The organism is Rathayibacter sp. VKM Ac-2926, from assembly GCF_022815565.1.
In the GTDB taxonomy this organism is placed as follows: Bacteria; Actinomycetota; Actinomycetes; order Actinomycetales; family Microbacteriaceae; genus Rathayibacter; species Rathayibacter festucae.
In genome coordinates this window covers 1-57,671 of record NZ_JALGRS010000010.1, presented here as the reverse complement: position 1 = coordinate 57,671, position 57,671 = coordinate 1, and the positions used below count along the sequence as shown (strand labels likewise).

Here is a 57,671-nt window from a genome sequence, read left to right as displayed (position 1 = left end):
TCGAGCAGAGCGAGACCGTGCTGACCGGCACCCGTGCCGCCGCGGCGGGCGGCTTCACCGCGGTCTTCGCCATGGCCAATACCTCGCCGGTGCAGGACACCGCCGGCGTCGTCGAGCAGGTCCAGAGCTTGGGCGAGGACGCGGGCTACGCGACGGTCCGCCCGATCGGCGCCGTCACCGTCGGCCTCGCGGGGGAGTCGCTCGCCGAGCTCGGCGCGATGGCCCGCAGCCGCGCCGCCGTCCGCGTGTTCTCGGACGACGGCAAGTGCGTCTCGGACGCGCTGCTGATGCGCCGCGCGCTCGAGTACGTGAAGGCCTTCGACGGGGTCGTCGCCCAGCACGCGCAGGAGCCGCGGCTCACCGTCGGCGCGCAGATGAACGAGGGCGCCGTCTCCAGCGCCCTCGGACTGCAGGGCTGGCCGGCCGTGGCGGAGGAGGCGATCATCGCCCGCGACGTCCTGCTGGCCGAGCACGTCGGCTCTCGGCTGCACGTCTGCCACGTCTCGACCGCCGGCTCCGTCGACGTGATCCGCTGGGCCAAGGCCCGCGGCATCGACGTCACGGCCGAGGTCACCCCGCACCACCTGCTGCTCTCCGAGCAGCTGATCGCGGGGGTCGACGGCGCCCCGGGCTACGACGCCCGCTACAAGGTCAACCCGCCGCTGCGCCGCGACGAGGACGTGCTCGCCCTCCGCGAGGCCCTCGCCGACGGCACCATCGACATCGTCGCCACCGACCACGCCCCGCACCCGGTCGAGGCGAAGGACTGCGAGTGGGACGCCGCCGCCTTCGGCATGGTCGGCCTCGAGAGCGCCCTGAGCGTCGTGCACGCCGCGGTCGTCGAGGACGGCCGGCTGAGCTGGTCCGACGTCGCCCGCGTGCTCTCCTCCGCCCCCGCGCGGATCGGCCGGCTCGACGGCTACCAGCACGGCCTCGCCGTCGGCGCCTCGGCCAACGTCGTCCTCTACGATCCCGAGGTCCGCCGCCGCTTCTCCACCGGCGACCTGCGCGGGCGCAGCACCAACTCGCCCTATCTCGGCCGGGAGCTGCCGGGCCGCGTCGTCGCGACGCTGCACCGCGGCGTCCCGACCGTCCTCGACGGCGAGCTCGTCGACGCGGCGACCGTCGCCGCGGCAGCGAGGGGCGCCCGTGGATAGGACCGCCATCGCGATCGTCATCGCAGCGGCCGTCGCCCTCGTCTTCATCGGGATGGCGCTGTCCTGGCGCGCACGCCGGCGACGCTCGGCCGCGCTCGCCCCCGAGCCCGTGCCCGCCGCGTCGCTCGGCGCCGAGCGCGAGGCGGTCGAGCTGCCCTACGTCGCGACCACCCGCTTCGAGCAGCCGCTCGAGCGCGTGGTGCTGCCGGGCCTCGGCTTCCGCGGCAGGGCTACGCTCCGCCTGCACGAGCGCGGCGTGGTGATCGCCCCGGTCGGCGAGCGCGAGACCGTGATCCCCGCGGCGCTCCTCCGCGGCGCGGGCGAGGGCTCCTACGCCATCGACCGCGCCGTCGAGGAGGGCGGGCTGCTCGTGCTCTCCTGGTCGCCGCGCGGCGAGGAGATCGTGGACAGCTACCTCCGCGTCGCCGATCCCGCGCTCCGACGACGACTGGTCGACGAGCTCCAGCGGCTCGCCGGCCCCGATTCCTCCCCCTCCCACCCCGGGACCGCCGACGGCGGCTCCGACTCGATCCAGAAGGGCTCCTAGTCCGTGCCAACCACACGCCTCAGCACCGAACCCACCGCCGTCCTCGTCCTCGAGGACGGGCGACGATTCTCGGGTCAGGCCTACGGCGCACGCGGCCGAACGCTCGGTGAGATCGTCTTCGCGACCGGCATGACCGGCTACCAGGAGACGCTGACCGACCCGTCCTACGCCGGCCAGATCGTCGTGCAGACCGCCCCGCACATCGGCAACACCGGGATGAACGACGAGGACGAGGAGTCGCGCCGCATCTGGGTCGCCGGCTACGTCGTCCGCGACCCCTCCCGCGTGGTCTCGAACTTCCGCTCGCAGCGCTCGCTCGACGACGACCTGGAGAAGGACGGCATCGTCGGCATCTCCGGGGTCGACACCCGCGCGATCACCCGGCACATCCGCTCGCTCGGCTCGATGCGCTCCGGCGTCTTCTCCGGCGACGACCTCGCCCTCCCCGAGGAGGAGCAGCTCGCGCTGGTGCTCGGCGGCGCGCAGATGGCGGGCCTGAACCTGTCCTCCTCCGTCTCCACGGAGGAGCGCTACACCGTGCCCGCGCAGGGCGAGCGCGTCGGCTCGGTCGCCGTGATCGACCTGGGTGTGAAGACCTCGACGGTCAACTACCTCTCCGAGCGCGGCTTCGACGTGCACGTGCTGCCCGAGTCGACGACCGCCGAGCAGGTGCTCGCGCTCGACCCCTCCGCGCTGTTCTTCTCGAACGGGCCCGGCGACCCGGAGGCCTCCGACCGCCACGTCGACCTGCTGCGCACCACGCTCCGCGCCGACCTGCCGTTCTTCGGCATCTGCTTCGGCAACCAGCTGCTCGGCCGCGCGCTCGGCTTCGGCACCTACAAGCTGCCGTTCGGCCACCGCGGGATCAACCAGCCGGTCCTCGACAAGCTGACCGGCCGGGTGGAGATCACCTCGCAGAACCACGGCTTCGCGGTCGACGCGCCGATCGACGGCGAGCTCGACTCGCCCGAGGGCTTCGGCCGGGTCGAGGTCAGCCACTACAGCCTCAACGACTCGGTCGTCGAGGGGCTGCGCTGCCTCGACATCCCCGCGTTCTCGGTCCAGTACCACCCGGAGGCGGCGGCCGGCCCGCACGACTCGAACCACCTCTTCGACCGCTTCCGCGCCATGGTCGTGCAGCGCACGGCCGAGCAGGGCGGCGCCGAGCCCGCCACCGCAGACTCCACCACCTCGACCACCACCACCGCCTCGACCACCGGAGAGCAGAAGTAATGCCCCGCAGGGAAGACATCAGAAGCGTCCTCGTCATCGGCTCCGGCCCGATCGTCATCGGCCAGGCGGTCGAGTTCGACTACTCGGGCACCCAGGCCTGCCGCGTGCTGCGCGAGGAGGGCGTCCGCGTCATCCTCGTCAACTCCAACCCGGCGACGATCATGACCGACCCGGACTTCGCCGACGCGACCTACGTCGAGCCGATCACCCCGAAGGCGATCGAGGCGATCATCGCCAAGGAGCGCCCCGACGCGATCCTGCCGACCCTCGGCGGCCAGACCGCGCTGAACGCCGCGATCCAGCTGCACGACCTCGGGATCCTGGAGAAGTACGACGTCGAGCTGATCGGCGCGAGCTTCGAGGCGATCAACCGCGGCGAGGACCGCCAGATCTTCAAGCAGCTCGTGCTCGACGCGGGCGCCGACGTCGCGAAGTCGTACATCGCGCACACCGTCGAGGAGGCGATCGGCTTCGCCGAGGACCTCGGCTACCCGCTGGTCATCCGCCCCTCCTTCACCATGGGCGGTCTCGGCTCCGGCTTCGCGCACTCGGTCGACGAGCTCGTGCGGATGGTCGGCGACGGCCTGCACCAGAGCCCGACCACCGAGGTGCTCCTCGAGGAGTCGATCCTCGGCTGGAAGGAGTACGAGCTCGAGCTGATGCGCGACACGGCCGACAACACGGTCGTCGTCTGCTCGATCGAGAACGTCGATCCCGTCGGCGTGCACACCGGCGACTCGATCACGGTCGCCCCGGCGCTGACGCTGACCGACCGCGAGTACCAGAAGCTGCGCGACATCGGCATCCGGATCATCCGCGACGTGGGCGTGGACACCGGCGGCTGCAACATCCAGTTCGCGATCGACCCCGCCGACGGCCGGATCATCGTGATCGAGATGAACCCGCGCGTCTCGCGCTCCTCGGCGCTGGCCTCGAAGGCGACCGGCTTCCCGATCGCCAAGATCGCCGCGAAGCTCGCCATCGGCTACCGCCTCGACGAGATCCCGAACGACATCACCAAGGTGACCCCGGCGAGCTTCGAGCCGACCCTCGACTACGTCGTGGTCAAGGTGCCGCGCTTCGCCTTCGAGAAGTTCCCCGCCGCCGACAAGACGCTGACCACGACCATGAAGTCGGTCGGCGAGGCGATGGCGATCGGCCGCAACTACGCGCAGGCGCTGCAGAAGGCGCTCCGCTCGCTGGAGAAGCGCGGCTCCTCCTTCCACTGGGGCGACCAGTCGCGCTCGGTCGACGAGCTGCTCGAGATCGCGAAGACCCCGACCGACGGCCGCATCGTCACCGTGCAGCAGGCGCTGCGCCTCGGCGCGAGCGTCGAGCAGGCCTTCGAGGCGACCAAGATCGACCCGTGGTTCCTCGACCAGATCGTGCTGATCAACGAGATCGCCGAGCTGGTGCGCGAGCACGACGGCCTCGACGCCGGCGTCCTGCGCCTGGCGAAGGACCACGGCTTCTCCGACGTGCAGATCGCGCAGCTGCGCGGCCTCGACGAGGCCGAGGTGCGCCGCACCCGCTACGACCTCGACGTCCGCCCGGTCTACAAGACGGTCGACACCTGCGCCGGCGAGTTCCCGGCGCTGACGCCGTACCACTACTCCTCCTACGACGAGGAGACGGAGGTCGTCGCAGCCGACCGCCGCAAGGTCGTCATCCTCGGCTCCGGCCCGAACCGCATCGGCCAGGGCGTCGAGTTCGACTACTCCTGCGTGCACGCGTCGTTCGCGCTCTCGGCCGCCGGGTTCGAGACGATCATGATCAACTGCAACCCGGAGACGGTCTCGACCGACTACGACACCTCCGACCGCCTCTACTTCGAGCCGCTGACGCTCGAGGACGTGCTCGAGGTCATCCACGCGGAGTCGCAGTCGGGCGAGCTGGTCGGCGTCGTCGTGCAGCTGGGCGGCCAGACCGCCCTCGGTCTCGCCGCCGGCCTCGAGGCCGAGGGCGTGCCGATCCTCGGCACCACCCCCGCCAACATCGACCTCGCGGAGGAGCGCGGCGCGTTCTCCCGGATCCTCGACGAGGCCGGCCTGCTCGCCCCGCGCAACGGCACGGCGACCGACCTCGGGGGCGCCCTCGAGGTCGCGGTCGAGATCGGCTACCCCGTTCTCGTCCGCCCGTCGTTCGTCCTCGGCGGCCGAGGCATGGAGATCGTCTACGGCTCCCCGCAGCTCGAGGACTACTTCGACCGGATGGCCGACGAGGGGATCATCGACGCGACGCACCCGCTGCTGGTCGACCGCTTCCTCGACGACGCGATCGAGATCGACGTCGACGCACTCTACGACGGCGAGCAGCTCTACATCGGCGGCGTGATGGAGCACATCGAGGAGGCCGGCATCCACTCCGGCGACTCGGCCTGCACCCTCCCGCCGGTCACCCTCGGCCGCCAGCAGATCGACAAGGTCCGCGAGGCGACCCTGGCCATCGCCGAGGGCGTCGGCGTCCGCGGCCTGCTCAACGTGCAGTTCGCGATCGGCCAGGGCGTGCTCTACGTCCTCGAGGCGAACCCGCGCGCCTCGCGCACCGTGCCGTTCGTCTCGAAGGCGCTCGGCATCCCGCTCGCGAAGGCCGCCTCGCGGCTGATGGTCGGCGAGACGATCGCCGAGCTGAAGGCCGAGGGTCTGCTGCCCGAGCGCGACGGCTCCGACGTGCCGATGGACTCGCCGATCGCGGTGAAGGAGGCGGTGCTGCCGTTCAAGCGCTTCCGCACCAAGGACGGTCAGATCGTCGACTCGCTGCTCGGCCCCGAGATGCGCTCGACCGGCGAGGTGATGGGCATCGACCGCGACTTCCCCCGGGCGTTCGCGAAGAGCCAGGAGGCGGCCTACGGCGGCATGCCCGCGAGCGGCACCGTGTTCATCTCGGTCGCCGATCGCGACAAGCGCTCGATCGTGCTGCCTGCGCTGCGCCTGCGCCAGCTCGGCTTCGAGATCCTCGCCACCGAGGGCACCGCCGAGGTGCTGAACCGCAACGGCATCCAGGCCCGTGTGGTGCGCAAGTACAGCGAGGAGGCCGTCGACGACGCGCCCTCGATCGTGGAGCTGGTCAACCGCGACCAGGTCGACGTCGTGATCAACACGCCGAGCGGCGGGGCCTCCCGCGCCGACGGCTACGAGATCCGCGCCGCCGCGGTCGCCGCGGACAAGCCGCTGTTCACCACCATCGCCCAGCTCGCCGCGGCCGTCGCCTCGCTCGACGCCGCCGCCGAGCCGTTCGAGGTGACGAGCCTGCAGGACTACGCGATCCGCCGGGCGGAGCGCACCGCGTGACGGACGCCGTCGCGCAGCCGGGCGCCGAGTCCTTCGGCGCCCGGCTCGAGGCCGCGTTCGACGCGTTCGGGCAGCTCTGCGTCGGGATCGATCCGCACGCGTTCCTGCTCGACGCCTGGGGCCTGGACGACAGCGCGTCAGGCCTGGAGTCCTTCGGCCGGCGGGTCGTCGAGGCCTCGGCCGGCCGGGTCGGCCTGGTCAAGCCGCAGGTCGCGTTCTTCGAGCGGCACGGCTCCGCGGGCTACGCGGCGCTCGAGCGCGTCCTCGCCGACGCGCGCGCCGCGGGCCTGCTGGTCATCGCGGACGCGAAGCGCGGCGACATCGGCACGAGCGTCACGGCCTACGCCGAGGCCTGGCTCCGGCCGGGCTCGCCGCTCGAGGCCGACGCGATGACGGCCGCCGCCTACCAGGGCGTCGGCTCGCTCGAGGGCATGCTCGCGCTGGCCGAGGAGGCGGGCAAGGGCGTCTTCGTCCTCGCCGCGACCTCCAACGCCGAGGCGCGGCCGGTGCAGCGCGCGCTGCTGCAGGACGGGCCCGCTGCCGGCTCGACCGTGGCGCACGCGGTGCTGGCCGACGTGGCATCCTGGAACGCGGGACACGCGCGCTCGTCGATCGGCTCGGTCGGCGTCGTGCTCGGGGCCACGGTCGCGCTCGGCGACTACGGCATCGGCACGGGCACTCCGCTCCGCCCCGCACTGCCGGTGCTGGCGCCCGGCTTCGGCCACCAGGGCGCCGACACCGCGGACGCGTCGCGGCTGTTCGGAGCGCTGGCCGCCTCGACGATCGTGAGCGAATCGCGCAGTGTCCTCGGCGCCGGCCCGGACGGGATCGCCGCCGAGATCGACCGCCGAGCCGCACACCTCCAGGAGACCCTTGTCCGCTGAAGCCGTCAGCCCGATCGACCCCGCCGCCGAGGCGCCGTCCGGCGCGCGCCCTCCTGCACCGCCCGCGGTCGACCGCCGCGCCGCCTCGGAGGCCGCGATCGCCGCCCGCCGCGCCCGCGCCCAGGTGAAGAAGGGCGTCGCCGCGGGCGACCGGCCCGCCACCGCCGTGCTCGCCGCCGCGCAGGAGGACCCGACCGGCGTCGAGGGGCGGATGCGCGTCAGCGAGCTGCTGCGCGCCGTCCCCGCCCTCGGCGTGGTGAAGACGCCCCGGGTGATGGAGCAGCTCGGCATCGCGCCGTCCAAGCGCCTGGGCGGCCTCGGCCGCCGCCAGGTCGAGGGCCTCGGCGCGTTCCTGGAGGAGCGCGAGTCGCGTCAGCGCCGTGGTGAGCGCAACCGGCTCGTCGTGCTGGCCGGTCCGACCGCGGTCGGCAAGGGCACCGTCTCCGGCTACATCCGCGAGAACTACCCCGACGTCCTGCTGTCCGTCTCGGCGACCACCCGCGCACCGCGCCCCGGCGAGATCGAGGGCGTCAGCTACTACTTCGTCGACGACGCCGAGTTCGACCGCATGGTCGAGGCGGGGGAGTTCCTCGAGTACGCGACGGTGCACAACGCGTACCGCTACGGCACGCCCCGCGGCCCGATCGACGCGGCCCTCGCCGCCGGTCGCCAGGTCATGCTCGAGATCGACATCCAGGGCGCGCGGCAGGTCCGCGAGCGGATGGGCGACGCCCGGCTGGTCTTCCTGCTGCCTCCGAGCTGGGAGGAGCTGGTGCGCCGCCTGGTCGGCCGCGGCACCGAGAGCCCCGAGGAGCAGGAGCGCCGGCTCACCACCGCGAAGGTCGAGCTGGCCGCGCAGGACGAGTTCGATTTCTGCGTCGTGAACAGCACCGTGCCCGAAGCGGCCCGCGAGGTCGTAGAATTGATGTCGCCTCGTGCCGACAGCACGCCCGCCGATCCGGGCCGCTGAGACCGAGACCACCGACCACCTCCGGGCCTTGCCCCGATCGCCCTCCCCGGTGATCGCGCGCCGTGCCGCTCCGGAGCCGCAGATCGGCGCTTCGCGCCACGCTAGGAGACACCATGGCCAACAACCTCGGCATCATCGACCCGCCCATCGACGAGCTGCTCTCGAAGGTCGATTCGAAGTACGCGCTCGTCATCTTCGCCTCCAAGCGCGCGCGCCAGATCAACGACTACTACGCCGACCTGCACGAGGGCAGCCTGTTCGACAACGTCGGCCCGCTGGTCGACTCGACCATCGACGACAAGCCGCTCTCGGTCGCGCTGCACGAGATCAACGAGGACAAGCTCGTCGCCCGTCCGGTCGCCGAGCCCCTCGACGAGTAGTCCCGACCGGGGGCGCTCCGCGACATGCGGTCATCGAGACGGGCCGCACGGCTGAACGTCGTCGTCGGGATCACCGGCGGCATCGCCGCCTACAAGGCGGTCGGAGTCGTCCGCGCGCTGGTCCTCGAGGGTCACGACGTCCACGTCGTGGCCACCGAGGCGGCGCTGCGCTTCGTCGGCAAGCCGACGCTCGAGGCCATCTCGCGGAACGCGGTGCACACCGAGCTCTACGAGGGCGTCGCCGAGGTGCGGCACGTGGCGATCGGCCAGGCGGCCGACCTCATCGTGATCGCCCCGGCGACGGCGCACACCCTGGCCAAGCTGGCCACCGGCCTCGCCGACGACCTGCTCGGCAACACGGTGCTCGCCAGCACCGCTCCGGTCGTGGTCGCTCCGGCGATGCACACCGAGATGTGGGCGAACGCGGCCACGGTCGCGAACGTCGCGACGCTCCGCTCCCGCGGCGTCCACCTCGTCGGCCCGGCCGTCGGCCAGCTCACCGGCGCCGACTCGGGCCCGGGCCGGATGGAGGAGCCCGCGACGATCGTCGCCGAGGCCCTCGCCGTCCACGCCCGCGCCACCGCCGCCCGGCGCGACCTCGAGGGCCTGCGCGTCCTCGTCACCGCCGGCGGCACCCGCGAGCCGCTCGACCCGGTCCGCTTCGTCGGCAACCGCTCCAGCGGCCGGCAGGGCGTCGCGCTCGCGGTCGCCGCGGCCGCGCGCGGAGCGAGGGTCACCCTCCTCGCCGCGAACCTCGACATCGAGGCGCCGCAGGGCGTGGCGGTGGTCTCCGTCGGCACCGCCCTCGAGCTGCGCGAGGCCGCGTTCGCGGCCGCCCGCGACGCCGACATCGTGATCATGTCCGCGGCCGTCGCCGACTACCGGCCGGCCGACGTCTCCGAGGCCAAGATCAAGAAGGAGCAGCAGGGCGACCGCCTCGTCCTCGAGCTCGTGAAGAACCCGGACGTCCTCGCCGAGATCTCCGCCGCGAAGACCGACGGGCAGCTGATCGTCGGCTTCGCCGCCGAGACCGAGCCCGACCGGGACGCCATGCTCGCCCTCGGCCGCGCCAAGATCGCCCGCAAGGGCTGCGACCTGCTCGTCCTCAACAGGGTCGGCTGGGCCGAGGGCTTCCAGAGCGACAGCAACACCGTGGTGGTCCTCGATCCGGCCGGAGATATAGTGATCGAGGCTTCCGGCAGCAAGGCGTCGGTCGCCGATCGCGTCCTCGACGTGGTCGCGCGCTAGGGCGTCACCCTGGCCCGGTCCGCCCCCGGTGAGAGGGCGAGCCCGGTGCGGGACTGCACCGGATCGAGACAGCTCCGGCTGCCGCGCCCTACGGAATGAGACGCTCGACATGACCTCCGGCCCCCTCCGCCTGTTCACTTCCGAGTCCGTGACCGAGGGTCACCCGGACAAGATCTGCGATCAGATCTCGGACCGCATCCTCGATGCGCTCCTCCGCGAGGACCCGCGCAGCCGGGTCGCCGTCGAGACGCTCGTCACCACGGGGCTCGTGCACGTCGCCGGCGAGGTCTCGACCTCCGGCTACGTCGAGATCCCCGCGATCGTCCGCGACACCATCGTCGAGATCGGCTACGACTCCTCGCTCAAGGGCTTCGACGGCCGCTCGTGCGGCGTCTCCGTCTCGATCGGGCAGCAGTCGCCCGAGATCGCCGCGGGCGTCGACACCGCCCTCGAGGTGCGCGGCGACGCCGCCGACGACGACGCGTTCGACCGCCAGGGCGCGGGGGACCAGGGCCTGATGTTCGGCTTCGCCACCGACGAGACCCCCGAGTACATGCCGCTGCCGAGCTGGCTCTCGCACCGCCTGGCGGAGCGCCTCGCCGAAGTCCGCAAGACCGGCGAGCTGGACTACCTCCGGCCCGACGGCAAGACGCAGGTCACCATCGGCTACGACGGCACGACGCCGGCGACGATCGACACGGTCGTGCTCTCCACCCAGCACGCCGAGCACGTCAGCACCGCCACGATCCACGCGGACATCGAGGAGCACGTGATCCGCCCCGTGCTCGAGCGCGTCGACCTCGACTCCTCCGGCGTGCGCCTGCTGATCAACCCCTCCGGCCGCTTCGAGATCGGCGGCCCGCAGGGCGACGCCGGGCTCACCGGCCGCAAGATCATCGTCGACACCTACGGCGGAGCCGCGCGCCACGGCGGCGGCGCCTTCTCGGGAAAGGACCCGTCGAAGGTCGACCGCTCGGCCGCCTACGCCATGCGCTGGGTCGCGAAGAACGCGGTCGCCGCAGGGCTCGCCCGCCGGATGGAGGTGCAGGTCGCCTACGCGATCGGCAAGGCCGCCCCGGTCGGCCTCTACGTCGAGACCTTCGGCACGGGCACGCTGCCCGACGAGCAGATCACCGAGGCGATCCGCTCGGTCTTCGACCTGCGTCCCGCCGCGATCATCCACGCGCTCGACCTGCTCCGCCCGATCTACTCGCAGACCTCGGTCTACGGGCACTTCGGCCGCGAGCTGCCCGACTTCACCTGGGAGCGCCTCGACCGCGTCGACGACCTCCGCTCCGCCGCGGGTCTCTCGTAGGCGCCGACGCGGCGGGGGAGGCGGTGACCGGTCCCGAGGTGCGCGTCGCGCGCGTGCTCCTCGACTCGCCGCTCCCGCAGCTCGACCGGCTGCTCGACTACGCCGTCCCCGAGGCGCTCCGCGACGGCGTGCGGCCGGGTGTCCGGGTCCGCGTCCCGCTGCGCACCGGCGGGCGGATCGCCGACGCGTTCGTCGTCGAGGTCGGCGAGGGCTCCGAGCACGCGGGCGCACTGAGCGAGCTCGAGGAGCTCGTCTCCCCGCTCGTCGTGCTGACCCCGGAGGTCTGGGCGCTCGCCCGGCGCGTCGCCGACCGTGCCGCCGGGGGAGCGAGCGACGTCCTGCGCCTCGCGGTGCCGCGGCGCCACGTGCGTGTCGAGCGGTCGCACCTCGCGGCCCTCGCCGAGGTGGACGCGGCCGCCGACCCGTCCGAGCCGCACGCGGACTCCGTCCCGGCCGAGCCGGTCGCGGACGGCACCGTGCCCGGCGCGGTGACCGGCTACCCCGCGGAGACGTTCGACGGCCTCCGCGACGGCGGTCGCCTCGCGGTGAACGCGGTGCCCGCGCCGGTGCAGCTCGCCTCCGGAGCGTGGGTGGGCGGCTGGGCGGTGACGCTCGCCGAGCTCGCCCGCGCCGCGCTGGCGGCCGGGCGCGACGCGATCCTCGCGGTGCCGGACTACCGCGACCAGGAGCAGCTCGAGCAGGCCCTCGCCGAGCACGTGCCCGAGGACGCGGTCGTCCGCCTCGACGCCCGGCAGAAGGGCGCCGGCCGCTACGCCGCGTTCCTGCGCTGCCTCACCCCGGGTCCGCGGGTCATCGTCGGCAACCGCTCGGTGCTCTACGCGCCCTCGTCGGCGCTCGGCCTGATCGCGCTCTGGGACGACGGCGATCCGCTCTTCGCCGAGCCGCTCGCGCCGTACGCGCACGCCCGCGACGTCGCGCTGGTGCGGCAGGAGCAGAGCGGCGCCGGGCTGGTCCTGCTCGGCAACACCCGCACGGTCGAGGTGGAGCGGCTGGTCGGCCTCGGCTTCGCCGCCTCGGTGCAGCCGCGGCCCTCGCGGCGCCCACACGTCGTGCCGACCGCGCAGCAGACGGCCGCCGACGAGCACGACCAGGCCGCGCGCATCCCGTCGACCGCCTGGCGGCAGGCGCGGATCGCCCTCGACTCGGGTCCCGTGCTCGTCCAGGTGGCCCGCCCCGGCTACGCGCCGGTGGTCGCCTGCGCGCGCTGCCGCACCGTGGCGCGCTGCAACCGCTGCCAGGGTCCGCTCGCCGTGCACGCGGCGGGGGCCCGGCCGAGCTGCGGCTGGTGCGGGCTGATCGCCGCCGACTGGCACTGCTCGGTCTGCGAGGCGACGGCGCTGCGCCTGGTGAGCCTCGGCGCCGGCCGCACCGCGGAGGAGCTCGGCCGGGCCTTCCCCGGCGTCAAGGTCGTCGTCGCCGACGGCGCCCACCCGATCCTCAGGGTGCCCGGGACGCCCGCGCTCGTCGTCGCCACCCGCGGCGGTGAGCCCCGGGCCGACGGCGGCTACCACGCCGTCCTGCTGCTCGACGGCGAGCGGATGCTCGCGCGGGAGAGCCTGCGCGTCGCCGACGACGCCCTGCGCACCTGGTCGAACGCGGCCGCTCTGGCCCGCCCCGGCGCGCCGGTGCTGCTGGTCGGCGTCGCCGGGCGGCTCGCGACGGCCCTCGCGACCTGGCGCCAGGACGAGTACCTCCGCGCCGAGCTGATCGAGCGGCGCGAGCTGCGCTTCCCGCCGGCCGTCCGCCTCGCGACCGTCAGCGGCGACGCGCACGCGGTGACGGAGGCGCTCGACGCGCTCGACGAGGCGGACCGGCACGAGGTGCTCGGCCCGGTCGGGCTCGAGGACGGCTCTGTCCGGGCGATCGTGCGCTTCGACTACGCTCGCGGGGCGGAGGTCGCCGCCCGCCTCCGGTCCGCCGTGATCCGCAACGCGACCCGCCGCCGCCGGCCGCCCACCACGCCGGGCCGCTTCCGGCCGGCGCCGAAGCTGCGCGTCCGGCTGGACGACCCCGACATCCTCTAGACCCGTCCCCCGGACCCGTTCTCCGCTCGACCCCCACGCTCAGGAGCTCCTCGTGCGCCTCGTCTTCGCCGGCACGCCGGCCGCCGCCGTCCCCACCCTGCGCGCCCTGGCCGCCTCCGAGCACGACATCGTCGCGGTGGTCACCCGGGCCGACGCGCCCGTCGGCCGGAAGCGCGTGCTCACGCCCTCGCCGGTCGCCGCGGTCGCCGAGGAGCTCGGCCTGCCGGTGCTCAAGGCGAACCGCCTCGACGAGGAGGTGACCGACCGGATCGCGGCCCTCGAGCCGGACCTCGGCGTGATCGTGGCCTACGGCGGCCTGGTCCGCGCGCGGCTGCTGGCGGTGCCGCGCCTCGGCTGGATCAACCTGCACTTCTCGCTGCTGCCGCGCTGGCGCGGGGCGGCGCCCGTCCAGCGCGCGCTGATGGCGGGGGAGGAGCGGATCGGCGCGGCCGTCTTCCAGCTGGTGGCCGAGCTCGACGCGGGCGACGTCTTCGCCGAGATCGAGGAGGAGGTCGCCGGGCGCTCGGCCGGCGAGCTGCTCGAGGTGCTCGCCGAGCGCGGGGCCGCCCTGACCGGCGAGGTCGTCGACGGGCTCGCCGCAGGCACCGCGGTCGCCGTGCCGCAGTCCGGCGAGGTCACGCTCGCCCCCAAGCTCGACGTGACCGACGGCCGGATCGACTGGTCTCTGCCGACCGCGCGGATCCTCGCACTCGTCCGCGGGGTCACTCCCGAGCCCGGCGCGTCGACGGCGGTCGGCGACGCGCGGCTGAAGGTGCTCGCCGTCGACGAGGCGCTCACGGACGCTCCCCTCGCGCCCGGCGCCGTGCTCCTCGATGCCGGGCGCGCCCTGGTCGGCACGGGCGACGGCGCGGTCGAGCTCGTCTCGGTGCAGCCCGCCGGCAAGACCGCGATGCCCGGCGCCGCCTGGGCCCGGGGCCTGCGCGAGAGCACGGTGCTCGCGTGAGCGGCCGCACCCGCGTCGCGCCGGCCCGGCAGGTCGCCTACGACGTCCTGCTCGCGGTCAGCGGCGGCGACGCCTACGCCAACCTCGTGCTGCCCGCCCGGATCCGCGCCGCCGAGCTGTCGCCGGCCGACGCGGGCCTGGCGACCGAGCTCTGCTACGGCACGCTCCGCCTCTCCGGCTACTACGACCGGGTGATCGCCCTCGCCGCCGGCCGCGCCGTCGAGACCCTCGACGCCCCCGTCCTCGACGCGCTCCGGCTCGGCGTGCACCAGCTGCTCGGCACCCGCGTCGCGGCGCACGCGGCGGTCAACGAGAGCGTCGCGCTGGTCGCGGGCGGCTCCTCCCGCGGCGCCGTCGCTTTCGCGAACGCGGTGCTGCGCTCGGTGACCCGCTCGAGCGCCGAGGAGTGGCAGCAGCGCGTCGCGGACGCGGCGACCTCGGGTGACGACCGGATCGCCGCGGCGACCTCGCACCCGGTCTGGATCGTCAAGGCCCTGCGCCGCGCCCTCGCCGCGGAGGGCGCCGCCGACGAGCTCGAGGCCCTGCTCGCCGCCGACAACGCCGCGCCGCGGGTGAACCTCGTCGCCCTGCCCGGTCTCGCGGAGGCCGCCGAGCTGCCCGACGCGGAGCCCGACCGCTACTCGCCGGTCGGCCTCGTCAGCACCGGAGGCGACCCCGAGGCGATCGCGCCCGTGCACGAGGGCCGGGTGCGCGTCCAGGACGAGGGCTCCCAGCTGGCCGCGCTCGCGCTGTCCCGCGCCGAGCCCGTCCGCGCGGGCGAGCGCTGGCTCGACCTCTGCGCCGGCCCCGGCGGGAAGGCGGCGCTGCTGGCCGCCGAGGCGCGCGCGGGCGGCGCGACGCTACTGGCCAACGAGGTCGTCCCCGCGCGGGCCGGGCTGGTCCGCCAGGCCCTCGCCGCGGTCGACCCGACCGTCGAGGTCCGCACCGGGGACGGCCGGGCGATCGGCGAGGAGCGGCCGGGCGCCTTCGACCGCGTCCTCCTCGACGCCCCGTGCACCGGACTCGGCGCCCTCCGCCGCCGTCCGGAGGCGCGCTGGCGGAAGACCGCAGCCGAAGTCGCCCCGCTCGCCGCCCTGCAGGGCGAGCTGCTCGACTCCGCCCTCGCCGCGCTCGCGCCCGGCGGACTGCTCGCCTACGTCACCTGCTCGCCGCACCTCGGCGAGACGAAGCGCGTGCTCGCCCTCGCCGCGGAGCGCCACCCCGGCGGCTTCGAGCTCGTCGACACCCCGGCGGTCCTCCGCGGCATCACCCGCGAGCCGCTGCCGCTGGCCGAGGGCGCGCTGCACGCGCAGCTCTGGCCGCACCGGCACGGGACGGACGCGATGTTCATCCAGCTCCTGCGCCGCAGCCCGGCCTGACGGCCCGGCCGCCGCGCCTAGGCTGGGGAGCATGCCCGCACGGATCAACCCCAGCATCCTGTCCGCCGACTTCGTCAACTTCGAGGCCGAGCTGCAGCGGATCGCCGGGGCCGATCTCGTGCACGTCGACGTGATGGACAACCACTTCGTGCCGAACCTCACCTTCGGCCTGCCGATGGTGCAGCGCCTGCAGGAGGTCTCGCCGCGCCCGCTCGACGTGCACCTGATGATCGACGACCCCGACCGCTGGGCGCCGGGCTACGCCGAGACGGGCGCCTACTCCGTCACCTTCCACGCCGAGGCCGCGCGCGACGCCGTCGCGCTGGCCCGCCGCCTCCGTGAGATCGGCGCGCGCGCCGGCATCGCGCTCAAGCCCGGCACCCCGGTCGACGACTACCTCGACCTGCTGCCCGAGTTCGACCAGGTGCTGGTGATGACGGTCGAGCCCGGCTTCGGCGGCCAGTCGTTCATGGCGGAGACGATGCCGAAGCTGCACGCGCTGCGCGAGGTCGTCGACCGCACCGGCCTCGACGTCTGGCTCCAGGTCGACGGCGGCATCGCCCCCGGCACGATCGAGATCGCCGCCGAGGCGGGCGCCGACACCTTCGTCGCCGGCTCCGCCGTCTTCGGCGCCGACGACCCCGAGGCCGCCATCGCCGCGCTCCGCGACACCGCGTCGTCCTTCCTGCACCGGCACTGACCCGTCGGCCCGTTCTGCAGGTGCCAGTCCCTTCTGCAGGTTCCGATCCGTTCTGCAGGTGATTCGAGCGCGGATCCCGGTCCGGCGTGCTCCAGAGCGCTGATCCGGGCAGATCACCTGCAGAACCCACCTGCACCTGCAGACGGCACCGCGTCCCGCGCGCTGCGCGCCGCTGGTCCGATCGGTAGGTGATTCGCCTGGAAGCACGCATCCTTGCGCGAGCTGCCGCCGGACGCAGGTCGGATCGCCTGCAGATCGGACCGTCGCCTGCAGATCGCACAGTCATACGCCGCCCTCGCCGTCCCGCCGCCGCGTATAGACTTCCCCAGTGAAAACTTTCGACGACCTCTTCGCTGAGCTGGGCGAGAAGGCCGCCGCGCGTCCCGAGGGTTCGGGCACGGTCCGCGAGCTCGACGCCGGTGTGCACTTCATCGGCAAGAAGATCGTCGAGGAGGCCGCCGAGGTGTGGATGGCCGCCGAGTACGAGGGCGACGAGCGCACGGCCGAGGAGATCTCGCAGCTGCTCTACCACCTGCAGGTGCTGATGCTCGCGAAGGGCCTGACGACGGCCGACGTCTACCGACATCTGTGAGCGTCCCCCCGAACGCCGGAGTGCGCCGCCGCCACGTCGCCGCGCGCCCCCACGCTCTCCGAGGCGCCGTCGCGCCTCCGCTCACCGAATCACCCTCGACCTCCAGAGGACGTCCCGTCGTGACCACGACCACCCCCACCACTCCTGACACCACCGGCACGACCGCCCCGCCCGCGCTCCTGCGCGTCGCCGTCCCGAACAAGGGCTCGCTCTCCGAGACCGCCGGCCAGATGCTGGCCGAGGCCGGCTACACCGGCCGCCGCGACCCCAAGGAGCTGCACGTCGTCGACGAGCGCAACGGCGTCGAGTTCTTCTACCTCCGCCCGCGCGACATCGCCACCTACGTCGGCTCCGGCGCGCTCGACGTCGGCGTCACCGGCCGCGACCTGCTGATCGACTCCGGCTCCGAGGCGCGCGAGATCGCCAGCCTCGGCTTCGCCGACTCGACCTTCCGCTTCGCCGGTCCGGCCGGCCGCTACACCGAGCTGCAGCAGATCGACGGCCTCCGCGTCGCGACCAGCTACCCCGGTCTCGTCGGCCGCTTCCTGCGCGAGCACGGCGTCGAGGTCACCCTCATCCGGCTGGACGGCGCGGTCGAGTCGGCCATCCAGCTCGGCGTCGCGGACGTGATCGCCGATGTCGTCGAGACCGGCACCACGCTGCGGAAGGCGGGCCTGGAGATCTTCGGCCCCGTCATCCTGAAGTCCACGGCCGTCCTCGTCTCCGGCGCGGGCGAGCCCGAGGGCATCCCGGTCCTGCTGCGCCGCCTGCAGGGCGTCCTCGTGGCTCGCGAGTACGTGCTGCTCGACTACGACTGCCCCGTCGCGCTGCTCGAGACCGCCACCGCGCTCGCGCCCGGCTTCGAGTCGCCGACCGTCTCGCCGCTGCACGACCCCGAGTGGGTCGCCGTGCGGGTCATGGTGCCGCGCGCCGACATGAACCAGGTGATGGACCGCCTCTACGACCTCGGCGCCCGCGCGATCCTGGTCACCTCGATCCACGCCGCACGCCTCTAGGAGGGGGAGCGATGAGTCTCGCCGTCCGCGTCATCCCGTGCCTCGACGTGGCCGCCGGCCGCGTCGTCAAGGGCGTCAACTTCCAGAACCTGCGCGACGCCGGCGACCCGGTCGAGCTCGCCCGGCTGTACTTCGAGCAGGGCGCCGACGAGCTGACCTTCCTCGACGTCACGGCCACCGTCGACGACCGCTCCACCACCTACGAGGTCGTCCGCGCGACCGCCGAGCAGGTCTTCATCCCGCTCACCGTCGGCGGGGGAGTGCGCTCCGTCGAGGACGTCTCGCGCCTGCTCGCGCACGGCGCCGACAAGGTGGGGGTCAACTCCGCTGCGATCGCCCGCCCCGAGCTGATCGGCGAGATCGCCGACGTCTTCGGCGCGCAGGTGCTGGTGCTCTCGCTCGATGTGAAGCGGAGCGACGCCACGCCCTCCGGCTTCGTCGTCACCACCCACGGCGGTCGCCGCGAGACGACGCTCGACGCCCTCGCCTGGGCGGCGGAGGCCGTCGAGCGCGGTGCCGGCGAGCTGCTGGTCAACTCCATCGACGCCGACGGCACCAAGCAGGGCTTCGACCTGCCGCTGATCACGGCGATGCGCGAGCTGAGCACCGTGCCGGTGATCGCCTCGGGCGGCGCCGGCGCCGTCGAGCACTTCGCCCCCGCCATCGAGGCGGGCGCCGACGCGGTGCTCGCCGCCTCCGTCTTCCACAATCGCGAGCTGACGATCGGCGACGTGAAGCGCGCCCTCGACGACTCCGGGATCGAGATCCGCCGATGAGCACCGAGTCGACGACCGACGGCACGACGACCCCCGACGACCTCACCGCGGTCCTCGACCGCGCCACCTTCGACGCGAGCGGCCTCCTGCCCGCCGTCATTCAGCAGCACGACACCGGCGAGGTGCTGATGCTCGGGTGGATGGACCGCGAGGCGCTGCGCCGCACGCTGACCGAGGGCCGGGTGACCTTCTGGTCGCGCTCCCGCCGGGAGTACTGGCGGAAGGGCGACACCTCCGGGCACGCCCAGTACGTCCGCGGGGCCGCGCTGGACTGCGACGCCGACACGCTTCTCGTGCAGGTCGAGCAGATCGGTGCCGCCTGCCACACCGGCGAGCACTCCTGCTTCGACGTCGATCCGCTCGCCCCGGTGACGGACCTCGGGCCGCAGGCGTGAGCGGCCGGCGCCTCAAGTACTCCGCGATCCTCGGGATCGTGCTGCTCGCCGCGCTCGAGCTCACCGCCTCCACCCAGCCCTGGGCAACGCTCGTGCTCACCCCGGGCGTCGGCGACGGCCGGGCGCTCTCCGTCGTCGGCACCGTCGCCGCGCCGGCCCTGTCGGCCCTGGCCCTCGCCGGGCTCGCTCTCGCGGCCGCGCTCGCCATCGCCGGGCCGGCCTTCCGGATCGTCCTCGGGCTGCTGCAGATCGTCCTCGGCGGCTCGGTCGTCCTGGCCGCCTCGACCGCGCTCGCCGATCCCGTGCGCGCCGGCTCGTCGCTGGTCACCGATGCGACCGCGATCGCGGGCCGGGAGTCGGTCGCCGCGCTCGTCGCCTCGTCCTCCGTCACCGCCTGGCCGGTCGTCGCGCTGGTGGCCGGCGTGCTGACCGCGGTCATCGGCGTGCTCGTGCTCGTCACGGTCCGGCGCTGGCCCGGCGCGAAGAAGAAGCGCGCCTCCCGGTTCGAGCCCGCCGACGGCTACGGCCACGGTGCGACGACCGTGCAGACCGACGACGGCGACATCGATCCCGTCGTCTCCTGGGACGAGCTGTCCCGCGGCGACGACCCGACGTCCGCCCGCTGAGCGGGCTTCAGCGGTGCCCGCCGGTCGGCGGGCCCTTCGGGCGCGAGCCGCTAGACTGCTCTGGTTCCCACGCACGTCCAGGAGGAGAGCCATGAGCACCGAGCACGACGACGACAACCACGGCCACTCGCCCGCAGCGTGGACGGCCGTCGTCATCATGCTGGTCGGCTTCACGGTCGGCACGATCGCCTTCTGGTTCGACCTGCCCCTCGTCGTCTGGCTGTCCGCCGGACTCGTCGTGGTCGGCCTCCTCGTCGGCGTGATCCTGGCCCGCCTGGGCTACGGCGTCGACGGCGCGAAGGCCAACCCGAAGGCGCGCGCGTAGAGTGCTCGGCGATCTGACCGCCGGCGCCCTGGCCGACGCGGCCCGGCGTCGCGAGACCGTCCCGCTCGCCGCCCTCGAGCGGCGTGCCGCCGAGCGCCCGCCCGCCCTCGACGCCCTCGCCGCGCTGGCTCCGGCCGAGCGCGTCAGGATCATCGCCGAGGTCAAGCGGTCCAGCCCGTCCCGCGGCGCCCTCGCCGAGATCCCCGACCCCGCGCTGCTCGCCGGGCAGTACGAGCTCGGGGGAGCGAGCGCGATCAGCGTCCTCACCGAGGAGCGCCGCTTCAAGGGCTCCCTCGCCGACCTCGAGGCCGTCCGCGCGAAGGTGTCGATCCCGGTCCTGCGCAAGGACTTCATCGCCGAGCCCTACCAGGTGCTCGAGGCGCGCGCCTCCGGAGCGGACCTCGTCCTGCTCATCGTCGCCGCGCTCGAGCAGCCCGTGCTGGCCGAGCTGCACGCCCTCGTCCTCGAGCTCGGGATGACCCCGCTGGTCGAGACCCACTCGGGCGACGAGCTCGAGCGGGCCGCCGACCTCGGCGCGCGCCTGATCGGGGTCAACGCCCGCGACCTCTCCACCTTCGAGCTCGACCGCGACCTCTTCGGCCGGCTCTCCGAGCGCTTCCCGGCCGACGCCGTCAAGGTCGCGGAGTCGGCGGTCCTCTCGGCCGACGACGTCGCGCACTACCGCCGCTCCGGCGCGGACGTCGTCCTCGTCGGCGAGGCCCTCGTCACCGGCGGCGACCCCGTCTCCACCCTCGCCGGCTTCCTGGCGCACTGACCACGATCCACCGATAGGCGGCACTGCCATGGCACTCCGAGACGAACTCGGTCCCTACTTCGGCGACTTCGGCGGACGCTACGTCCCCGAGTCGCTCGTGAAGGCGCTCGACGAGCTGAGCGCCGAGTACGAGCGCACCAAGGTCGACCCGGCGTTCCGCGCCGAGCTGACCGAGCTGCACCGCAGCTACACCGGCCGGCCCTCGATCATCACCGAGGTGCCGCGCTTCGCCGAGCACGCGGGCGGTGCGCGGATCATCCTCAAGCGCGAAGACCTCAACCACACCGGCTCGCACAAGATCAACAACGTGCTCGGCCAGGCGCTGCTGACCAAGCGCATCGGCAAGACCCGCGTGATCGCCGAGACCGGCGCCGGCCAGCACGGCGTGGCCACCGCCACCGCCGCCGCGCTCTTCGGCCTCGACTGCGTCGTCTACATGGGCGAGGTCGACACCGAGCGCCAGGCGCTCAACGTCGCCCGGATGCGCCTGCTCGGCGCCGAGGTCGTCTCGGTGACCACGGGCTCGCGCACCCTCAAGGACGCGATCAACGACGCGATGCGCGACTGGGTGACCAACGTCGAGACGACGAACTACGTCTTCGGCACCGTGGCCGGCCCGCACCCCTTCCCGGCGATGGTGCGCGACTTCCAGAAGATCATCGGCGAGGAGGCGCGCGAGCAGGTCCTCGCGCTCACCGGCGCCCTGCCCACCGCCGTCACCGCCTGCGTCGGCGGCGGCTCCAACGCGATGGGCATCTTCCACGCGTTCCTCGACGACCCCGAGGTCAGACTGGTCGGCTTCGAGGCCGGCGGCGACGGCATCGAGACCCCGCGCCACGCGGCGACCATCAGCAAGGGCCGCCCCGGCGTCCTGCACGGCGCCCGCAGCTTCCTGCTCCAGGACGAGGACGGCCAGACCATCGAGTCGCACTCGATCTCGGCCGGTCTCGACTACCCGGGCGTCGGCCCCGAGCACGCCTGGCTCTCGAGCATCGGCCGCGCCGACTACCGCGCGGTCACCGACTCCGCCGCGATGGACGCCCTGATGCTGCTCAGCCGCACCGAGGGCATCATCCCCGCGATCGAGTCGGCGCACGCCCTCGCCGGAACGCTCGAGCTCGGCCGCGAGCTCGGCCCCGACGCGACCATCCTGGTCAACCTCTCCGGCCGCGGCGACAAGGACATGACGACCGCCGCGCGCTACTTCGGACTCGTCGACCAGGGCGCGGTGCAGTCGTGAGCGGCGTCGGCCCGAGCGTCGCCGAGACCGTCCGCCGCCGCAACCAGGAGGCCGCGGGCGCCCTGATCGGCTACCTGCCCGCCGGCTTCCCGGACCTCGCGACGAGCATCGACGCCGCAGTGGCCCTCGCCGAGAACGGCGTGGACGCGATCGAGCTCGGCCTGCCCTACTCCGACCCGGTCATGGACGGCCCCGTCATCCAGGAGGCGACCCAGGCCGCCCTCGCCGGCGGCTTCCGCCTGCGCCACGGCTTCGACGCGGTCCGCGAGATCCGCGCCCGCGTGGACGTGCCGGTGCTGGTGATGACGTACTACAACCCCGTGCTGCAGTACGGCGTCGAGCGCTTCGCCACCGACCTCGCCGAGGCCGGCGGCTCCGGCCTGATCACGCCCGACCTCATCCCCGACGAGGGCGCGGAGTGGATGGCCGTCTCCGAGCGCCTCGGCCTCGACCGGGTCTTCCTCGCCGCCCCCTCCTCGAGCGACGAGCGCCTGCGAGCGACCGTCGAGGCGAGCCGCGGCTTCGTCTACGCGGTCTCGACGATGGGCATCACCGGAGCGCGCGCGGACGTCGACCGTGCCGCCCGCACGCTCGTCGAGCGCCTGCGCACCGCCGGCTCGGACAGCGCCTGCGTCGGCGTGGGCGTCTCGACCGGCGACCAGGTCGCCGAGATCCTCGCCTACGCCGACGGCGCGATCGTCGGCTCGGCCCTCGTGCGCGCGCTCGCCTCCGGGGGAGTCGCCGCGGTGGCGGAGACGGCTCGCGGTCTGGCAGAGGGCACGCGTCCGCGCGCCTGACGCCTCCCAGTACACTCGGGATGCCCGTCGGGGCGCGGCGCCGCCGCGACCGCGGGATCCCTCCTTCGAAAGGTCGACGTACCGGTGTCCGTACCGCTGAGCATCCCGAGTCCGCCCGAGGCGTGGAGTCAGTACGACTTCACGCTCTTCGATCGCGCGTTCTCGATCCACACCTATGCCGTCTGCATCCTGGTCGGCATCGTGGTCGCCACGATCATGACGAACGCCCGCCTCAAGCGCCGCGGCGCCGAGCCGTGGGTCGTCCTCGACATCATCATCTGGGCCGTGCCGCTCGGCATCATCGGCGCGCGGCTCTACCACGTGCTCACGCACCCCGGCGACTACTTCTACGCCGGCGCGGACCCGTGGGAGATCATCCGGATCTGGAACGGCGGCAACGCGATCTTCGGCGGCCTGATCGGCGGCGCCGTCGGAGCCTGGATCGGCTGCCGCTGGACCGGCGTCCGGTTCTGGACCTTCGCCGACGCGCTCGCGCCCGGCATGCTCGCCGCGCAGGCCATCGGCCGCCTCGGCAACTGGTTCAACCACGAGCTGTTCGGCCTCCCGACGACCCTGCCCTGGGGCCTCGAGATCGAGAGCAGCAACCCGGCCTTCCCGGTCGGCCTGCCCGCCGGCACGCTCTTCCACCCGACCTTCCTCTACGAGATCCTCTGGAACGTCGTCGGCATCGCGGTCATCCTGCTGCTCGAGCGCCGCCTCAAGCTGCAGTGGGGCACCGTCTTCGCCGCCTACCTGATCTGGTACGGCATCGGCCGCGTCTGGTTCGAGTCCATCCGGATCGACCCGAGCGAGTTCTTCTGGGGCATCCGCACCAACGTCTGGGCGGCGCTGGCCGCCGTCGTCGTCGGTCTGGTCCTCGTCGTGATCCAGCGGCGCGAGCACCCGGGTCGCGAGACCTCGGCCTATCGGCCCGGCCGCGAGTGGACGCCCGCCCCGGCTGCGGTAGAATTCGAGGACGTCGAGTCCGACTCCGACGCCACCACTCCTTCTTCCGGCACCGACGCCGAGAAGTCGACGGTCTCCCGCAGCTGACGCGGTCCGCGGCACCCCCGCGGCCCCGCATCCAGCTCACCTCTCCGTCCGTCCGCCCCACCGCGGCTCAGCCACAAGCGCTGCCGCGGGGGAGCGAGCGCACGACCCCGACGACGGCGCCAGACCTCCGCTCCGCGACCACCGAATGCACGGCCCTCCCGATCGGGGAGCCGCTCCTCCACCACCACACCGCGGGCCAGCGACGTCCCGATCCGCTACGACTCTCGTGAGGACGGTCCCCATGGCTCCCGTTCAGCCCTCGCCCCGCGTCCCCGCCGCGCCGTTCCTCGGCACCCCGCCCGCACAGGGGATGTACGACCCGGCGGCCGAGAAGGACGCCTGCGGTCTCGCCATGGTCGCCACCATGCGCGGGACGGCCGGGCACGACATCATCGACGCCGCGCTGAACGCGCTGCGCAACCTCGAGCACCGCGGCGCGGTCGGCTCCGACGCCGGCACCGGCGACGGCGCGGGGATCATCACCCAGATCCCCGACGACTTCCTGCGGGCCGTCGCGGCCGTCGAGCTGCCCCCCGTCGGGCAGTACGCGGTCGGCAACGCCTTCCTCCCGGTCGACGTCTTCGAGCGCGAGCGGGTCAAGTCGACCATCGCCGAGATGGCCCGCGAGGAGAACCTCACCGTCCTCGGCTGGCGCTCCATCCCCGTCCAGCCGGACGAGATCGGCACGCTCGCCCGCGCCGCCATGCCGGCGATCGAGCAGCTCTACGTCTCGAGCGAGCTCACCGACGCGGCCGGCGTGCCTCTGGCCGGGCTCCGCCTCGACCGCCTCACCTTCCGCCTGCGCAAGCGCGTCGAGCGCGAGCTCGAGGTGTACTTCATGTCGCTCTCGAGCCGCACGCTCGTCTACAAGGGCATGGTCACCACGCTCCAGCTCGAGCCGTTCTACCCCGACCTCTCGGACGAGCGCTTCACCTCGAAGCTCGCGCTGGTGCACTCCCGCTACTCGACCAACACCTTCCCGTCCTGGCCGCTCGCGCAGCCGTTCCGGATGATCGCGCACAACGGCGAGATCAACACGGTGCAGGGCAACCGCAACTGGATGCGCGCGCGCCAGTCGCAGCTGAAGAGCGCCGAGCTCGGCGACCTCTCGCCGCTGTTCCCGATCGTCTCGACCGGCCGCAGCGACTCCGCCTCGTTCGACGAGACGGTGGAGCTGCTCACGCTGGCCGGCCGCTCGCTGCCGCACGCGATCATGATGATGGTCCCGGAGGCGTGGGAGAACCAGGCCACCGCGATCGACCAGAAGCGCCGCGCCTTCTACGAGTACCACTCGATGCTCATGGAGCCGTGGGACGGCCCGGCCGCGATCGTCTTCACCGACGGCGACCTCGTCGGCGCCACGCTCGACCGCAACGGCCTGCGCCCCGGCCGCTACGTCGTCACCGACGACGGCCTCGTCGTGCTCGCCAGCGAGATCGGCGTCCTCGACATCGACCCCGCGAAGATCGTCCGCAAGGGCCGGCTGCAGCCGGGCCGGATGTTCCTGGTCGACACCGAGCAGGGCCGCATCGTCGAGGACGAGGAGATCAAGGCGCAGCTCGCCGACTCCGGGCCCTTCGACGAGTGGCTCGACAAGGGCCGCATCAACCTCAAGGACCTGCCGGAGCGCGAGCACATCGTGCACACTCCTGCGTCGGTCAACCGCCGCCAGCGCACCTTCGGCTACACCGAGGAGGAGGTGCGGCTGCTGCTGCTGCCGATGGCGAAGGCCGGCGCCGAGCCGCTCGGCGCGATGGGCTCCGACACGCCCGTCGCGGTGCTTTCCAAGCGCCCGCGACTGCTGTTCGACTACTTCACCCAGGCGTTCGCGCAGGTGACCAACCCGCCGCTCGACTCGATTCGCGAGGAGGTCGTCACCTCGCTGCGCCTCGGCCTCGGACCGGAGCGCAACCTGCTCTCGGCCGGCGCCGAGCACGCCCGCCAGGTCGTCCTCGACTTCCCGGTGATCGACAACGACGAGCTGGCCAAGATCCAGCACATCGCACCGCGCCCGCTCAGCCACATCACCACGACGATCCGCGGCCTGTACCGCGTCGACGCCGGCCCCCGCGCCATGCAGGACCGGCTCGACGCCATGTGTGCCGAGGCCGACGAGGCGATCGCCGCCGGCGCGCAGTTCCTCGTGCTCTCGGACCGCGACTCCACCAAGGACCTCGCGCCGATCCCCTCGCTGCTGATGCTCGCCGCCGTGCACCACCACCTGATCCGCACCGAGAACCGGATGCGCGTCGGGCTGGTCGTCGAGGCCGGCGACGTCCGCGAGGTGCACCACGTCGCGACGCTGATCGGCTATGGCGCCTCCGCGGTGAACCCGTACCTCGCGATGGAGACCTGCGAGCAGCTGGTGCGCAGCGGCATGATCTCGGACCTCTCGCCCGAGAAGGCCGTCAAGAACGTGATCAAGGCGCTCGGCAAGGGCGTCCTCAAGATCATGTCCAAGATGGGCATCTCGACCGTGTCCAGCTACGCCGGCGCGCAGACCTTCGAGGCCGTCGGCCTCAGCCAGGTCTTCGTCGACCAGTACTTCACCGGCACCGCCTCCAAGCTCGGCGGCATCGGGATCGAGGTCGTCGCCGAGGAGAACGCCGCGCGCCACCGCGCCGCGTACCCCGAGGACGGCGCGGTCGTCGCGCACGAGCGCCTCGCGGTCGGCGGCGAGTACCAGTGGCGCCGCGACGGCTCGCCGCACCTCTTCAACCCGGACACCGTCTTCCGGCTGCAGCACTCCACGCGCAACCGCCGCTACGACGTCTTCCGCGAGTACACGAAGATGGTCGACGACCAGGCGCTCTCGCTGATGACCCTCCGCGGCATGTTCACCCTCGACACGGAGGGCCGCACGCCCGTCCCGATCGACGAGGTCGAGTCGGTCGAGTCCATCGTCAAGCGCTTCTCCACCGGGGCGATGAGCTACGGCTCCATCTCACCGGAGGCGCACGAGACGCTCGCCATCGCGATGAACCGCCTCGGCGCCAAGTCGAACACCGGCGAGGGCGGCGAGGACACCGAGCGACTGCTCGACCCCGAGCGCCGCTCCGCGATCAAGCAGGTCGCCTCGGGACGCTTCGGCGTCACGAGCATGTACCTGACCCACGCCGATGACATCCAGATCAAGCTCGCCCAGGGCGCCAAGCCCGGCGAGGGCGGCCAGCTGCCGCCGACCAAGGTCTACCCGTGGATCGCGCGCACCCGGCACGCTACCGCGGGAGTCGGCCTGATCTCGCCGCCGCCGCACCACGACATCTACTCGATCGAGGACCTCAAGCAGCTGATCTTCGACCTCAAGCGGGCGAACCCGAAGGCGCGCATCCACGCGAAGCTCGTCAGCCAGTCGGGCATCGGCGCGGTCGCGGCCGGCACGGCCAAGGCCCTCGCCGACGTGATCCTCGTCTCGGGCCACGACGGCGGCACCGGCGCGAGCCCCGTCAACTCGCTCAAGCACGCCGGCACGCCGTGGGAGCTCGGCCTCGCCGAGACCCAGCAGACGCTGATGCTCAACGGCATGCGCGACCGCGTCGTGGTGCAGGTCGACGGCCAGATGAAGACCGGCCGCGACGTCGTCATCGGCGCCCTGCTCGGCGCCGAGGAGTTCGGCTTCGCCACCGCCCCGCTGATCGTCGAGGGCTGCATCATGATGCGCGTCTGCCACCTCGACACCTGCCCGGTGGGCGTCGCGACGCAGAACCCCGAGCTGCGCAAGCGCTTCAACGGCAAGCCCGAGTTCGTCGTCAACTTCTTCGAGTTCATCGCCCAGGAGGTGCGCGAGTACCTCGCCCAGCTCGGCTTCCGCTCGATCGACGAGATCGTCGGCCACCGCGAGCTGCTCGACGTCAACCGCGCCATCGAGCACTGGAAGGCGAGCGGGCTCGACCTGACGCCGATCCTGGTCGGCCCGGTCTTCCGCGCCGAGGAGCCGCGCCGCCACGGCCGCGCGCAGGAGCACGAGCTGGAGAAGCACTTCGACAACGAGCTGATCCGCCTCGCCGCGAACGTGCTCGACCACCGCGGCACTGTGGTGATCGACCGCGAGATCAAGAACACCGAGCGCGCGGTCGGCACGATGCTCGGCCACGAGGTGACCGTCCGCTACGGCGAGAACGGGCTGCCGGCCGACTCCATCACCGTGAACCTGCGCGGCTCGGCCGGGCAGTCGCTCGGCGCGTTCCTGCCCGCGGGCATCACGCTGCGCCTCGAGGGCGACTCGAACGACTACGTCGGCAAGGGCCTCTCCGGCGGTCAGATCGTGGTGCGGCCCGACCGCCGCAGCACCTTCGACGCGTCGGCGAACGTCATCGCCGGCAACGTCATCGGCTACGGCGCGACCCAGGGCACGATGTTCATCCGCGGAATGGTCGGCGAGCGCTTCCTGGTCCGCAACTCCGGCGCCACGGCGGTCGTCGAGGGGGTGGGCGACCACGCGCTCGAGTACATGACCGGCGGGCTCGCCGTCATCCTCGGCGCGACCGGCCGCAACCTCGGCGCGGGCATGTCCGGCGGCACCGCCTACATCCACGACCTGAGCCGCGAGCTCGTCAACCGCGACGCGATCGCCACCGGGGAGCTGACGCTCTCCGAGCTCGGCAGCGCCGACGTGGAGATCCTCCGCGACCTGCTCGAGCGGCACGTGGCCGAGACCGAGTCGACCCTCGCCCAGGGGATGCTCGACGATTTCGACGGAACCGTCTCGCGTTTCGTCAAGGTACTGCCCCGCGACTTCGCCGCGGTGCTCGCGACGCGAGCATCCGCTGTGGAGGAGGGGCTCGACCCCGACGGCGACGTCGTCTGGGGACGGATTCTGGAGGTGACCGGTGGCTGATCCCAAGGGATTCCTGAAGGTGCAGGACCGGGAGCTGCCCAAGCGGCGCCCGGTGTCCGTGCGGCTGATGGACTGGAAAGAGGTGTACGAGCAGGGCGACACCGCCGTGCTGCGCCGGCAGGCCGGCCGCTGCATGGACTGCGGCATCCCGTTCTGCCACAAGGGCTGCCCGCTCGGGAACCTGATCCCCGAGTGGAACGACCTGATGTGGCGCGGCGAGGGCCGCCAGGCGATCGAGCGCCTGCACGCGACCAACAACTTCCCGGAGTTCACCGGCCGCCTGTGCCCGGCGCCCTGCGAGTCGTCCTGCGTGCTCGGGATCAACCAGCCCGCGGTCACGATCAAGCAGATCGAGGTCTCGATCATCGATCAGGCCTTCGGCAACGACTGGGTGCAGCCGCACCCGCCGGAGCGCCTGACCGGCAAGACGGTCGCCGTCGTCGGCTCCGGCCCCGCCGGTCTCGCCGCCGCGCAGCAGCTCACCCGCGCCGGGCACACCGTCGCGGTCTACGAGCGCGACGACCGCATCGGCGGCCTCCTGCGCTACGGCATCCCCGACTTCAAGATGGAGAAGAAGCACCTCGAGCTGCGCCTGAACCAGATGAAGGCCGAGGGCACCCGTTTCCGCGCCGGCGTCGACATCGGCACGGACATCACCTGGGACGACCTGCGCGCGCGCTACGACGCCGTCGTGGTCGCCACCGGCGCGATGGTCCCGCGCGATCTGCCGATCCCCGGCCGCGACCTGGCCGGCGTGCACTTCGCGATGGAGTACCTGGTGCAGTCGAACCACGCCATCGCGGGCGACCGCGTGTTCGAGCAGATCTCGGCCGAGGGCAAGCACGTCGTCGTCCTCGGCGGCGGCGACACCGGAGCGGACTGCATCGGCACCGCGCACCGCCAGAAGGCGGCCTCGGTCACCAACCTCGCGATCGGCACGCAGCCGCCGTCGCAGCGTCCGGACAGCCAGCCCTGGCCGATGGACCCGACCGTCTTCGAGGTCGCCAGCGCCCACGAGGAGGGCGGGGAGCGCGTCTACCTCGCCTCCACCGTCGAGTTCCTCGCCAACGAGGTCGGCGAGGTCCGCGCCGTGCGCGTGGCCGAGACCGAGTACCTCGACGGACGCCGCGTGCCCAAGGCGGGCACCGAGCGCGAGATCCCGGCCGACCTGGTCCTCCTGGCCCTGGGCTTCACCGGCCCCGAGTCGGAGCACCTCGCCGGCCAGCTCGAGGTGCCGTTCACGGACCGCGGCAACGTGGTCCGCGGCGACCGCTTCGAGACCAGCGTCCCGGGCGTCTTCGTCGCCGGGGACGCCGGCCGCGGCCAGTCGCTGATCGTCTGGGCGATCGCCGAGGGCCGCTCCGTCGCGGCCGAGATCGACCGCTACCTCGAAGGCACCACCCAGCTGCCCGCGCCCGTCGGGCCCAACGACCGGGGCTTCACGCTCTAGTCCCACGGACGCGATAGTCTTCGCGCGCCAGCTTCACAGCTCACCCTCCCCGCTAACGACGCGCCCTCGGGCGCAGAACAACGGAGCACCCCCTCAATGAGACGAGCGAAAATCGTCGCCACCCTCGGCCCGGCAACGTCGTCGTACGAGACCATTCGTGCGATCATCGACGCCGGCGTGGACGTGGCCCGCATGAACCTCAGCCACGGCAGCTACGACGTGCACGAGGGCATCTACCGCCTCGTGCGGAAGGCCGCCGAGGACTCCGGTCGCGCCGTCGCGATCATGGTCGACCTGCAGGGCCCCAAGATCCGCCTCGGCAAGTTCGAGGGCGGTCCGTACCCCCTCGCCGAGGGCGACGTCTTCACCATCACCACCGAGGACGTCCTCGGCACCAAGGAGCTCTCGGGCACCACGTTCAAGGGCCTGCCCGACGACGTGAACCCCGGCGACATGCTCCTGATCGACGACGGCAAGGTCGCGGTCCGCGTCACCGCCGTCGAGGGCCCCCGAGTCATCACCGAGTGCGTCGTCCCCGGCAACATCTCGAACAACAAGGGCATCAACCTGCCCGGCGTCGCGGTCAACGTGCCCGCGCTGTCGCAGAAGGACGAGGACGACCTCCGCTGGGCCATCCGCCTCGGCGCGGACATCATCGCGCTCTCCTTCGTGCGCAACGCCAGCGACATCGTCCGCGTGCACGAGATCATGGCGGAGGAGGGCCGCAAGGCCCCCGTCATCGCCAAGATCGAGAAGCCGCAGGCCGTCGACAACCTGCAGGAGATCATCGACGTCTTCGACGGCATCATGGTCGCCCGCGGCGACCTCGGCGTCGAGCTGCCCCTCGAGGCCGTGCCGATCGTGCAGAAGCACGCCGTCGAGCTCGCCCGCCGCTGGGCCAAGCCCGTCATCGTCGCCACCCAGATGCTCGAGTCGATGATCGAGAGCCCGCGCCCCACCCGCGCCGAGGCCTCCGACGTCGCCAACGCCATCCTCGACGGAGCCGACGCGGTCATGCTCTCCGGCGAGACCAGCGTCGGCGCCTGGCCGGTCGTCACCGTCCAGACCATGGCCCGCATCGTCGAGTCCACCGAGGAGCACGGGCTCGAGCGGATCCCCCCGCTCGGCAGCAAGCCGCGCACCCAGGGCGGCTCCGTCACCCTCGCCGCCGCCGAGGTCGCCGAGTTCGTCGAGGCCAAGTTCCTCTGCGTCTTCACCGAGTCCGGCGACTCCGTCCGCCGCATGACCCGCCTGCGCCACGGCATCCCGATCATCGGCTTCACCCCCGAGCCCTCGGTCCGCCGCCGCATGGCGCTCAACTGGGGCGTCCAGTCCTACGTCACGCCCCGCGTGAACCACACGGACGCCATGTTCGCCCAGGTCGACGCCGTCCTCCTCCGCGAGAACCTCGCGAAGGCCGGCGACACCGTGGTCGTCGTCTCCGGATCGCCCCCCGGACGCGCCGGGACCACCAACGACATGCGCGTGCACGTCGTCGGCTCCTCCAGCTCCTCGGAGCCGGTGGAGAACTGGGACCACTGAGTTCCTGCAGAAGGGCCCGGTCGCTAGCGCGGCCGGGCCCTTCTGCGACGGACTCCTCGTTCCTCGTCGTCCGTCGGCGGTCGGCTTCTTGGGGGGTCGCGTCGGCAAGGGCCGGTCGCGTTCCGGGTACGACGATCCGCTGGCACGCGGATCGCCCGTGACCCTGCGGAGCGGCGGCCGGTCTGCAGGGGTGGCGACCCCTCCGGGGCGCCACGCTCCGGAGCGGGGGTGGGTGCTTCCGCTCCTGCTGGTCGAGCAGCCGCGCGTCCATGCTGGTCGAGTAGCCGCGCAGCGGCGTATCGAGACCCACGCCCGCCAGCGCGTCGGGTGCAAGGGCCGCGGCCCCTTCGGGGCGCGAGCCGCTCCAGACCACCCCGGCCGAGCATGCGCAGTGGCCCCACCAGAGGGCCGTGCCTTCCATGCTGGTCGAGTAGCCGCGTGGCGGCGTATCGAGACCCGGCGTTGGCAGCAGGGCGGGTCTGCAGACTCGTTCGGGCGCGGGTGGATCTCGATGCGCCCGCTCCGCGGGCTGCTCGAGCGGCATGCTCGCGCCCGACGATGCGGTGCGATCCTCGGGGGCGTCGCCGCCGGTCCGGGGGCGGCTGCGGGCCGCGCTAGCGTGGGGGCATGCGACTCGGCGTGCTCGACATCGGCTCCAACACGGTCCATCTGCTGCTCGTCGATGCGCACCCGGGGGCGCGGCCCGTGCCGTACCGGTCGCACAAGCGCAGCCTCGCGCTGGTCGCGTACCTCGACGCCGCCGGCGACATCACGGAGGAGGGGCAGCGCGAGCTGATCTCCTTCGTCGCCGAGGCGCACGAGGTCGCCCGCCGCCACCGCGCGGAGGACCTGCTCGCCTTCGCCACCTCCGCGATCCGCGAGGCCGGCAACGGCGCCGCGGTGCTCGAGCGCGTCCGCACCGAGACCGGCGTGCACCTCCAGGAGCTCGGCGGCGAGGCCGAGGCGTCCGCGACCTTCCTCGCCGTGCGCCGCTGGTTCGGCTGGGGCGCCGGCTCGATCCTCGACCTCGACATCGGCGGCGGCTCCTTCGAGCTGTCGATGGGCGTCGACGAGGTGCCCGAGCTCGCCGTCTCGGTGCCGCTCGGAGCCGGCCGCGTCACCCGCGACCTCCTCGACGGCGACCCCGCCTCCGCCACGAGCGTCAAGGCCGCCCGCCGGCACGCCCGCGAGGTGCTCGCCGAACCCGTCCGCGCCTTCCTCGCCCTCGGCACCCCCGACCTCGTGGCCGGCACCTCGAAGACCTTCCGCTCCCTGGCCCGGATCGCCGGCGCCGCTCCCAGCGCCGCGGGCCCGCTCGCCCGCCGCGAGCTGCACCTCGTCGACCTGCGGCTCTGGTCCTCCCGCCTCGCCGCGATCAGCGCGGCCGACCGCTCGGCGCTGCCCGGTGTCTCCACGCTCCGCGCCCCGCAGCTGCTGGCCGGCGCGCTCGTCGCCGAGGCGGCCATGGAGGCGCTGCACGTCGAGACGCTCGTGATCTGCCCGTGGGCGACCCGCGAAGGCCTGATCATCCGCCGCTTCGAGCTCCTCGACGCGCAGCTGCAGCGCGAGGAGCCTCAGCTGAGCGTGATGCTGTAGGAGAAGGCGCGCTGCTCGCCCGGGGCGAGCACGAACTGCCGCGGCTTGTCGACGATGTCGCCGTCCCAGCCCTCCGGCGTCGGCACGCTCCGCCACGGCTCGATGCAGACGAACGGCGCGCCGACCGGCTTCCAGACGCCGACGACGTCGAAGTCGCCGCTGTCGACCGCGATCGAGCGCGCGCCGTCGGCCTCGAGCGTCAGCGTGCGGCGGCGGGGCTCGTCGAAGATCAGCACGCCCTCCTCGAAGTGCGTGTCGTCCACCGTGAGCACGCCGTCCTCGAGCGGTGCCGGGTGGCGCTCGGCGACGAGCAGGTTCTCGGGAGCCCGGCGGAAGCCCTCCGGCTCGGGCTGCGCGAAGCGGATCCGGTGCTCACCGGTCGCGCCGGGCAGCGGCAGGGCGAACGCCGGGTGGTTGCCGACCGAGGCGCCGAGCGGCTCCGTGCCGCGGTTCTCGACGGTCTGCGTGATCCGCAGCGTCGATCCGGTCACCGCGTAGGCGATCAGCAGCGACCAGTCGAAGGGGAACACCGCGCGGGTCGCGTCGTCGCTGCGCAGCCGGAAGACGGCCTCGTCGCCACCGACGCCGGCCAGCTCGAAGACGCGGTCGCGCGCGAAGCCGTGCTGGCCCATCGGAAAGTCGCGGCCGTCGTGGTGCAGGGTGTCGCCCGGCAGCCGCCCGATGATCGGGAAGAGCACGGGAGCGTGCCGGCGCCACTCGGGGCCGGCCTGCCAGAGGTACTCGCGGTTCTCGGTGTCGCGGAGGGAGGTCATCTCGGCGCCCGCGGTCGTCAGCGCCACGCGCAGCTCGTCGCTGCCGATCGCGAGGACGGTGGGCTCGGGGGAGTCGTTGCTGCTCATCCTCCGATTCTGCCGCTGACCCGGGCCGGCGCGGGGACCGGCGCCGCACCGACGCGGGATCGGTGTCGGACCGGCGTGACAGCATGGGGCGATGCCTCCCGAGAAGTCCGCCGCCTCCTGGCGCGCCCGCGTGGGCGAGCTGAGTGGCGGCGAGCCCGGAGAGCCGACTCCGACCCTCACGCCGATCGGCCTGCAGTTCGAGCTGCGCCGCCTGGTCCGGCGCGCCGACGACCCGTGGCGCGCGCCGACGAGCGAGCGCGTCACCGCCGCGACCTACGACCCCGCCGAGCGCGACGACCACCGCCTCGCCACCCGCCCGGTCGTGCCCGGCCGCGGCGGCGCCTGGAACCGGACGACCCTCACCTGGAAGTCGCTCAACTTCCAGACCCACCGGCTCTCGCTGGATCCGGCGCATCAGCGCTGGTTCGCCGAGTTCGCCGCGCTGCACCGGGCCACCCGCACCGTGCACCTCGGCCAGGACCCGGACTGGATCCACCTCGACGACTACGAGAGCCCGCTGCTCTGGCGGCTGCTCGAGCAGGCGGAGGGCCTGCGCATCCCGCTGCTGACCACCGGCACGGGTGCTCTCGCGCGCTCCGCCTCCGCGCACGTCGCCCTGGTCGCCTCCGAGCTGGCCGGCGCCCTAGATCTCACACCCGTCCTCCGGCTCGACGCCGGCGAGCGCCCGCTCGAGGCCGCGAGGCCCATCGCCCGGCACGGCGTCTACCTGGTGGAGGCCGGCGACCCGACCGCGCTGCTGCTCGCGCCGACCCCGCAGCCGCTCGACGAGGAGGAGCTGCGGCTGCTCCGCCATCCCGAGCCGACGGGCATCCCGGCGGAGGACGTCGCCGAGTTCCTGGCGGAGCACCTGCCGACCCTGCGCGGCCGAGTCGCTGTGCGCGGCGCGGACGCCGGGATGGAGCTCGACGAGCCCGAGCCGCCCCGGCTGGTCTGCACCGTCTCGTTCGAGCCGCGCCGCGTCGTCCGCGTCGGCTTCCACTGGCGGCGCAGCGCCGACCGGGCGCGCGAGCTCGACGGGGGCGGCGACCACGCGCTCGAGGACTCGATCCTCCGCCGCGCCCGGACCGTCCTGGCGGCCGCGCAGTCGGACGTCGTCCCCGACGTCGACCGGCCGGCGGTCCTGCGCGGCGCGGCGGCGGCGGTCTTCGTCGTCGAGCAGCTGCCGCTCCTCGAGGGCGTCGGCGGCGTGCGTGTCGAGCGCGAGGGGAAGCAGCCCGACTACCGGCTGCTCAACGGACCGCTCACGCTCACTCTCACCGCGGCCGACACCGAGAGCGCCGACTGGTTCGACCTCGGCGTCGTCGTCACGATCGGCGACGCGAGCGTCCCCTTCGGCCCGCTGTTCCGCGCGCTCGCGAACGGCGGCGACCGGATCCGGCTCGTCGACCACTCCTACCTCTCGCTCGCGCATCCCGGCCTCGATCGGCTCCGCGAGCTGCTGCAGCGCGCCGACGAGCTGGAGGAGTGGGAGACCGGCCCGCGGATCGGCCGGCACCAGACCGCGCTCTGGGAGGAGCTGGACGAGCTCGCCGACGCGAGTACCGCCTCCGACGCCTGGAAGGACGTGCTCGAGAACGCGCTGGCCGCGGGTGCGCCGGTCGACGTCGAGCCGCCGGCCGGCCTCACCGGCGAGCTGCGCTCGTACCAGCGCGAGGGCTACTCCTGGCTCGTGCACCGCCGCCGCCATGGGCTCGGCGGGATCCTCGCCGACGACATGGGGCTGGGCAAGACGCTGCAGACCCTCGCGATGATGCTGCAGGCGGTGGAGGAGGCGCGCGCCGCCGGAGTCCGCGCCGCGCCCTTCCTCGTGGTCGCGCCGACCTCGGTGCTGCCCGGCTGGCTCTCGGAGGCGGCGCGCTTCGCCCCCTCCCTCCGGATCGCGGCGGTGACCAGCACCCGGGACGGGCGCGGCGACACCCTCGCCGCCCTGCCGGCCGATCTCGACGTCGTGGTCACCAGCTACGCGGTGCTCCGCCTGGCCGGCGAGCAGTGGGCCGAGCGGGAGTGGTCGGCCCTCGTCCTCGACGAGGCGCAGTTCGTGAAGAACCCGTCCTCGCAGGCGCACCGGGCCGCCCGCGGCGTCGGGGCGCCGATCACCCTCGCCCTCACCGGCACGCCGCTCGAGAACTCGCTCGACGAGCTGTGGGCGGTCCTCGCGCTGACCGCGCCCGGTCTCCTGCCGTCGCTGCGGCGCTTCCGCGAGGAGTTCACCCGCCCGATCCTGCACGCGGACGAGCCGGTCGGCATCGTCTCGCCGGACCTGTCGGCGGGGCGCACGGTCTCGCACTCCGAGGGTGCGCGGCGGCGCCTCGAGAGGCTGCGCCGCCGGATCCGCCCGTTCCTGCTGCGCCGGACGAAGGAGGCGGTGGCGCCCGAGCTGCCCGAGAAGCAGGAGCAGACCCTCGAGGTCACCCTCGCCCCGAGTCACCGCGTGCTCTACGACGGCTACCTGCAGCGCGAGCGGCGGAAGCTCCTCGGGCTCGTCGACGACCTCGACCGCCAGCGCTTCACCGTGTTCCGCTCGCTCACGCTGCTCCGGCTGCTCGCCCTCGACGCCTCGCTGGTCGATCCCGCGTACCGGCACGTGCCCTCGGCCAAGCTCGACGCGCTGATCGAGCAGCTCGACGACGTGCTGGCCGAGGGGCGCCGGGCGCTCGTCTTCAGCACCTTCACCTCGTACCTCGAGCGGGCGGCCGAGCGGCTGCGGCGGCGGGGGATCCCGTTCGTGCAGCTCGACGGCTCCACCCGCGACCGGGGTGCGGTGATCGAGGAGTTCCGCTCCGGAGCCGCGCCGGTGTTCCTGATCAGCCTGAAGGCGGGCGGCACCGGGCTCACGCTGACCGAGGCCGACCACGTCTTCATCCTCGACCCCTGGTGGAACCCCGCCGCCGAGGCCCAGGCGGTGGACCGCGCACACCGGATCGGCCAGGAGCGCCGGGTCAACGTCTACCGGCTGGTGGCGAAGGACACGATCGAGGAGAAGATCGTCCGGCTGAAGGAGCGGAAGGCTCGGTTGAGCACCGCCGTGCTCGACGAGGGCGAGCTGTTCGCGCAGGCGCTCACCGCCGACGACCTGCGGGAGCTGCTGGGGGAGTGAGGCGGGCCGGCACCTCCTGGCGTGATCCGAGGACCTCGGACGAGCCCGGCGGCCCGGGTGCCTCATGCCCTGTAGCACCCCTGGCGGAGTGAGGGAAGAGACGGTCGCACCCAGGATCCGAGCGCAGACTCGATGGATGAGTCGACGCCGTCCCCGCCCCCGCCCCGACTGGGTCGCCGCCCTCGAGACGGGCGACGACGCGGGACTGTTCGGCCCCGGCAGCGCCGTCTGGGCGGTCAACGGCGCGATGCCGACGATGGTCGCCGGCGTCCGCGCCCTGCTGATGCAGACGCTGCACGCGGGCGCGATGGCCGGCGTGCACGACCACTCCCGCTACCGCGAGGACCCGATGGGCCGCCTCGACAACACCGTGCGCTGGGTGCTCACCACCAGCTTCGGCGACACCGCCACCGCCTCCGGAGCCGCCCGCTGGGTGACCGGAGTGCACGAGCGGATCGTCGGCACCTACCAGGACGCCGCCGACGTCGAGCGGCACTACTCGGCCCAGGATCCGCGGCTGCTGCTCTGGGTGCACGACGCCTTCACCGACGCCTTCCTCGGCGCGCACGAGCTGTGGGGCGGCCCGATCCCGGGCGGCGCCGACGCCTACGTCCGCGAGTGGGCCGCATCGGGCCGCCTGCTCGGGGTCGAGAACCCGCCCGAGAGCGTCGCCGAGCTGCGCGAGCAGCTGGCCGGGTTCGCAGGCGAGCTGCGTCCGGACGAGCGGGTGCACGAGGCGGTCGAGTTCCTCCGGACGGTGAAGCTCCCCGGGGAGGCCGGCGTGATCTACCCCCTGCTCTTCGCCGGTGCCACCGCCTCCCTGTCGCCCGAGGTGCGCCGCCTCCTCGGCCTCCGCCGCCCGTGGTGGCCCGCGATCACCGCGACCCGCCTGCTGATGCGCTCCCTCGAGCTCTACCTCGGCCGCGTCTCGCCCAGTGAGCGCGCCGCGCGCACCCGCCTCGGCCGCCTCGCCGCGACGCGCACCGCCGCGAGCTGACCCGGGCTCGGACTCCGCCGTTCTGCCGCGGCCCATTCCGCGCACCTCCGGCTCGCGGAATCGCTCCCGGCATGCCGGATCCGCTCGTTCCCGCGTGCCGAAGCCGGTTTCGCGAGCCGGAGGTGGCGCGCGGAGCAGCCGACTGCCCGATCGGCTCGCAGAATCACGTCCGGCACGTCGGATCGGCGCGTTCCCGCGCGCCGAAGCCGGTTTCGCGAGCCGGAGGTGGTGCGGCGAGTGGCCGCGTACCCGTTCGGCTCGCGGAATCACGTCGGGCACGTCGGACCAGCTCGTCCCCGCGTGCCGAAGTCGGTTCCGAGTGCCACAGGTGATGGCGCGAGCAGCCGCGCACGCCTCCGGCTCGCTGAAACGCGTCGGGCACGACGGATCCACCGGATCCCGCGGGCCGAACCACTTCTCGCGAGCCGGAGCCGACCGGCCCACCAGTTCGCCGGGTTTTCCGAACACCTGTCCGGGAAGTGGTAGACTGCCGGAGATGTCTTCCGCTCGAGCCGCCTCTCCGCACGGAGTGGAGGCACCCGTCACCCCGGGGCCCGCGTCGGCCGATCCGCGCACGCGCCGCACCCGCCGCCGGGTCTTCGACGCGGTCGAGCGGCTCGTCATGCAGACCGACGGCGGCCGTGCCGAGGGCATCGCGGTCAGCGACATCGTCCGCGAGGCCGGCATCAGCCGCAGCTCGTTCTACTCGCACTTCGAGGACGCGGCGGCCGTCGCCTCCGCCCTCCTCCGCGAGGACCTCGTCGTCGCGGACGTCGCCGCTCCCGACCCCGCGGACCGCACCGGCGCCCGCGCGCTCCGACGCGGCTACGTCCGTCTCGTCGACCGGCTGGTCGACCGGCACGCCTTCCACGCCCGGCTCCGCGCCCGCGCCTCGGCCCGGGTCGCCTCGGACGACGCCGTCCTCGACACCGTGCTCGCCCTCCACCGCGAGGTGCTCGCTCGCGTCGACGCCCCCGCCGGCGTCGACCCCGAGCTGACGGCGACCTTCGCGGCCGGCGGCGTGCTCGCCGTGGTCGGCGCCTGGCTCGCGGGCGGCCTCGACGGCACCGACGAGGAGCTCGTCGAGCAGCTCGTCGCGCTCCTCCCGCCCTGGCTGGCTGACGCGCCGCTGCGGGCCCCGGACTCCTCCTCCCTCCCACCACGCCCCACGATGAAAGGCACGACATGATGACATTCGAGGTCGGCGAGACCCTGGTCTACCCGCACCACGGAGCGGTGACGATCACCGGGCTCGAGAAGCGCTCGGTCAAGGGCGTCGAGAAGACGTTCATGACGATGAACGTGCACACCAGCGAGCTCACGATCACCCTGCCCGTCGAGAACGCCGAGCTCGTGGGGGTCCGCGAGATCATCGACGACGCCGGCGTGCAGGCCGTCTACGACGTGCTTCGCAGCGACGTGGCCGAGGAGGCCAGCAACTGGTCGCGCCGGTTCAAGGCCAACCAGGAGAAGATGGCGAGCGGCAGCGTCTACCGCGTCAGCGAGGTCGTCCGCGACCTCTGGCGCCGCGAGCAGGCCGGCGGAGTCTCGGCCGGCGAGAAGCGCATGCTGCTGAAGGCCCGCCAGATCCTGGTCTCGGAGCTCTCGCTCGCGCTGAAGGCCACCGACGAGGAGGCCTCCGCGAAGCTCGACGAGGTCCTCGCCTCGGCGATCTGATCCGCCCCGACGGCGCGTCCACCCTCCGGGGCGGGCGCGCCGTCGGCGTCTCCGGACCCCGGCTCGCTACCGCCGTCAGCCGTCCTAGGCTGGTGGAGGCGGCCGGACGCGGTCGCGCGCAGGGGAGCGGACGGGAGCGCGGTCGATGACGGCATCGGACGAGGCGACGAGCGCTGCCGCCGCGCTGCAGGAGCTGCTCGCGCAGACCGTCGTCGAGCTCGAGCTCCGCGGTGTGCCCGATCAGGCCCTCGCCGAGCTCCGCCGGCCGCGCGCGATCCTCGGCTTCCGCCGCGCGCCCGTGATGGCCCCGGTCACCCGGGCCTGGCGACTCGGCGTCCTGCTGCTCGGGCACGACGGCGACGTCTTCGCGACCGGCTCGGTCACCCGCTCCGTCGCGCCGCTGCACGCCAACAACCAGTCGGAGTCGCAGGAGGCGCGCCGGGAGATCCGGAAGGCCGCCTTCGACGGACCCTTCCAGGAGGGCGAGATCGTCAACCACGGCTGGCGCCGCCTGGCGATCGACGCCGAGAGCCTCGCCGCCGGTCAGGAGCCGCTGTCGCTCCGCGGCGACCGGGTGGTGGTCCGCTGGGCACCCGGCCTCGGCGAGCAGGGCCTCATGCCGCTCGAGCGCTACCTCGCCGACCGGCTCGACCTGCTCGAGGGGGCGTAGGAGCCGACCGCTCCGGCCGGCTCCGCCGCATCACTCCGACGCGTCACTCCTCTTCGGCGACCGGGTGGAACCAGGGCGGGTAGACCGCGACGCGGGGAGTGGCCCCGCTGTTCTCGAACATCGCCTTGACCTTGTTCTTCATGGTGACCGACGGCACGCCGACGACGGCGATCTCCTCGATCGGGAAGCGGTCCGGCACGAGCGCCTCGGCGCTGCGCAGCGCGGGCTCGTCGACGAGGAGCCGCGCGAAGGTGCGCACGAGGGCGTCGCCCTCGGTGAAGCGGGTGAGCACGTGCGACGCGTCGCCGTCGCTCAGCACGGGCGCGGAGGACAGCGAGCCGACCAGGACGACGAACTGCGACGCGGTGGTGGTGTGCGCGCGGGGGGACCAGTGCGGGAGCACGCGGTCGCCGCGGAGGTCGGCCCAGAGCGCGGCGTCGGGGGAGAGGAAGAACGGGACGTAGCCGGCGACGCTGACGCCGTCCTTGACCTGGACCGCGCGGCGGTGCTCGCGGGTCGTCTCGGCGCTGACGTCGACCGCGGGGCGGCCCTCGAGGTTCTGGTCGGCCAGGACGGCGCCGGCGGCGACGATCGCCTCGAGGTTGTCGAGGTGGGTCACGTGGTAGATGCGCTGCGCGGTGATGTCCACCTGGGGGAGCGGCTTCTCGCGGGCGGTGCCGCGGGCGGCGGCGCGCGCGGTGGCCGCACGGGACGTCCCGGGCACGCGCACCGGAGCCCGGGTGCGGCCCTGCGGCTCGGGGAGCTTGGCGGGGGAGCAGACGTCGCAGAGAGCGATGTCCAGACCGTGGATGCATTCTTCGGGCACGCGTGTAATCCTTCTGCGCGCGGTCTCGGGATTCCGGCGCAAGGTCGACGTTACGCGACCGCGGCGACCCCGTGCCGTCCCGGCGGTGATCCGCGGACCTCCGACGTGCCCGGCCGCGCATCGCCTGGGAGCGGGAGAGGCGCCGCCGCCCGCCCGCGTAGCGTGGGCCGGATGAAGCGCACACCCCCCGCCGAGGGACAGGAATCCGTCTGGGACTACCCGCGACCGCCCAGGGTCGAGCCGACCGCCGAGCACGTCGTGGTCCGGCTCGGCGGCGTCGTCGTCGCTGACACCCGGGAGGCGTTCCGCGTCCTCGAGACCAGCCACCCGCCCGTCTACTACCTGCCGCGCAGCGCGTTCGCGGAGGGCGCGCTCGAGCCCGCCCCCGGTCGCAGCATCTGCGAGTTCAAGGGCGCGGCCTCCTACCTGACGGTCCGCGGCGGCGGAGCGGTCGCCGAGGCGGCCGGCTGGATCTACCCGGAGCCGATGCCGGGCTTCGAGCAGCTCGTCGACACGGTCGCGCTCTACCCGGGGCGGATGGACTCCTGCACCGTCGACGGCGAGACCGTGCAGCCGCAGCCGGGTGACTTCTACGGCGGCTGGATCACCTCCCGCGTGGTCGGACCGTTCAAGGGCGCGCCCGGGACGATGTTCTGGTGACGCTCCGGCGGCTCGGGCGTAACGCCGGGTAACGGCCGGACGCGCCGCCCTCCTCCTCTGCCACGGTGGTGCCCACTGCCGGAGGGCGGGCACGAGGGAGGCGGATCATGGCACGGCACGGGCACGCGAGCGAGGACGGCTGGGGCTTCTCGACCCGGCAGCTGCACGCCGGAGCGGTCGAGGACGCGCTGCACGCGCGGCGCACCCCGATCTACCTCACGGCCGGCTTCAGCTTCGACTCCTTCGACGAGGCGCGCGACCGCTTCGCCGGCGCGGACGGCTACACCTACACGCGGGTCGGCAACCCGACCACCGACGCCGTCGAGCGCCGCCTCGCCGCCCTCGAGGGCGGCGTCGACGCGCTCGTGGTCGGCAGCGGCCAGGCGGCCGTCTCGGTCGCCCTGCTCGCGCTCGCCTCCGCGGGCGATCACGTGGTCGCCGCCGCGAGCCTCTACGAGGGCACCCGCAACCTCCTGCTGGAGAACCTCGCCCGCCTCGGCGTCGGCGCCACGTTCGTCGAGGACGCCGACGATCCGCTCGCCTGGGCCGCCGCGATCACTCCGCGCACCCGCGCCGTCCTGATCGAGTCGATCCCGAATCCGCGCAACGACGTGGTGGACGTCCGGCTCGTCGCCGAGGTCGCGCACCGCGCCGGCGTCCCCGTGGTCGTCGACAACACCTTCGCCACCCCGTACCTCCTCCGCCCGCTCGAGCACGGAGCCGACATCGTCGTGCACTCGGCGAGCAAGTTCCTGGCCGGGCACGGCGCCGTCATCGCCGGGGTGATCGTGGACGGCGGCCGCTTCGAGTGGCGAAGGCCGCACTATCCGCACCTCGCCGCCGCGATCGAGCGCGGCGGCGATCCCGAGCGCGCCTTCGCCGACTACGCCCGCCACGTCGTCGCCGGCCGGATGGGGCCGACCGTCTCGCCGCTCACCGCCTTCCTGCTCGAGCAGGGCCTCGAGACGCTGTCGCTGCGCGTCCGCCACCAGTCGCGCAGCGCCCTCGCCGTCGCGCGCTGGCTGGAGGAGCGGCCCGAGGTCGCGAGCGTCGACTACAGCGGACTCGCCTCCAGCCCCTCGCACGCGCTCGCCCGCCGCCTGCTGCCGCGCGGGCAGGGCTCGGTCTTCTCCTTCACGCTGCACGGCGGCGAGGAGGCGGCGCGCCGCTTCTCGGACGCGCTCGGCCTCTTCACCCGGATGACCCACCTCGGTGACGTCCGCTCGCTCGTGCTGCACCCGGCCTCGACCACGCACGTCGGCCGCACCGCCGAGCAGCTCGAGGCCGCGGGGATCGGCCCCGGTCTGCTGCGGCTCTCCATCGGCATCGAGGACGTCGAGGACCTCCTCGCCGACCTCGAGCTCGGGCTGCGCGCCGCGGCCGTCCGGCCGCTGGTGCTGGCGGAGGCGTCGTGAGCCGGCCGCAGCACTTCGCCTGGTTCCTCTCCCGGGGCTTCGGGCCGCAGGCCTGGGGGCAGCCCGGCTGGGAGTGGGACCACTCCTGGACGACGGCGGAGGTCTACCGGCGCAGCGCCCGCGAGCTCGAGCAGGCCGGCTTCGACCTCGTCATCATCGAGGACGCGCTGTCGCTCGGGAACGCGAGCACCCTCGATCTCCGGATCCGCCGGGCCTACGGCGGACCCAAGCACGACCCGCTGCTGCTGGCGCCGTCGCTCTTCGAGGCGACGCAGCACCTCGGCGTCGCGCCGACCGTGAACCCGATGGCCTACAGCCCGTATCAGGCGGCGCGCCAGTTCGCCACGCTGCAGCACCTCAGCGGCGGCCGGCTCGGGCTCAACGTCGTCACCGACGTCGGCAGCAGCCGGCACTTCGGCCTCGAGCCGCTCCCGCACGACGGCGCCTACGACCGCGCGCACGAGTGGCTCGACTCCCTGCGCGAGCTCTGGCGCAGCTGGGACGACGGCGCGCTGATCCAGGACGAGGCGACCGGCCGTTTCGCCGACGGCGACCGGCTGCGCGCCATGCAGCACCGCGGGACGCACTACTCCTTCGACGGCCCGCTGAACGCGCTGCCGTTCGGCACCGGGTCCTCCTCGGCCGCCGCCGGCCCGGGCGAGCCGGTCATCGTCTCGCCCGGCGGCTCGCCGCGCGGCATCGACTTCGCCGGCGCGCAGTCCGAGATCCAGCTGGCCCTCGCCTCGCTCGACACCGCGACGGTCCGCGCCTACCGCGAGCGGGCCCGCGCCGCGGCCGCCGCGCACGGCCGGAACCCCGACGACCTCACCATCCTCTTCGTCTTCAAGCCGATCATCGTCTCGAGCCGGGAGGAGGCGCAGCGCCTCGTCGACGCCTCCGCGCACCCCGACGACGCGGCGCTGCTCACCGCCGCGGCCGCCTGGTCGAGCGACCTCGAGACGGACCTGACCGCGCTCGACCTCGACCGCCCGGTCGACCCGGCGGTCTTCGGCGAGCACGTCTCGCGCGGCAGCATCGCCGGCCTCTACGGCGGTGCCGACGAGGACGCTCCGCTGCGCGCCCTGCTCACCGCGAAGGCCCGGCTCGGCCTGATCGCCGGCCGCAGCGGAGTGGTGGGCACCGCGGAGGAGGTCGCCGACTTCGTCCAGGAGCTCGGCGACGACGCGGACAACGACGGCGTCGCGTTCTCCGGCGACTTCCACCCGGTGACGCTGCACCGGATGCTCGACGAGCTGGTGCCGATCCTGCGCCGCCGCGGGATCCTGCGGCGGGAGTACCCCGGGGGCGGCCTGCGCGGGAGCCTCGCGGAGTTCTGAGCGCCTCGGCGCGGTCGGTCTCTCGCTAGGAGTCCGCCGCCGGCTCGGCGATCAGGAGCGCACGGGCCGCCTCGAGGCCGGACACCTCGAGCGCCCACTCCGGGCGGCGGAAGGTGTCGGGCGTGACGCGGAACCGGATCTCCTCGACCGCCACTCCGTCGGCGCCGACCGTGCGCTGGGTGCCGTTGGGCTCGTAGCCGAGCCCGGTCGACACCCGGATCGACGCCGTGTTCCAGGCCAGCGCGCTGCTCTCCGCCACCTCCGCACCGAGGTGGTCGAAGGCGAGCAGCAGGGCCGCCGCCCGCATCTCCCGGCCGAGACCGCGCCCCTGCGCCGCGCGCGTGAGCCACGAGCCGGAGGAGACGGTGCGCCGCGCCGCGAACTCGTCGGCGAGCAGGTCCTGGCAGCCGATCACCGCGCCGTCCTCGACGATCGCGAAGGCCACGCGCCAGGAGTCCGGCCGCGTCGCCGCACGGAGCGACCACTGGTAGCGGGCGAGATCGGCGGGCAGCTGCTCGGCGGGCGCCTCGGCCCAGGCCGCGGGGAACGGCGATCGGCCGGGTTCGTGGATCCCGGCGACGGCGGCCGCGGCGAGGGCCGGCAGATCGGCGTCGCGGACCGGGTGCAGCTCGAGGCGCGGCGTGCGCAGCACGAGGGAGAAGAGCGGCCAGGCCGCCGAGGAATCGTCCATCCGACGACGCTAGCGAAGTGGCGACGCGCGCGGGGCGCCTGCGGTACCGGTGGTGGGACTCGAACCCACAAGCCCTCTCGGACAGAGCATTTTGAGTGCCCCGCGTCTGCCATTCCGCCACACCGGCTCATCACGAGCCTGTCGAGAATACCGTAGGCTCTTCGGCGTGACAGACCAGGAAACTCCGCAGACCGCACCCCGTCGGGTCGTCGTCGCAGAGGACGAATCGCTCATCCGCATGGACATCGTGGAGATCCTCCGCGACAACGGCTTCGAGGTCGTCGGTGAGGCGGGCGACGGCGAGACGGCCGTGGCCCTCGCCACCGAGCTGCGCCCCGATCTGGTGATCATGGACGTGAAGATGCCCCAGCTCGACGGCATCTCCGCCGCCGAGCGCCTCTCGAAGGCGCACATCGCCCCCGTCGTCCTGCTGACCGCCTTCAGCCAGAAGGAGCTGGTCGAGCGCGCGAGCGAGGCCGGCGCGCTGGCCTACGTGGTCAAGCCGTTCACGCCGAACGACCTGCTGCCGGCGATCGAGATCGCCCTCTCCCGCTACGCCCAGATCCTCACCCTCGAGGCCGAGGTCGCAGACATGGTCGAGCGCTTCGAGACCCGCAAGCTCGTCGACCGGGCCAAGGGCCTGCTCAACGAGAAGATGGGCCTCTCCGAGCCCGAGGCGTTCCGCTGGATCCAGAAGGCGTCGATGGACCGCCGCCTCACCATGCACGACGTCGCCCAGGCGATCATCGAGCAGCTCAGCCCCAAGAAGTAGGGCGGCGGCGGCCCGAGGGCCGCGCCGTCACGGCCAGAGGCGGGTGCGCTCCCACGGGGAGCCGCCCGCCTCCGTCGTTCCCGCCCCGGGTGCGCTGTACAGCAGGCGGGTGTGGTCCTGCTCCGCCCTGGTCGAGCCCTGCCAGAACTCGATCCGCTCGGGCACGACGCGGTAGACGGCCCAGTCGCGGTCGAGCGTCGCGGGGGAGCAGGCGACGGCGACGCCGGTCTGCAGCGTCACCAGGTCGAAGTCCTCGGCGCGTTTCATCGGCTCGCTCTGCCGGCCGACCAGCAGTGCCGTGCGCGCCGCCTCGGAGCGCCGCTGGAAGTCCTTCTTCGACTCCTCGACGGACGCGCGCTCGACGCGGCCCTCCACCCGGACCTGCCGGCCCTGCACCGGCCAGAAGAAGGTCAGCGCGGCGTGCGGATTCGCCGCCATCGCCCGCCCCTTGGGGCTGGAGGCGTGGGTCGAGAACGCCCAGCCGGCGTCGTCGATGTCGCGCAGCACGAGCACCCGCGCCGAGACGGTCCCGTCGGCGTCGGCGGTCGACAGCGTCGCGCCGTGGGGGAGGAGCTGGCCGGCGTCCTTCGCCGCCTCCAGCCACTGCCCGAACAGCTCGACCGGATCGGCCGGAGCCGCCTCCGCATCGAAGTCGGGCAACTCGGAGGGCATGGACGGCAGGGAGCGCAGCAGATCGCGGAAGGTCACGCCCCGAGCCTAGGTCGCCCGCCCCGCCACGGCGGGGGCTTGCGGACCTGCCGCGGCGCGCTCCGCGGCGCGCTCCGCGGGCGACGTCGAGCAGTCGGTCCGTCTCGTGTCGGACGAAGGCCGGCTTCCCGCATCTCCACCGAGAGCGCGCTCGTCCTCGTCGCCTCTCGCGGTCCTCGTCGCGCGAGGACCGGCGCGGAGCGACAGCTGTCTCTCCGCGTGCCTGACCTTGCTACAAAGTACGCAGGTCGGGTGCGGCGCACGGTCGGTGATCGATGCGACAGTGCCGACGGCCGATCCGCCACTCCCTCCGCGCGGTAGTGGCATCACGCCCTTCGAGCCCTGCAAGGAATGAGCAGATGGATCCGACTTCGACTCGCTCCTCGTCGCCGTGGGGCCTGCCCCGATCGAGAGCGGGGATCCTCGTTCTCGCCGTGGCGCTCGCTGTTCTCCTCGTCGTCGACGCTCCGCCTTCCGGATCCTGGGGAGGCGCAGTGGAGGTGCCCTTCCCTCTCCTGCTCGTTCTCCTGGCTCTCGTTCCGCGGATGATTCCGCTCGTCGAGGGGTCGCGCCTCCTCGAGCGCTCCGCCCAGCGACCGACGCGCGCAGTGTTCGCCGCAGAGCTCGGCATTGCACTGATCGGCTGGACGATGTCGGCCGCCGTCGGGTCGCCCGTGCCGTCCTTCGTCGCCGCCGGGCTCGTGCTCGTGCTCGGGACGGCCTTCGCGCTCACGGCCTCGCGAGCGCTGAGCTGAACCTCGTCCGCGGGCCTCGAGCCCGAGTCGCCCGTCGTGCTTGCGCGGCCGGGGTCCGCCGCGCGGGCACACCCTTGCGGAGCCCGTCGTCCGCCGGCCCGCGGGCGGCCCGCGCCATTCAGCTCACGTCCGGCGACAGGGCGGTACCGCCGAGGCGGGCCGCCGCTAGAACGGACGAGGCGCGGGTGCAGGACCCGTCCGCAGAGGAGGGAGTCGATCGTTGCGCCCTGCGAACCGATCACGGCAGCCGACCCGGCGCGCGTCCCGGTCCAGGCTCGGACTGCTGCTCGTCACGGCGACCGTCGTGCTCGAGCTCATGCTGGGCGCCTGCCTGCCGGAGCTGGGGCGGACACCGCCGCTGGTGGTCCTCCCGGTCGTCGTCTCCCTCCTCGCGCTCCTGCCCCGAGCCTTCCCGGCCGTCGAGGACTCGTGGCTGCTGGAGCGCACGGCGGCGCGACCGATGGTCGTCGCGTGCTCGGCGGAGGTGACGGTCGGTCTCGCGGGGGCGCTCCTGGCGGTCGCCGTGGGCTCGCCGAAGCCCCTCGTCGCGGCGGCGGGCACGGTCCTCGTGCTCGGCTCCGTCGTCGTCGCCGTCGTCCCCGGTGCGGACTGAGCGGAGCGGTCAGCGCGCGTCGCGGAGGATGTTCGTGATGCGGACCGTGCTGAGGCGGCGGCCCTGCTCGTCGCGGACGACGATCTCATGGGTGGTGAGGGTGGAGCCGAGGTGGATGGCGTCGCAGGTGGCGATCACGTGGCCGTGGGTGATCGAGCGGCTGTGGCTCGCGTTCAGCTCGATGCCCATCGCGAGGCGTCCCGCGCCGGCGTGCACGTTCGCGGCGATCGAGCCCATCGACTCGGCGAGGACGACGTGCGCGCCGCCGTGCAGGATGCCGACCGGCTGGCGGTTGCCCTCGACGGGCATCGACGCGACCGAGTGCTCCGGGGTGAGCTCGTGCCAGACGATGCCCATCCGCTCGGCGAGCTCGCCCATGCCGCGCCCGATGTGCGCCTCGAGATCGAGGACGGGCGGGCGGACCCAGGGGGCGGCGGTCGCGGCGGCGGGGGCGTATTCGGTCACGGTGCTCCTCGTGCTGGGCCTCCCGGAGGCCCTCCGCCGACGGGCGGGACCGGGCCCGAACCGGTGTCGGAGGCGCTGTGTAGTCTTGCCCTGTGTCAGATCCGGAACAGCCTACCCTCCTGCTCATCGACGGTCATTCGCTCGCGTTCCGGGCGTTCTACGCCCTCCCGGTCGACAGCTTCCAGACCCGCGACGGGCAGCACACGAACGCCATCCACGGCTTCCTGTCGATGCTGATCCTGCTGCTGAAGAACGAGAAGCCGACGCACCTCGGCGTCGCCTTCGACATCTCCCGCTACTCGTTCCGCACCCGCGAGTACCCGGAGTACAAGGGCACCCGCGGCGAGACCCCGCCCGAGTTCAAGGGCCAGGTCCCCCTCCTCGAGGAGGCCCTGCACGCGATGAACATCCGCACCGTCTCGAAGGAGGACTTCGAGGCCGACGACATCCTCGCCACGCTCGCCCGCCAGGGCGCAGAGGCGGGCTTCCGAGTGCTGGTCGTCTCGGGAGACCGCGACACCATTCAGCTGGTGACGCCCGACGTCACCCTGCTCTACCCGTCGACCCAGGGCGTCTCGCAGCTCACCCGCTACGACCGCGACAAGGTCTTCGAGAAGTACGGCGTCGAACCGCACCAGTACCCCGAGATCGCGGCGCTCGTCGGCGAGACCAGCGACAACCTGCCCGGCGTCGACAAGGTCGGCCCGAAGACGGCCGCCAAGTGGGTCAACCAGTACGGCACCGTCGCGGACATCATCGCCCACGCGGACGAGATCAAGGGCGTCGTCGGCGAGAAGCTGCGCGAGCAGAAGGAGAACGCGCTCCGCAACCGCCGGCTCAACCGCCTGATCACCGACGTCGAGCTGCCGCTCGGTCCGGCCGACCTCGACCGCCGTCCGATCGACCCGGACGCGGTCCGCGAGATCTTCAGCCGGCTCGAGTTCAGGACGCTCCAGGAGCGCGTGCTCACGATCGCCGCCGACGAGGGCGTCGAGGGTGCGGCGGAGGCACTGGCGGGCGACACCGTCGTCACCGCGGCCCCGGCCGTGCGGAACCTGGTCGACGAGGAGCTCGCGCACTGGCTCGCCCGCGTCTCCGCGAACGGCACCGTGCCCGTCGCCGTGCAGGTGCAGCTCGGCGAGGGCGGCCTCGAGGGCATCGGCCTGTCGGTCGAGGCGGAGTCGGCCTTCGTGCCCTGGGCCGCCGGCCGGCCCGACTACACAGCGCTCGAGGAGTGGCTCGCGAGCGACGCCCCCAAGTACTTCGCCGACGCCAAGCCGCAGGTCAAGGCGCTGCGCCGGGCCGGGCTCCCGGTGGCCGGACTCGCCTTCGACACCCGCATCGCGGCGTGGCTCCTGCAGCCCACCGGTCACGCGGCGACGCTGCCGGCCCAGGTCCAGCAGTACCTCGACGAGGCGATGATCCAGGGCGACCCGAACCAGCTCGTCCCGACCGCCCCGCCGATCGGTCCCGCGACCGAGGCCTGGTACGCGCACCGCCTGGTCGGCGTGCAGACCGAGCTGCTCGGCGAGGGCATGCTCTCGGTGCTCGTCGACATCGAGCTGCCGATCGTGCAGGTGCTCGCGACGATGGAGCTCACCGGCGTCGCGATCGACGCCGAGGTCCTCGCGCGCCTGCGCGGCGAGCTCACCGCCACCTCGGTGGAACTCGCGAACCGCGCCTTCGCCGAGATCGGGCACGAGATGAACCTCGGCTCGCCCAAGCAGCTGCAGCAGGTCCTCTTCGAGGAGCTGGCGATGCCGCGCACCCGCGCGACGAAGACCGGCTACACGACCGACGCGTCCGCCCTGGCGGACCTGCAGGAGTCGCACCCGCACCCGTTCCTCGGTCTCCTGCTCGAGCACCGCGACGCGACCAAGCTCAAGCAGATCATCGAGACGCTGGAGAAGTCGGTCACCGCCGACGGCCGGATCCACACCAGCTACGACCAGACCGGCACCGCGACCGGGCGGATCTCGTCGAACGACCCGAACCTGCAGAACATCCCGGTCCGCAGCGAGGTCGGGCGCCGCATCCGCACCGCGTTCGTGCACGGCGAGCAGGCGAGCACCCTGATCACCGCCGACTACTCGCAGATCGAGATGCGGATCATGGCGCACCTCTCCGGCGACGCCGGCCTGATCGAGGCCTTCCACAGCGGCGAGGACCTGCACCGCTTCGTCGGCGCGCGGATCTTCGGCGTCGAGCCGTCTGACGTCACCTCGGCGATGCGCAACAAGGTCAAGGCGATGTCCTACGGGCTCGCCTACGGACTGAGCGCCTTCGGCCTCTCCAAGCAGCTGCGCATCTCCAGCAACGAGGCCAAGCAGCTGATGACCGACTACTTCGTCCGCTTCGGCGCGGTCCGCGACTACCTCCGCACGGTCGTCGAGCAGGCGCGGGAGACCGGCTACACCGAGACGATCTTCGGTCGCCGCCGCCCCTTCCCCGACCTCCAGAGCGGCAACCGCGTCCTCCGCGACAACGCGGAGCGCGCCGCGCTGAACTCGCCGATCCAGGGCTCGGCCGCCGACATCATGAAGATCGCGATGATCGGGGTCCAGGCCGACATCGGCGAGAAGGGCCTGGAGTCGCGGATGCTGCTCCAGGTGCACGACGAGCTGATCTTCGACGTGGCCCCCGGCGAGGAGGACGTGCTCGAGGAGGTCGTCCGCGCGCGGATGGCCGGCGCGGTCGATCTCTCCGTCCCGCTCGAGGTGCAGGTCGGCCACGGTTCCGACTGGGACGTCGCGGCGCACTGACGTCGCGCGGCGCCCGCCGGCCCGGGCCGTTCCGGACCGCTGGCTAGGCTCGAAGGCATGACCTCCGACATCTCCCGCGAGCCCACCGTCGTCGACCTCGTCGCCGAGCGCTGGGTCGACACCCTCGTCGAGCTCGAGCCCACCCTCGGCACCTCGATCGGCCGCGCCGAGGCGAACCGCCGACTCGGCGACCTGTCGCCGGAGGGCGTGGAGCGGGCGCGGGCGGCGACGGCCGCCGCGCTGGCCGAGCTCGAGTCCGCCGAGCCGGTCGACGCGGTCGACGCGGTGACGGTCGCCGATCTGGGGGCGGACCTGCGGCTGTCGCTCGAGGCGCACGCGGCGCAGCTGCCGCTCCGCGATCTGAACGTGATCGCCTCGCCCGCTCAGGAGCTGCGCGACGTCTTCGACCTGATGCCGACCGACTCCGTGAGCGACTGGGAGGACGTGGCGGAGCGGCTCCTCGCGGTCCCGGCCGCCCTCGCCGGCTACGCGGAGACCCTCCGCGCTGGCATCGGCGCCGGGGTGACGCCGGCGCGCCGCCAGGTCGGCCTCGTCGCCGAGCAGGCCGAGACGATCGCCGGTCCGCGGGGGTTCTTCGCGGCCCTGGCCGCCGATGCGGCTCCGGCCACCGGATCACTGCCCGCATCCCTCTCGCTGCGGCTCGAGGAGGGCGCCCATCGCGCCTCTGCGGCCTACGGCGGCCTGGCGCGGTTCCTCCGCACCGAGCTCGCCCCGGCCGCGACGGAGCAGGACGCGGTGGGCCGCGAGCACTACGCGCTGCAGTCGCGCCGCTTCCTCGGCGCTGTGGTCGACCTCGACGAGACCTACGAGTGGGGGATCGACGAGCTCGCGCGGATGACCGCCGAGCAGGAGGCGATCGCCCGCGAGATCCTGCCCGGCGCGAGTGTCGCCGAGGCGATCGCGCACCTCGACACCGACCCCGCCCGCACCCTGCACGGCGTCGACGCGCTGCAGCGCTGGATGCAGGAGACCAGCGACCGGGCCGTGAGCGAGCTCGCGGGCACCGCCTTCGACATCCCGGACGAGCTCCGCCGCCTCGAGTGCCGCATCGCGCCGACCCAGGAGGGCGGCATCTACTACACCGGCCCGAGCGACGACTTCTCCCGCCCCGGCCGGATGTGGTGGTCCGTCCCGCCGGGCGTCACCGAGTTCGCCACCTGGCGCGAGCTGACGACCGTCTACCACGAGGGCGTCCCCGGTCACCACCTGCAGGTGGGTCAGGCCGTCTACAACCGCGCGAGCCTCAACACCTGGCGCCGCCAGCTCGCCGGCAGCTCCGGGCACGCCGAGGGCTGGGCCCTCTACGCCGAGCGGCTGATGGAGCGCTTCGGCTACCTGGACGACCCGGCCGACCGCCTCGGGATGCTCGACGGGCAGCGGATGCGCGCCGCCCGCGTCGTCATCGACATCGGCGTGCACCTGCAGAAGCGGATGCCCGGCTCCTCGGACGTCTGGACGGCCGGGTCCGCCCTCGCCTTCCTGCGCGCGAACGTCACCATGGACGACGCCTTCGTCCGCTTCGAGGTCAACCGCTACCTCGGCTGGCCCGGCCAGGCGCCCTCCTACAAGATCGGCCAGCGGATCTGGGAGGAGCTGCGGGACGAGGCGAGCGCGCGCGACGGGGCGGACTTCTCGCTCGCATCGTTCCACCGCCGCGCCCTCGATCTCGGCGGTGTCGGGCTCGATACCCTCCGCGCGAGCCTCGGCGCCGGGGCCTGACCTCCGTCGGGCGGCTGCCGACCGACGGAACCCGCCAGGACACGCGGAACGGGGCCCCTCGAGATTGCTCTCACCCCGGTCGGTTCGATAGTCTGGAACGTCACATTCGTGGCGCCGCCGTGCCCACGGTGCGCTGGAGATCCGGGATCACGGTCCGGGCTCTCGAGCTCCTCCCGGTCACGGCATCCCCATCACCTCCGCAGTGGTCACCACCGCGACACGCCCTCGGGCGTGTCGGTGCCCGCCGCCCGATACCCATCCATCCTGGAGCATCCCTTAATGACAACCGCAACGACCGAAAAGGCAACCAAGCAGGTCGCGATCAACGACATCGGGTCTGCTGAAGACTTTCTTGCCGCGGTCGAAAAGACTCTGAAGTTCTTCAACGACGGAGACCTCATCGAAGGCACCGTCGTGAAGATCGACCGCGACGAGGTCCTCCTCGACGTCGGTTACAAGACCGAGGGCGTCATCCCCTCGCGTGAGCTCTCCATCAAGCACGACGTCGACCCCTCCGAGGTCGTCAACGTGGGCGACAGCGTCGAAGCCCTCGTCCTGCAGAAGGAGGACAAGGAGGGTCGCCTGATCCTCTCCAAGAAGCGCGCGCAGTACGAGCGTGCGTGGGGCGACGTCGAGAAGATCAAGGAGTCCGACGGTGTCGTCACCGGTTCGGTCATCGAGGTTGTCAAGGGCGGGCTCATCGTCGACATCGGCCTCCGCGGCTTCCTCCCGGCCTCGCTCATCGAGCTGCGCCGCGTCCGCGACCTCACGCCGTACCTCGGCCAGGAGATCGAGGCGAAGATCCTCGAGCTCGACAAGAACCGCAACAACGTGGTCCTGTCGCGTCGCGCGCTCCTCGAGCAGACGCAGTCCGAGAGCCGCACCACGTTCCTGAACAACCTGCACAAGGGTCAGGTCCGCAAGGGCGTCGTGTCCTCGATCGTCAACTTCGGTGCGTTCGTCGACCTCGGCGGCGTCGACGGTCTCGTCCACGTCTCCGAGCTCTCCTGGAAGCACATCGAGCACGCCTCCGAGGTCGTCGAGGTGGGCCAGGAGGTCACCGTCGAGATCCTCGAGGTCGACCTCGACCGCGAGCGCGTGTCGCTCTCGCTCAAGGCGACGCAGGAGGACCCGTGGCAGGTCTTCGCCCGCACCCACGCGATCGGTCAGGTCGCCCCGGGCAAGGTCACGAAGCTGGTCCCGTTCGGTGCCTTCGTCCGCGTCGCGGACGGCATCGAGGGCCTCGTCCACATCTCCGAGCTCTCGGGCAAGCACGTCGAGCTCGCCGAGCAGGTCGTGTCGGTCGGTGAAGAGGTCTTCGTCAAGGTCATCGACATCGACCTCGACCGTCGTCGCATCTCGCTCTCGCTCAAGCAGGCGAACGAGAACGTCGACCCCGAGGGCACCGAGTTCGACCCGGCGCTCTACGGCATGGCCACCGAGTACGACGACCAGGGGAACTACAAGTACCCCGACGGCTTCGACCCGGAGACCAACGAGTGGCGCGAGGGCTTCGAGTCCCAGCGCGAGGCCTGGGAGCAGGAGTACGCCGCTGCTCAGGCTCGCTGGGAGGCCCACAAGGCCCAGGTCGCCAAGTCGCAGGAGGAGGCCGCCACGGTCTCCGAGGGCGTCTCGGTCGGCGGCGGCTTCACCAACACCGAGTCGGCTGCCGGCGGCGGAACCCTCGCCGACGACGAGTCGCTCGCCGCTCTGCGCGAGAAGCTGTCCTCGAACAACTGATTGCAGCATCACCACCACGACGAACGGCCGGTCCCCTCGGGGGCCGGCCGTTCGGCGTTGCAGCGGGAGCGGACGGCGCGGGTCTCGATATGCCGCTGCGCGGCTACTCGACCAGCATGCGTGGAGCCGCCCACTGCATCCCTGGTGACCGACAAGCCCGCACTGCCCTCTCATGCTGATCGAGTAGCCCGCGGAGCGGGCGTATCGAGATCCACCCCCGTCCGGTCCACTGCGCCGCTCGTTAGGCTTGCCGGGTGCATCTCGCAGCCCTCACCGGAGGCATCGCCTCGGGCAAGTCCACCGTCGCCCGCCGTCTCGCCGAGCTCGGAGCCGTCGTCGTCGACGCCGACCGGCTCGCCCGCGAGGTGGTCGAGCCGGGGGAGCCCGCGCTGGCCGCGATCGTCGAGCGGTTCGGCCCGGAGACCCTGCGCGCCGACGGCTCGCTCGACCGGGCGGCGCTCGGCGCGATCGTCTTCTCCGACTCCGCCGCCCGCGAGGACCTCAACGCGATCACCCACCCGGCGGTGTCGCTCCGCTCGCAGGAGCTGTTCGCCGCGGCGGCCGCCGCCGACCCCGCGGCGATCGTCGTCTACGACGTCCCGCTTCTGGCCGAGTCGCGCGGGGCGGGGGAGTTCGACGAGGTGATCGTCGTCCACGCCCCGCAGGAGACGCGCGTCGAGCGCCTCATCGACCTGCGCGGCATGACCGAGGCCGACGCCCGCGCTCGCGTCGGCGCGCAGGCGAGCGACGAGGACCGCCTGGCCCTCGCGGACGCCGTGATCGACGCCTCCGGAACTCTGGAGGAGACCCTGAGCCAGGTCGACGCGCTCTGGGAGCGGCTGCGCCGCCCCTCAGCCTGAGTGCATCCGGCGGCGGGAGACCGTCAGGCCCTGCTCCTACAGTGGGAGGGCCGCAGCACGGGGGACGGCCCCAGCACGATCGCCGAGTCGAGGGGTACGACGCATGAGCGCTTCCGGAGCACGCCCGCCCGCCTCCGACTCCCGGCGCCTCCTGCTCGCCTCCGGGGCGGGCGTCCTGCTCGGTGCGGGCGCGGGAGCGGCCGCGGGTGCGCTCACCGGCCGGACCGGACCGGCGCCGGTCCAGGTGATCAGCCGTCCCGCCGGCACGTCCCGCATCGTCGACGTGCACGACCACCTCGACGAGTCGCTCCCCGCGGGAGCCGCGCGCGACACCGCTGCCTGGCAGGCGGCGCTGGCGGCTGCCGCCGTGCCGGAGGACGGGGTCGACCCGGCCGAGCACCACGCCGTCGTCACCGCGCCCGGTGGGAGCTTCGTCGTCGACGAGACGCTCTCCTGGGACGCCCGGGTGAGCATCGAGGGTCGCTGCGAGATCCGCTACGTCGGCACGGGCCCTGCGCTGCAGACCGTCGGCCCCGTGCTGCAGTCCTCCGCCGCGGGCTACACCCGCCAGCACCAGACCGTGCTGAGCGATCTGCACCTGATCGGCAACGGCTCGAACACCGGCATCGCCGTGAGCGCACCGTCCCACCTGCGCGAACCCGGACCGAAGCCCGCCTACCTCTCGTTCGCGAACGTCGTCGCGCGCAGCTTCGACACGGCGGTCGAGCTCGGGTCGCACGCCTATCTGCTCGAGTTCCGCTCGTGCTCGTTCCAGGGGAACCGCGTGGGAGTCGTGGCGGTCGAGGACGCCGTCGATTCGGGCGAGCGCATCGCGTTCCAGGGCTGCGACCTCACCAGCAACACCGAGAGCGCGCTCCAGATCCACGGCGACCAGGAGTTCTTCGTCGACCAGTGCTCGTTCGACACCTTCTCGACGAACCAGGGCCGCGCGGTCACGATCTCGCGTGGACAGGCCCACTTCTCGCACTGCCACTTCGAGATGCAGGTCCCCGACAACCACGGCTGGTTCGAGCTGGACGGCTGGGGCGCCCTGCTCTCGCTCACCGACTGCCGCTTCCTCGTCCGGGCTCGGAAGGAGGTCGACGGTGACGCCGAGCGCGGACTGATCCAGTTCTCCGGGGCAGGGGGCCAGCGGGCCGTCGTCCGGGGCGGGCAGTTCCAGGGCGGCAATTCGCGGCTGCCCTTCCTGGCGCGCGGTGACGGCGTCTTGACGATCTCGGACACCTCCGCGCTGCCCTCGACCGCGCTGCGGTTCCACGCGGCCGAGCGGATCCGCGGCGTGCTCGACCCGCACGGCTCGCGCTCGGTGCTCGCCGACGACTGGACGGCGGAGGGCGGGGCGTCCGTCGCGGCGGGGGACTCGCCGATCGCGGGGCTCCGCGCGCTCGCAGTCGAGGACGGGTCGGGCTCCGGCGCGGTCCACCTCTTCGTGCCGATCGCCGCGGGAGCGCGGGTGCTCGCGTCGCTGGACGCGCTCTACGAGGGCTCCGGATCCGTCGCGATCGATCTCGGCTTCTCGACGGCGCGACGGGCCGACGGCCTGGGGCGGGACTGGTACTCGGTGACCGACGTCTCGGCCCGCGACTCCTTCGCCGGAGTCCGGCTCGACGACGCCTACTCCCTCCCCGCGCCGGAGTGGGCGGTCTGCGCGGTGCTCCGCGTGCGCACCGACGGCATGGCCGCGGGCGACCGCCTCCACCTGCGCGACCTGCGCGTCTCCCGCCTCTGATCGGGCGCCCTCCTGCTGGTCGGCCTGCAGACCGGGCTTCCGGGCCCGGTGGATCTACTTGGAAAGGGATGGTGACCTTTCACGCGGTTCTGGGGGTGAGGGTGACGTCGTAGCCGAGGGTCG

The 57,671-nt window shown here is 73.1% G+C and carries 48 protein-coding genes and 1 tRNA gene (1 of these 49 running past the window's edge); 43 read left to right on the top strand and 6 right to left on the bottom strand.

Annotation, left to right across the window (positions count from 1 at the left end; translation table 11 throughout):
* The 27 genes from MT351_RS14305 to MT351_RS14175 all read left to right on the top strand — a co-directional run.
* On the top strand, nucleotides 1-1,157 hold the 3' portion of the coding sequence (locus tag MT351_RS14305) for a dihydroorotase (protein ID WP_243582481.1). 196 nt of this gene lie to the left of the window's left edge; 1,157 of the gene's 1,353 nt are visible here — the last part of the coding sequence; its start codon lies beyond the left edge, outside the window; the stop codon is at nucleotides 1,155-1,157.
* Nucleotides 1,150-1,704, top strand: a complete 555-nt coding sequence (locus MT351_RS14300; RefSeq protein ID WP_123735830.1) for a hypothetical protein — start codon at nucleotides 1,150-1,152, stop codon at nucleotides 1,702-1,704. Before MT351_RS14305 ends, MT351_RS14300 begins: the two co-directional genes overlap by 8 nt.
* 3 nt (nucleotides 1,705-1,707) lie before the next feature.
* Nucleotides 1,708-2,937 (top strand): glutamine-hydrolyzing carbamoyl-phosphate synthase small subunit, encoded by a 1,230-nt coding sequence (carA, locus tag MT351_RS14295; RefSeq protein ID WP_123735829.1) that lies wholly within the window; start codon nucleotides 1,708-1,710, stop codon nucleotides 2,935-2,937.
* Nucleotides 2,937-6,227 (top strand): carbamoyl-phosphate synthase large subunit, encoded by a 3,291-nt coding sequence (carB, locus tag MT351_RS14290; RefSeq protein ID WP_243582480.1) that lies wholly within the window; start codon nucleotides 2,937-2,939, stop codon nucleotides 6,225-6,227. The genes carA and carB overlap by 1 nt, the downstream gene beginning before the upstream one ends.
* Entirely contained in the window at nucleotides 6,224-7,111 is an 888-nt protein-coding gene (gene pyrF, locus MT351_RS14285; protein WP_243582478.1) for an orotidine-5'-phosphate decarboxylase, read from the top strand. Before carB ends, pyrF begins: the two co-directional genes overlap by 4 nt.
* Nucleotides 7,112-7,124: 13 nt before the next feature.
* The gene (gene gmk / locus MT351_RS14280; RefSeq protein ID WP_243582548.1) at nucleotides 7,125-8,081 is read left to right on the top strand and encodes a guanylate kinase; all 957 of its coding nucleotides are present in this window, start codon (nucleotides 7,125-7,127) and stop codon (nucleotides 8,079-8,081) included.
* Nucleotides 8,082-8,194: 113 nt separating this feature from the next.
* Nucleotides 8,195-8,461 carry a DNA-directed RNA polymerase subunit omega gene (rpoZ, locus tag MT351_RS14275; RefSeq protein ID WP_123446225.1) on the top strand — a complete coding sequence of 89 codons (267 nt, stop codon included), beginning with the start codon at nucleotides 8,195-8,197 and terminating at the stop codon, nucleotides 8,459-8,461.
* A gap of 51 nt (nucleotides 8,462-8,512) precedes the next feature.
* Entirely contained in the window at nucleotides 8,513-9,709 is a 1,197-nt protein-coding gene (gene coaBC, locus MT351_RS14270) for a bifunctional phosphopantothenoylcysteine decarboxylase/phosphopantothenate--cysteine ligase CoaBC (protein ID WP_243582547.1), read from the top strand.
* A gap of 109 nt (nucleotides 9,710-9,818) precedes the next feature.
* Nucleotides 9,819-11,024 carry a methionine adenosyltransferase gene (metK, locus tag MT351_RS14265; RefSeq protein ID WP_123735826.1) on the top strand — a complete coding sequence of 402 codons (1,206 nt, stop codon included), beginning with the start codon at nucleotides 9,819-9,821 and terminating at the stop codon, nucleotides 11,022-11,024.
* A gap of 23 nt (nucleotides 11,025-11,047) precedes the next feature.
* A complete protein-coding gene (locus tag MT351_RS14260) occupies nucleotides 11,048-13,069 on the top strand; it encodes a primosomal protein N' (RefSeq protein WP_243582476.1) in 2,022 nt (673 codons plus the stop codon).
* Between the two features lie 52 nt (nucleotides 13,070-13,121).
* Nucleotides 13,122-14,033: a methionyl-tRNA formyltransferase gene (gene fmt / locus MT351_RS14255; RefSeq protein ID WP_243582475.1), complete on the top strand. Its 912-nt coding sequence runs from the start codon at nucleotides 13,122-13,124 to the stop codon at nucleotides 14,031-14,033.
* Nucleotides 14,030-15,412, top strand: coding sequence for an RsmB/NOP family class I SAM-dependent RNA methyltransferase (locus tag MT351_RS14250; protein ID WP_243582473.1), 1,383 nt, complete (start codon nucleotides 14,030-14,032; stop codon nucleotides 15,410-15,412). Before fmt ends, MT351_RS14250 begins: the two co-directional genes overlap by 4 nt.
* Before the next feature lie 31 nt (nucleotides 15,413-15,443).
* Nucleotides 15,444-16,112: a ribulose-phosphate 3-epimerase gene (rpe, locus tag MT351_RS14245; RefSeq protein ID WP_243582472.1), complete on the top strand. Its 669-nt coding sequence runs from the start codon at nucleotides 15,444-15,446 to the stop codon at nucleotides 16,110-16,112.
* Between the two features lie 328 nt (nucleotides 16,113-16,440).
* A complete protein-coding gene (locus tag MT351_RS14240) occupies nucleotides 16,441-16,704 on the top strand; it encodes a phosphoribosyl-ATP diphosphatase (RefSeq protein WP_055791842.1) in 264 nt (87 codons plus the stop codon).
* A gap of 119 nt (nucleotides 16,705-16,823) precedes the next feature.
* Nucleotides 16,824-17,720 (top strand): ATP phosphoribosyltransferase, encoded by an 897-nt coding sequence (gene hisG / locus MT351_RS14235; RefSeq protein ID WP_132436266.1) that lies wholly within the window; start codon nucleotides 16,824-16,826, stop codon nucleotides 17,718-17,720.
* A gap of 11 nt (nucleotides 17,721-17,731) precedes the next feature.
* The gene (gene hisF, locus MT351_RS14230; RefSeq protein ID WP_123735821.1) at nucleotides 17,732-18,496 is read left to right on the top strand and encodes an imidazole glycerol phosphate synthase subunit HisF; all 765 of its coding nucleotides are present in this window, start codon (nucleotides 17,732-17,734) and stop codon (nucleotides 18,494-18,496) included.
* Nucleotides 18,493-18,891, top strand: coding sequence for a phosphoribosyl-AMP cyclohydrolase (hisI, locus tag MT351_RS14225; protein WP_243582470.1), 399 nt, complete (start codon nucleotides 18,493-18,495; stop codon nucleotides 18,889-18,891). The genes hisF and hisI overlap by 4 nt, the downstream gene beginning before the upstream one ends.
* Entirely contained in the window at nucleotides 18,888-19,517 is a 630-nt protein-coding gene (locus MT351_RS14220; protein WP_123733064.1) for a Trp biosynthesis-associated membrane protein, read from the top strand. The genes hisI and MT351_RS14220 overlap by 4 nt, the downstream gene beginning before the upstream one ends.
* A 91-nt stretch (nucleotides 19,518-19,608) precedes the next feature.
* Nucleotides 19,609-19,842 (top strand): DUF6704 family protein, encoded by a 234-nt coding sequence (locus MT351_RS14215; protein WP_123446235.1) that lies wholly within the window; start codon nucleotides 19,609-19,611, stop codon nucleotides 19,840-19,842.
* 1 nt (nucleotide 19,843) lies between these two features.
* A complete protein-coding gene (gene trpC / locus MT351_RS14210) occupies nucleotides 19,844-20,617 on the top strand; it encodes an indole-3-glycerol phosphate synthase TrpC (RefSeq protein WP_123446236.1) in 774 nt (257 codons plus the stop codon).
* Between the two features lie 28 nt (nucleotides 20,618-20,645).
* The gene (gene trpB / locus MT351_RS14205; protein WP_123735818.1) at nucleotides 20,646-21,857 is read left to right on the top strand and encodes a tryptophan synthase subunit beta; all 1,212 of its coding nucleotides are present in this window, start codon (nucleotides 20,646-20,648) and stop codon (nucleotides 21,855-21,857) included.
* Nucleotides 21,854-22,654 (top strand): tryptophan synthase subunit alpha, encoded by an 801-nt coding sequence (gene trpA / locus MT351_RS14200; RefSeq protein ID WP_123446238.1) that lies wholly within the window; start codon nucleotides 21,854-21,856, stop codon nucleotides 22,652-22,654. Before trpB ends, trpA begins: the two co-directional genes overlap by 4 nt.
* 84 nt (nucleotides 22,655-22,738) lie before the next feature.
* On the top strand, nucleotides 22,739-23,707 hold the full coding sequence (lgt, locus tag MT351_RS14195; protein WP_372487855.1) for a prolipoprotein diacylglyceryl transferase: 969 nt from the start codon (nucleotides 22,739-22,741) through the stop codon (nucleotides 23,705-23,707).
* Between the two features lie 241 nt (nucleotides 23,708-23,948).
* Complete coding sequence (gene gltB, locus MT351_RS14190; RefSeq protein ID WP_374204776.1) at nucleotides 23,949-28,544, top strand: glutamate synthase large subunit; 4,596 nt, start codon at nucleotides 23,949-23,951, stop codon at nucleotides 28,542-28,544.
* A complete protein-coding gene (locus tag MT351_RS14185; RefSeq protein ID WP_123446240.1) occupies nucleotides 28,537-29,994 on the top strand; it encodes a glutamate synthase subunit beta in 1,458 nt (485 codons plus the stop codon). Before gltB ends, MT351_RS14185 begins: the two co-directional genes overlap by 8 nt.
* Before the next feature lie 96 nt (nucleotides 29,995-30,090).
* Entirely contained in the window at nucleotides 30,091-31,536 is a 1,446-nt protein-coding gene (gene pyk, locus MT351_RS14180) for a pyruvate kinase (protein WP_123446241.1), read from the top strand.
* Between the two features lie 627 nt (nucleotides 31,537-32,163).
* Nucleotides 32,164-33,132, top strand: coding sequence for a Ppx/GppA phosphatase family protein (locus MT351_RS14175; protein ID WP_127886888.1), 969 nt, complete (start codon nucleotides 32,164-32,166; stop codon nucleotides 33,130-33,132).
* Here MT351_RS14175 and MT351_RS14170 read toward each other — a convergent pair.
* Entirely contained in the window at nucleotides 33,111-33,992 is an 882-nt protein-coding gene (locus MT351_RS14170; protein ID WP_243582469.1) for an aldose 1-epimerase family protein, read from the bottom strand. The two genes, MT351_RS14175 and MT351_RS14170, sit on opposite strands and share 22 nt — an antisense overlap.
* 91 nt (nucleotides 33,993-34,083) lie before the next feature.
* Between MT351_RS14170 and MT351_RS14165 the strand changes: the two genes are divergently transcribed.
* The 5 genes from MT351_RS14165 (at nucleotide 34,084) to MT351_RS14145 (ending at nucleotide 40,454) form a co-directional block, all read left to right on the top strand.
* Nucleotides 34,084-37,110 carry a DEAD/DEAH box helicase gene (locus MT351_RS14165; protein ID WP_243582468.1) on the top strand — a complete coding sequence of 1,009 codons (3,027 nt, stop codon included), beginning with the start codon at nucleotides 34,084-34,086 and terminating at the stop codon, nucleotides 37,108-37,110.
* Nucleotides 37,111-37,246: 136 nt separating this feature from the next.
* Nucleotides 37,247-38,107: an oxygenase MpaB family protein gene (locus MT351_RS14160; RefSeq protein ID WP_243582467.1), complete on the top strand. Its 861-nt coding sequence runs from the start codon at nucleotides 37,247-37,249 to the stop codon at nucleotides 38,105-38,107.
* A gap of 496 nt (nucleotides 38,108-38,603) precedes the next feature.
* Nucleotides 38,604-39,296: a TetR/AcrR family transcriptional regulator gene (locus MT351_RS14155; protein WP_123446246.1), complete on the top strand. Its 693-nt coding sequence runs from the start codon at nucleotides 38,604-38,606 to the stop codon at nucleotides 39,294-39,296.
* Nucleotides 39,296-39,784, top strand: a complete 489-nt coding sequence (locus MT351_RS14150; RefSeq protein ID WP_123446565.1) for a CarD family transcriptional regulator — start codon at nucleotides 39,296-39,298, stop codon at nucleotides 39,782-39,784. Before MT351_RS14155 ends, MT351_RS14150 begins: the two co-directional genes overlap by 1 nt.
* A 145-nt stretch (nucleotides 39,785-39,929) precedes the next feature.
* Nucleotides 39,930-40,454: a hypothetical protein gene (locus MT351_RS14145; protein ID WP_123735810.1), complete on the top strand. Its 525-nt coding sequence runs from the start codon at nucleotides 39,930-39,932 to the stop codon at nucleotides 40,452-40,454.
* A 43-nt stretch (nucleotides 40,455-40,497) separates the two neighbouring features.
* Here the strand turns inward: MT351_RS14145 and MT351_RS14140 are convergent, their stop codons facing one another.
* Nucleotides 40,498-41,280, bottom strand: a complete 783-nt coding sequence (locus MT351_RS14140) for a DarT ssDNA thymidine ADP-ribosyltransferase family protein (protein WP_243582466.1) — start codon at nucleotides 41,278-41,280, stop codon at nucleotides 40,498-40,500.
* Between the two features lie 171 nt (nucleotides 41,281-41,451).
* Between MT351_RS14140 and MT351_RS14135 the strand changes: the two genes are divergently transcribed.
* The 3 genes from MT351_RS14135 (at nucleotide 41,452) to MT351_RS14125 (ending at nucleotide 44,692) form a co-directional block, all read left to right on the top strand.
* Nucleotides 41,452-41,940, top strand: coding sequence for a DUF427 domain-containing protein (locus MT351_RS14135; RefSeq protein ID WP_243582464.1), 489 nt, complete (start codon nucleotides 41,452-41,454; stop codon nucleotides 41,938-41,940).
* Between the two features lie 107 nt (nucleotides 41,941-42,047).
* The gene (locus MT351_RS14130; protein ID WP_243582462.1) at nucleotides 42,048-43,355 is read left to right on the top strand and encodes an O-acetylhomoserine aminocarboxypropyltransferase/cysteine synthase family protein; all 1,308 of its coding nucleotides are present in this window, start codon (nucleotides 42,048-42,050) and stop codon (nucleotides 43,353-43,355) included.
* Complete coding sequence (locus MT351_RS14125; RefSeq protein ID WP_243582460.1) at nucleotides 43,352-44,692, top strand: LLM class flavin-dependent oxidoreductase; 1,341 nt, start codon at nucleotides 43,352-43,354, stop codon at nucleotides 44,690-44,692. The genes MT351_RS14130 and MT351_RS14125 overlap by 4 nt, the downstream gene beginning before the upstream one ends.
* A gap of 25 nt (nucleotides 44,693-44,717) precedes the next feature.
* Here the strand turns inward: MT351_RS14125 and MT351_RS14120 are convergent, their stop codons facing one another.
* Both MT351_RS14120 and MT351_RS14115 read right to left on the bottom strand, forming a co-directional pair.
* A complete protein-coding gene (locus MT351_RS14120; protein ID WP_243582458.1) occupies nucleotides 44,718-45,383 on the bottom strand; it encodes a GNAT family N-acetyltransferase in 666 nt (221 codons plus the stop codon).
* A 44-nt stretch (nucleotides 45,384-45,427) separates the two neighbouring features.
* Nucleotides 45,428-45,510 (bottom strand) — tRNA-Leu (locus MT351_RS14115).
* A gap of 39 nt (nucleotides 45,511-45,549) precedes the next feature.
* Between MT351_RS14115 and MT351_RS14110 the strand changes: the two genes are divergently transcribed.
* On the top strand, nucleotides 45,550-46,155 hold the full coding sequence (locus MT351_RS14110; protein WP_123446252.1) for an ANTAR domain-containing response regulator: 606 nt from the start codon (nucleotides 45,550-45,552) through the stop codon (nucleotides 46,153-46,155).
* 27 nt (nucleotides 46,156-46,182) lie between these two features.
* On the opposite strand, the gene MT351_RS14105 is transcribed toward MT351_RS14110, so the two are convergent.
* Complete coding sequence (locus MT351_RS14105) at nucleotides 46,183-46,863, bottom strand: pyridoxal 5'-phosphate synthase (protein ID WP_243582456.1); 681 nt, start codon at nucleotides 46,861-46,863, stop codon at nucleotides 46,183-46,185.
* A 545-nt stretch (nucleotides 46,864-47,408) separates the two neighbouring features.
* Here MT351_RS14105 and MT351_RS14100 point away from each other — a divergent pair.
* On the top strand, nucleotides 47,409-47,618 hold the full coding sequence (locus tag MT351_RS14100; protein WP_243582454.1) for a hypothetical protein: 210 nt from the start codon (nucleotides 47,409-47,411) through the stop codon (nucleotides 47,616-47,618).
* A gap of 304 nt (nucleotides 47,619-47,922) precedes the next feature.
* Complete coding sequence (locus MT351_RS14095) at nucleotides 47,923-48,231, top strand: hypothetical protein (RefSeq protein ID WP_132436251.1); 309 nt, start codon at nucleotides 47,923-47,925, stop codon at nucleotides 48,229-48,231.
* Between the two features lie 9 nt (nucleotides 48,232-48,240).
* On the opposite strand, the gene MT351_RS14090 is transcribed toward MT351_RS14095, so the two are convergent.
* Complete coding sequence (locus MT351_RS14090; protein ID WP_374204775.1) at nucleotides 48,241-48,696, bottom strand: PaaI family thioesterase; 456 nt, start codon at nucleotides 48,694-48,696, stop codon at nucleotides 48,241-48,243.
* A gap of 92 nt (nucleotides 48,697-48,788) precedes the next feature.
* Here MT351_RS14090 and polA point away from each other — a divergent pair, with 92 nt between their 5' ends.
* The 5 genes from polA (at nucleotide 48,789) to MT351_RS14065 (ending at nucleotide 57,548) form a co-directional block, all read left to right on the top strand.
* Nucleotides 48,789-51,458, top strand: coding sequence for a DNA polymerase I (polA, locus tag MT351_RS14085; RefSeq protein WP_243582452.1), 2,670 nt, complete (start codon nucleotides 48,789-48,791; stop codon nucleotides 51,456-51,458).
* 57 nt (nucleotides 51,459-51,515) lie between these two features.
* Nucleotides 51,516-53,198 (top strand): DUF885 domain-containing protein, encoded by a 1,683-nt coding sequence (locus tag MT351_RS14080; RefSeq protein ID WP_243582451.1) that lies wholly within the window; start codon nucleotides 51,516-51,518, stop codon nucleotides 53,196-53,198.
* 279 nt (nucleotides 53,199-53,477) lie between these two features.
* Nucleotides 53,478-54,938 carry a 30S ribosomal protein S1 gene (rpsA, locus tag MT351_RS14075; protein WP_123446259.1) on the top strand — a complete coding sequence of 487 codons (1,461 nt, stop codon included), beginning with the start codon at nucleotides 53,478-53,480 and terminating at the stop codon, nucleotides 54,936-54,938.
* Nucleotides 54,939-55,192: 254 nt separating this feature from the next.
* Nucleotides 55,193-55,798, top strand: a complete 606-nt coding sequence (coaE, locus tag MT351_RS14070) for a dephospho-CoA kinase (RefSeq protein WP_123735799.1) — start codon at nucleotides 55,193-55,195, stop codon at nucleotides 55,796-55,798.
* Between the two features lie 103 nt (nucleotides 55,799-55,901).
* Nucleotides 55,902-57,548, top strand: a complete 1,647-nt coding sequence (locus MT351_RS14065; protein ID WP_132436248.1) for a hypothetical protein — start codon at nucleotides 55,902-55,904, stop codon at nucleotides 57,546-57,548.
* The last annotated feature ends 123 nt before the right edge of the window (nucleotides 57,549-57,671 follow it).

Bases quoted from the DNA above. Each gene is read 5' to 3' on its own strand.
- carB (WP_243582480.1), top strand. From the start codon at position 2,937: ATGCCCCGCAGGGAAGACATCAGAAGCGTCCTCGTCATCGGCTCCGGC.
- rpoZ (WP_123446225.1), top strand. From the start codon at position 8,195: ATGGCCAACAACCTCGGCATCATCGACCCGCCCATCGACGAGCTGCTC.
- metK (WP_123735826.1), top strand. From the start codon at position 9,819: ATGACCTCCGGCCCCCTCCGCCTGTTCACTTCCGAGTCCGTGACCGAG.
- rpe (WP_243582472.1), top strand. From the start codon at position 15,444: ATGCCCGCACGGATCAACCCCAGCATCCTGTCCGCCGACTTCGTCAAC.
- hisF (WP_123735821.1), top strand. From the start codon at position 17,732: ATGAGTCTCGCCGTCCGCGTCATCCCGTGCCTCGACGTGGCCGCCGGC.
- hisI (WP_243582470.1), top strand. From the start codon at position 18,493: ATGAGCACCGAGTCGACGACCGACGGCACGACGACCCCCGACGACCTC.
- MT351_RS14215 (WP_123446235.1), top strand. From the start codon at position 19,609: ATGAGCACCGAGCACGACGACGACAACCACGGCCACTCGCCCGCAGCG.
- trpB (WP_123735818.1), top strand. From the start codon at position 20,646: ATGGCACTCCGAGACGAACTCGGTCCCTACTTCGGCGACTTCGGCGGA.
- gltB (WP_374204776.1), top strand. From the start codon at position 23,949: ATGGCTCCCGTTCAGCCCTCGCCCCGCGTCCCCGCCGCGCCGTTCCTC.
- pyk (WP_123446241.1), top strand. From the start codon at position 30,091: ATGAGACGAGCGAAAATCGTCGCCACCCTCGGCCCGGCAACGTCGTCG.
- MT351_RS14175 (WP_127886888.1), top strand. From the start codon at position 32,164: ATGCGACTCGGCGTGCTCGACATCGGCTCCAACACGGTCCATCTGCTG.
- MT351_RS14170 (WP_243582469.1), bottom strand. From the start codon at position 33,992: ATGAGCAGCAACGACTCCCCCGAGCCCACCGTCCTCGCGATCGGCAGC.
- MT351_RS14165 (WP_243582468.1), top strand. From the start codon at position 34,084: ATGCCTCCCGAGAAGTCCGCCGCCTCCTGGCGCGCCCGCGTGGGCGAG.
- MT351_RS14160 (WP_243582467.1), top strand. From the start codon at position 37,247: ATGAGTCGACGCCGTCCCCGCCCCCGCCCCGACTGGGTCGCCGCCCTC.
- MT351_RS14155 (WP_123446246.1), top strand. From the start codon at position 38,604: ATGTCTTCCGCTCGAGCCGCCTCTCCGCACGGAGTGGAGGCACCCGTC.
- MT351_RS14150 (WP_123446565.1), top strand. From the start codon at position 39,296: ATGACATTCGAGGTCGGCGAGACCCTGGTCTACCCGCACCACGGAGCG.
- MT351_RS14145 (WP_123735810.1), top strand. From the start codon at position 39,930: ATGACGGCATCGGACGAGGCGACGAGCGCTGCCGCCGCGCTGCAGGAG.
- MT351_RS14135 (WP_243582464.1), top strand. From the start codon at position 41,452: ATGAAGCGCACACCCCCCGCCGAGGGACAGGAATCCGTCTGGGACTAC.
- MT351_RS14130 (WP_243582462.1), top strand. From the start codon at position 42,048: ATGGCACGGCACGGGCACGCGAGCGAGGACGGCTGGGGCTTCTCGACC.
- MT351_RS14120 (WP_243582458.1), bottom strand. From the start codon at position 45,383: ATGGACGATTCCTCGGCGGCCTGGCCGCTCTTCTCCCTCGTGCTGCGC.
- MT351_RS14100 (WP_243582454.1), top strand. From the start codon at position 47,409: ATGATTCCGCTCGTCGAGGGGTCGCGCCTCCTCGAGCGCTCCGCCCAG.
- MT351_RS14080 (WP_243582451.1), top strand. From the start codon at position 51,516: ATGACCTCCGACATCTCCCGCGAGCCCACCGTCGTCGACCTCGTCGCC.
- rpsA (WP_123446259.1), top strand. From the start codon at position 53,478: ATGACAACCGCAACGACCGAAAAGGCAACCAAGCAGGTCGCGATCAAC.
- MT351_RS14065 (WP_132436248.1), top strand. From the start codon at position 55,902: ATGAGCGCTTCCGGAGCACGCCCGCCCGCCTCCGACTCCCGGCGCCTC.